General features: G+C 70.9%; 43 protein-coding genes, 1 pseudogene and 1 riboswitch (1 of these 45 running past the window's edge). Of the genes and pseudogenes, 13 read left to right on the top strand and 31 right to left on the bottom strand.

Going from position 1 to position 57,671, the window contains the following annotated elements:
- The 7 genes from Dsi01nite_RS19835 to Dsi01nite_RS19805 all read right to left on the bottom strand — a co-directional run.
- A protein-coding gene (locus Dsi01nite_RS19835) for a substrate-binding domain-containing protein (RefSeq protein ID WP_203847684.1) crosses the window boundary here: on the bottom strand, nucleotides 1–637 show its 5' portion. 419 nt of this gene lie to the left of the window's left edge; only the first 637 of its 1,056 coding nucleotides appear in the window; its start codon is at nucleotides 635–637; its stop codon lies beyond the left edge, outside the window.
- 132 nt (nucleotides 638–769) lie between these two features.
- Entirely contained in the window at nucleotides 770–1,828 is a 1,059-nt protein-coding gene (locus tag Dsi01nite_RS19830; protein WP_203847683.1) for an ABC transporter permease, read from the bottom strand.
- The gene (locus Dsi01nite_RS19825; RefSeq protein WP_203847682.1) at nucleotides 1,825–3,393 is read right to left on the bottom strand and encodes a sugar ABC transporter ATP-binding protein; all 1,569 of its coding nucleotides are present in this window, start codon (nucleotides 3,391–3,393) and stop codon (nucleotides 1,825–1,827) included. The genes Dsi01nite_RS19830 and Dsi01nite_RS19825 overlap by 4 nt, the downstream gene beginning before the upstream one ends.
- Complete coding sequence (locus Dsi01nite_RS19820; RefSeq protein WP_373318798.1) at nucleotides 3,390–4,508, bottom strand: ROK family protein; 1,119 nt, start codon at nucleotides 4,506–4,508, stop codon at nucleotides 3,390–3,392. Before Dsi01nite_RS19820 ends, Dsi01nite_RS19825 begins: the two co-directional genes overlap by 4 nt.
- A gap of 1,235 nt (nucleotides 4,509–5,743) precedes the next feature.
- A complete protein-coding gene (locus tag Dsi01nite_RS19815) occupies nucleotides 5,744–6,562 on the bottom strand; it encodes an ABC transporter permease (protein ID WP_239136016.1) in 819 nt (272 codons plus the stop codon).
- Nucleotides 6,562–7,329: an ABC transporter permease gene (locus Dsi01nite_RS19810; protein ID WP_203847680.1), complete on the bottom strand. Its 768-nt coding sequence runs from the start codon at nucleotides 7,327–7,329 to the stop codon at nucleotides 6,562–6,564. The genes Dsi01nite_RS19815 and Dsi01nite_RS19810 overlap by 1 nt, the downstream gene beginning before the upstream one ends.
- Entirely contained in the window at nucleotides 7,329–8,261 is a 933-nt protein-coding gene (locus Dsi01nite_RS19805) for an ABC transporter ATP-binding protein (protein WP_203847679.1), read from the bottom strand. Before Dsi01nite_RS19805 ends, Dsi01nite_RS19810 begins: the two co-directional genes overlap by 1 nt.
- A 55-nt stretch (nucleotides 8,262–8,316) precedes the next feature.
- On the opposite strand from Dsi01nite_RS19805, the gene mptB reads away from it, so the two are divergent.
- Complete coding sequence (gene mptB / locus Dsi01nite_RS19800; protein WP_203847678.1) at nucleotides 8,317–9,723, top strand: polyprenol phosphomannose-dependent alpha 1,6 mannosyltransferase MptB; 1,407 nt, start codon at nucleotides 8,317–8,319, stop codon at nucleotides 9,721–9,723.
- 4 nt (nucleotides 9,724–9,727) lie between these two features.
- Here mptB and Dsi01nite_RS19795 read toward each other — a convergent pair whose 3' ends face one another.
- Together Dsi01nite_RS19795 and dnaG are read right to left on the bottom strand one after the other, a co-directional pair.
- Nucleotides 9,728–10,267 (bottom strand): hypothetical protein, encoded by a 540-nt coding sequence (locus Dsi01nite_RS19795; RefSeq protein ID WP_239136015.1) that lies wholly within the window; start codon nucleotides 10,265–10,267, stop codon nucleotides 9,728–9,730.
- A 16-nt stretch (nucleotides 10,268–10,283) separates the two neighbouring features.
- Nucleotides 10,284–12,131, bottom strand: coding sequence for a DNA primase (gene dnaG, locus Dsi01nite_RS19790; RefSeq protein ID WP_203847677.1), 1,848 nt, complete (start codon nucleotides 12,129–12,131; stop codon nucleotides 10,284–10,286).
- Between the two features lie 121 nt (nucleotides 12,132–12,252).
- On the opposite strand from dnaG, the gene Dsi01nite_RS19785 reads away from it, so the two are divergent.
- Both Dsi01nite_RS19785 and Dsi01nite_RS19780 read left to right on the top strand, forming a co-directional pair.
- On the top strand, nucleotides 12,253–13,239 hold the full coding sequence (locus tag Dsi01nite_RS19785) for a SanA/YdcF family protein (RefSeq protein WP_239136014.1): 987 nt from the start codon (nucleotides 12,253–12,255) through the stop codon (nucleotides 13,237–13,239).
- A 156-nt stretch (nucleotides 13,240–13,395) separates the two neighbouring features.
- Nucleotides 13,396–14,742 (top strand): polyprenyl synthetase family protein, encoded by a 1,347-nt coding sequence (locus Dsi01nite_RS19780; protein ID WP_239136013.1) that lies wholly within the window; start codon nucleotides 13,396–13,398, stop codon nucleotides 14,740–14,742.
- 126 nt (nucleotides 14,743–14,868) lie between these two features.
- Here the strand turns inward: Dsi01nite_RS19780 and Dsi01nite_RS19775 are convergent, their stop codons facing one another.
- Together Dsi01nite_RS19775 and Dsi01nite_RS58360 are read right to left on the bottom strand one after the other, a co-directional pair.
- Nucleotides 14,869–15,597: a hypothetical protein gene (locus Dsi01nite_RS19775; RefSeq protein ID WP_203847675.1), complete on the bottom strand. Its 729-nt coding sequence runs from the start codon at nucleotides 15,595–15,597 to the stop codon at nucleotides 14,869–14,871.
- 121 nt (nucleotides 15,598–15,718) lie between these two features.
- Nucleotides 15,719–15,860, bottom strand: a riboswitch (cyclic di-AMP (ydaO/yuaA leader).
- A 46-nt stretch (nucleotides 15,861–15,906) separates the two neighbouring features.
- Entirely contained in the window at nucleotides 15,907–17,445 is a 1,539-nt protein-coding gene (locus tag Dsi01nite_RS58360; protein WP_275423398.1) for a diguanylate cyclase domain-containing protein, read from the bottom strand.
- A gap of 180 nt (nucleotides 17,446–17,625) precedes the next feature.
- Here Dsi01nite_RS58360 and Dsi01nite_RS19765 point away from each other — a divergent pair, with 180 nt between their 5' ends.
- A complete protein-coding gene (locus tag Dsi01nite_RS19765; protein WP_203847674.1) occupies nucleotides 17,626–18,288 on the top strand; it encodes a hypothetical protein in 663 nt (220 codons plus the stop codon).
- Here Dsi01nite_RS19765 and Dsi01nite_RS19760 read toward each other — a convergent pair.
- From Dsi01nite_RS19760 to Dsi01nite_RS19735, 6 genes are all read right to left on the bottom strand, one after another.
- Nucleotides 18,246–19,373, bottom strand: coding sequence for a sensor histidine kinase (locus Dsi01nite_RS19760; RefSeq protein ID WP_203847673.1), 1,128 nt, complete (start codon nucleotides 19,371–19,373; stop codon nucleotides 18,246–18,248). The two genes, Dsi01nite_RS19765 and Dsi01nite_RS19760, sit on opposite strands and share 43 nt — an antisense overlap.
- Nucleotides 19,370–20,035, bottom strand: coding sequence for a response regulator (locus Dsi01nite_RS19755; RefSeq protein ID WP_203847672.1), 666 nt, complete (start codon nucleotides 20,033–20,035; stop codon nucleotides 19,370–19,372). The genes Dsi01nite_RS19760 and Dsi01nite_RS19755 overlap by 4 nt, the downstream gene beginning before the upstream one ends.
- A gap of 304 nt (nucleotides 20,036–20,339) precedes the next feature.
- The gene (locus tag Dsi01nite_RS19750) at nucleotides 20,340–21,584 is read right to left on the bottom strand and encodes an NAD(P)/FAD-dependent oxidoreductase (RefSeq protein ID WP_203847671.1); all 1,245 of its coding nucleotides are present in this window, start codon (nucleotides 21,582–21,584) and stop codon (nucleotides 20,340–20,342) included.
- 85 nt (nucleotides 21,585–21,669) lie between these two features.
- Complete coding sequence (locus tag Dsi01nite_RS19745; protein WP_203847670.1) at nucleotides 21,670–22,935, bottom strand: deoxyguanosinetriphosphate triphosphohydrolase; 1,266 nt, start codon at nucleotides 22,933–22,935, stop codon at nucleotides 21,670–21,672.
- Nucleotides 22,932–24,050, bottom strand: coding sequence for an AI-2E family transporter (locus tag Dsi01nite_RS19740; RefSeq protein WP_203847669.1), 1,119 nt, complete (start codon nucleotides 24,048–24,050; stop codon nucleotides 22,932–22,934). Before Dsi01nite_RS19740 ends, Dsi01nite_RS19745 begins: the two co-directional genes overlap by 4 nt.
- 7 nt (nucleotides 24,051–24,057) lie before the next feature.
- Entirely contained in the window at nucleotides 24,058–24,411 is a 354-nt protein-coding gene (locus Dsi01nite_RS19735; protein ID WP_203847668.1) for a VOC family protein, read from the bottom strand.
- Nucleotides 24,412–24,712: 301 nt separating this feature from the next.
- On the opposite strand from Dsi01nite_RS19735, the gene Dsi01nite_RS19730 reads away from it, so the two are divergent.
- From Dsi01nite_RS19730 to Dsi01nite_RS19715, 4 genes are all read left to right on the top strand, one after another.
- On the top strand, nucleotides 24,713–25,099 hold the full coding sequence (locus Dsi01nite_RS19730) for a hypothetical protein (RefSeq protein ID WP_203847667.1): 387 nt from the start codon (nucleotides 24,713–24,715) through the stop codon (nucleotides 25,097–25,099).
- Nucleotides 25,096–26,097: an ADAM 12 protein gene (locus Dsi01nite_RS19725; RefSeq protein WP_203847666.1), complete on the top strand. Its 1,002-nt coding sequence runs from the start codon at nucleotides 25,096–25,098 to the stop codon at nucleotides 26,095–26,097. Before Dsi01nite_RS19730 ends, Dsi01nite_RS19725 begins: the two co-directional genes overlap by 4 nt.
- Nucleotides 26,098–26,129: 32 nt before the next feature.
- Nucleotides 26,130–26,555, top strand: coding sequence for a roadblock/LC7 domain-containing protein (locus tag Dsi01nite_RS19720; protein WP_203847665.1), 426 nt, complete (start codon nucleotides 26,130–26,132; stop codon nucleotides 26,553–26,555).
- A 98-nt stretch (nucleotides 26,556–26,653) separates the two neighbouring features.
- Nucleotides 26,654–27,025, top strand: a complete 372-nt coding sequence (locus tag Dsi01nite_RS19715; RefSeq protein ID WP_203847664.1) for a hypothetical protein — start codon at nucleotides 26,654–26,656, stop codon at nucleotides 27,023–27,025.
- A 14-nt stretch (nucleotides 27,026–27,039) separates the two neighbouring features.
- On the opposite strand, the gene ppdK is transcribed toward Dsi01nite_RS19715, so the two are convergent.
- Entirely contained in the window at nucleotides 27,040–29,700 is a 2,661-nt protein-coding gene (ppdK, locus tag Dsi01nite_RS19710; RefSeq protein WP_239136012.1) for a pyruvate, phosphate dikinase, read from the bottom strand.
- 378 nt (nucleotides 29,701–30,078) lie between these two features.
- Between ppdK and Dsi01nite_RS19705 the strand changes: the two genes are divergently transcribed.
- Together Dsi01nite_RS19705 and dusB are read left to right on the top strand one after the other, a co-directional pair.
- Complete coding sequence (locus tag Dsi01nite_RS19705) at nucleotides 30,079–31,278, top strand: pyridoxal phosphate-dependent aminotransferase (RefSeq protein ID WP_203847663.1); 1,200 nt, start codon at nucleotides 30,079–30,081, stop codon at nucleotides 31,276–31,278.
- A gap of 35 nt (nucleotides 31,279–31,313) precedes the next feature.
- Complete coding sequence (gene dusB / locus Dsi01nite_RS19700) at nucleotides 31,314–32,429, top strand: tRNA dihydrouridine synthase DusB (RefSeq protein WP_275423397.1); 1,116 nt, start codon at nucleotides 31,314–31,316, stop codon at nucleotides 32,427–32,429.
- Nucleotides 32,430–32,487: 58 nt separating this feature from the next.
- Here the strand turns inward: dusB and Dsi01nite_RS19695 are convergent, their stop codons facing one another.
- From Dsi01nite_RS19695 to Dsi01nite_RS57405, 4 genes are all read right to left on the bottom strand, one after another.
- On the bottom strand, nucleotides 32,488–33,336 hold the full coding sequence (locus Dsi01nite_RS19695; RefSeq protein ID WP_203847662.1) for a hypothetical protein: 849 nt from the start codon (nucleotides 33,334–33,336) through the stop codon (nucleotides 32,488–32,490).
- 247 nt (nucleotides 33,337–33,583) lie between these two features.
- Nucleotides 33,584–33,919 (bottom strand): XRE family transcriptional regulator, encoded by a 336-nt coding sequence (locus tag Dsi01nite_RS19690; protein ID WP_203847661.1) that lies wholly within the window; start codon nucleotides 33,917–33,919, stop codon nucleotides 33,584–33,586.
- Complete coding sequence (locus Dsi01nite_RS57410) at nucleotides 33,919–34,146, bottom strand: type II toxin-antitoxin system RelE/ParE family toxin (protein ID WP_239136011.1); 228 nt, start codon at nucleotides 34,144–34,146, stop codon at nucleotides 33,919–33,921. The genes Dsi01nite_RS19690 and Dsi01nite_RS57410 overlap by 1 nt, the downstream gene beginning before the upstream one ends.
- Nucleotides 34,147–34,151: 5 nt before the next feature.
- On the bottom strand, nucleotides 34,152–34,295 hold the full coding sequence (locus tag Dsi01nite_RS57405; protein ID WP_239136010.1) for a hypothetical protein: 144 nt from the start codon (nucleotides 34,293–34,295) through the stop codon (nucleotides 34,152–34,154).
- An 88-nt stretch (nucleotides 34,296–34,383) separates the two neighbouring features.
- Between Dsi01nite_RS57405 and Dsi01nite_RS19680 the strand changes: the two are divergent.
- A pseudogene (locus Dsi01nite_RS19680) lies at nucleotides 34,384–35,199 on the top strand (tRNA dihydrouridine synthase); the annotation flags it as partial.
- Between the two features lie 317 nt (nucleotides 35,200–35,516).
- Here the strand turns inward: Dsi01nite_RS19680 and Dsi01nite_RS19675 are convergent.
- From Dsi01nite_RS19675 to alsS, 6 genes are all read right to left on the bottom strand, one after another.
- Nucleotides 35,517–35,936, bottom strand: coding sequence for a hypothetical protein (locus Dsi01nite_RS19675; RefSeq protein WP_203847659.1), 420 nt, complete (start codon nucleotides 35,934–35,936; stop codon nucleotides 35,517–35,519).
- Nucleotides 35,933–40,387, bottom strand: coding sequence for a Hint domain-containing protein (locus Dsi01nite_RS19670; RefSeq protein ID WP_203847658.1), 4,455 nt, complete (start codon nucleotides 40,385–40,387; stop codon nucleotides 35,933–35,935). The genes Dsi01nite_RS19675 and Dsi01nite_RS19670 overlap by 4 nt, the downstream gene beginning before the upstream one ends.
- 391 nt (nucleotides 40,388–40,778) lie before the next feature.
- Complete coding sequence (locus Dsi01nite_RS19665) at nucleotides 40,779–43,013, bottom strand: esterase/lipase family protein (protein ID WP_203847657.1); 2,235 nt, start codon at nucleotides 43,011–43,013, stop codon at nucleotides 40,779–40,781.
- Nucleotides 43,014–43,219: 206 nt separating this feature from the next.
- Nucleotides 43,220–45,181, bottom strand: a complete 1,962-nt coding sequence (locus Dsi01nite_RS19660; RefSeq protein ID WP_203847656.1) for a putative bifunctional diguanylate cyclase/phosphodiesterase — start codon at nucleotides 45,179–45,181, stop codon at nucleotides 43,220–43,222.
- A 294-nt stretch (nucleotides 45,182–45,475) separates the two neighbouring features.
- A complete protein-coding gene (budA, locus tag Dsi01nite_RS19655; protein WP_203847655.1) occupies nucleotides 45,476–46,285 on the bottom strand; it encodes an acetolactate decarboxylase in 810 nt (269 codons plus the stop codon).
- A gap of 27 nt (nucleotides 46,286–46,312) precedes the next feature.
- A complete protein-coding gene (gene alsS, locus Dsi01nite_RS19650; protein ID WP_239136009.1) occupies nucleotides 46,313–47,974 on the bottom strand; it encodes an acetolactate synthase AlsS in 1,662 nt (553 codons plus the stop codon).
- Nucleotides 47,975–48,239: 265 nt separating this feature from the next.
- Between alsS and Dsi01nite_RS19645 the strand changes: the two genes are divergently transcribed.
- A complete protein-coding gene (locus Dsi01nite_RS19645; protein ID WP_203847654.1) occupies nucleotides 48,240–48,509 on the top strand; it encodes an SMI1/KNR4 family protein in 270 nt (89 codons plus the stop codon).
- A 47-nt stretch (nucleotides 48,510–48,556) separates the two neighbouring features.
- Here Dsi01nite_RS19645 and Dsi01nite_RS19640 read toward each other — a convergent pair whose 3' ends face one another.
- The 3 genes from Dsi01nite_RS19640 to Dsi01nite_RS19630 all read right to left on the bottom strand — a co-directional run bounded on the left by Dsi01nite_RS19640 (nucleotide 48,557) and on the right by Dsi01nite_RS19630 (nucleotide 56,688).
- Complete coding sequence (locus Dsi01nite_RS19640; protein WP_203847653.1) at nucleotides 48,557–50,584, bottom strand: ThuA domain-containing protein; 2,028 nt, start codon at nucleotides 50,582–50,584, stop codon at nucleotides 48,557–48,559.
- Nucleotides 50,585–50,661: 77 nt separating this feature from the next.
- Nucleotides 50,662–53,496, bottom strand: a complete 2,835-nt coding sequence (locus Dsi01nite_RS19635) for a PQQ-dependent sugar dehydrogenase (protein WP_239136017.1) — start codon at nucleotides 53,494–53,496, stop codon at nucleotides 50,662–50,664.
- Nucleotides 53,497–54,033: 537 nt separating this feature from the next.
- On the bottom strand, nucleotides 54,034–56,688 hold the full coding sequence (locus Dsi01nite_RS19630) for a glycosyl hydrolase family 95 catalytic domain-containing protein (RefSeq protein ID WP_203847651.1): 2,655 nt from the start codon (nucleotides 56,686–56,688) through the stop codon (nucleotides 54,034–54,036).
- 384 nt (nucleotides 56,689–57,072) lie between these two features.
- On the opposite strand from Dsi01nite_RS19630, the gene Dsi01nite_RS19625 reads away from it, so the two are divergent.
- Nucleotides 57,073–57,671 (top strand): MFS transporter (locus Dsi01nite_RS19625; protein WP_505661191.1); only part of this gene is annotated, 599 nt, incomplete at its 3' end.

Below are 57,671 nucleotides of genomic sequence, written 5' to 3'. Positions count from 1 at the left end.
GGCCGTAGGTCTTGAGCGCGTCGGCGAAGCCCTTCGACCGGTCCTTGGTCAGCTGGAGCTCGTCGATGCCCGGGATCTCACCGATGACGGCGTCCGTCTTGCCCTTGAGCTTCTCGCCGATGAACTTGCCGGCGGCGATGCCCATGCCGTAGTTGTCGCCCTTGATCAGCGAGAACGAGGCGGCCGAGTCGGAGAACTCGCGGTCGAGGTTGATCACGATGATGCCGGCGTCGGTGGCCTTCTTGCCGATCGCGGTCAGCTGGGCACCGTCCTGCGGCAGCAGCACGATCGCGTCGGGCTTCGAGCCGATCAGGGTCTCCAGCGCGGCGATCTGCGCGGGAGCGTCCTTACCGGCGTCGACAACCTTCAGGGTCACGTCGGAGAACTTGGCGGCCTGCGCCTTGGCGTTGGCGGTGATGGCACCGATCCAGCCGTGGTCGGCGGCCGGCGCGGAGAAGCCGATGGTGACGGCCTTGCCGGGCGCCTGCGAGGCGGCGGTGTTCTCCTTGGTGTTGGTGCCGGCGTCGCCGTCCTTGGTGTCGTTGGACGTGCAACCGGCGAGCAGTACGCCGGCGCCGACCGCGGCACCGCCGAGGAGAAGCTTGCGGCGGGACATGTCAGCCGAGGATGCGCTCATCACGACCTCCTGGTCGTCTGTGGGATGGGGGTGTGTACTGATTCGGAGCATTTTGGGCGTGTTGATCAGCACTGCCGTCATCGACGGCGGTGTTGGTGATGTGGCGGGGCCTATGGGGTTTGCTGGTGATGCCTATTTGTTGAATCTCGTCCGGAAGAACGAGCCAACCCGGAACTGCTGGATGAGGACCGCGGCGACGATGATGCCGCCGTTGATGATCCGCTGGATGTCCAGCTGCAGGTTGTTGACGATGAACAGGTTCGTGATCTGGGTGAAGATCAGCACGCCGAGCAGCGAGCCGACGATGGTGCCGCGGCCGCCGGTGAGGGCGGTGCCGCCGATGATCGCGGCGGCGATCGCGCTGAGCTCGTACAGGTCGCCGTGGGTGTTGCTGCCCGACGTCGTCTGCGACACGACCATCAGAGCGGCGATGCCGCAGCAGAGGCCGGACAGCACGTACAGCAGCAGGGTCTGCAGCCGGACGTTGATGCCGGCGAGGCGGGCGGCCTCGGCGTTGCCGCCGATGGCGATCGTGCGCCGTCCGAAGGTGGTGCGGTTGAGCAGGACCCAGCCGAGCGCGGTGACCACCACGAAGATGATGACCATGTACGGGACACCGAACAGCCGGTCACCGGCGAGGCTCTTGATGAACGGGTCCGCCGTGATCTGCGTGTGCGACCCGGAGATGTTCTGCGCCAGGCCACGGGCGGACAGCATCATGGCCAGGGTGGCGATGAACGGGACCAGCTTGCCGTAGGCGATCAGACCGCCGTTGACGAGGCCGGCGATGGCGCCGACGGCGAGCGCGGTGAAGACCATCGCGGCCGGTCCCAGGTCCTGCGTGGCCACCGTCGTGCACCACACGCTCGCCAGGGCCAGCAGCGCGCCGACCGACAGGTCGATGCCGCCGCTGATCATCACGAAGGTCATGCCGACGACGATCACGCCGATGCTGGACGCCTGGGTCAGGACGGTCAGCTCGTTGGACCAGAGCCGGTCGATGTCCAGGAAGATGTCGGAACGGGTCCAGGCGCCGATGACCAGCAACAGGACCAGCACCCCGATGAGGGCGAGGTTGCGCTTGGCGGAGTCGGCGCTGTCCCGCTGCCACCAGCTCTGCCCGGCGGCGCTGCTCGCCGCGCCTTTGCTCAGCTCCACCGGGTCGGCGGACGGTGTGGTCGCGGTGCTCATGCTGCGGTCCCTTCAGGGGCGGTGCTCGCCAGGTCGGCCCCGTCCAGCAGCGAGCCGGCCATCACCAGGTCGAGCACAGTGTCTTCGTCAAGTTCATCGGCGGGCGCCTCGCGCACGAGCCGTCCCTCACGCATGACCAGCACGCGGTCGGACAGGCCCAGCACCTCGGGCACCTCGCTGGAAACGAGCAGCACGCCGACGCCCTCGTCGGCGAGTCTGCGGATCACCTGGTACAGCTCGGCGCGGGCGCCCACGTCGACGCCCCGGGTGGGCTCGTCGAGCAGCAGGAGCTTGGTGCCGCCCAGCAGCCAGCGGCCGACGACGACCTTCTGCTGGTTGCCGCCGGACAGGGTGCGCACCGGGCGCCGGACGTCGTTCGGGCGCAGGTCGAGGCCTTGGGTGATCTTCTCGGCCTCGACGCGCTCGCGTCCCGAGTCGGTGAAGCCGACCCGCGCGAAGCGGGCGAAGCCGGCGAGGGTGACGTTGCGGTAGATCGGCTCACCGAGCAGGAGCGCCTGGCTCTTGCGCTCCTCCGGGGCCATGCCGATGCCGGCCTTCACCGCGGCGTTGACGCTGCCCCGGCGCAGGGCCTTGTTGCCGACCACCACCGTGCCGGCGGTCGCGCGGCGGGCGCCGAAGATGGTCTCGAGCACCTCCGACCGGCCGGAGCCGACGAGGCCGGTGATCCCGACGATCTCGCCGGCGTGCACGGTCAGCGAGATGTCGCTGAACCGCCCGTCCAGGCTCAGACCCTCCACCTGGAGCAGGGGCGCGTCCTTGTCGTACACCTGGGTGGTCTCGGGCTTCTCGGGGAAGACGTATTCGATGGTGCGGCCGGTCATCCGGCTGACCAGCTCGCGGGTCGGCGTGGTCTTCGCGTCGAGGTTGGCCGCGGTCGTGCGGCCGTCCTTGAGCACCGTCACGCGGTCGCCGATCTCGCGGATCTCCTCCATGCGGTGGGAGATGTAGATGACCGCGATGCCCTGCGCCGTCAGCGCGCGGACCATGCGGAACAGGTTCTCCACCTCGTCATGGGCGAGCACGGCGCTCGGCTCGTCCATGATGAGCAGCCGCGCCTCCCGGGACAGCGCCCGGCCCATGCTGACGATCTGCTTCGCCGCGGCCGGCAGCTTGCCGACCTCCCGGCCGACCGGGATCTCCGCGTGGCCGAGCCGCCCGAGGATCTCCGCCGCGCCGCGGCGCATGGTCCGCCGGGCGACGAACCCGGCGTTGTGCGGCTCGTGGCCGAGGTAGATGTTCTCGGCGACGCTGAGCCCGTCGACGAGGTCGAGCTCCTGGTAGATGGTGGCGATGCCGGCCTTCATGGCCGTCTGCGGGCTGTTGAACGCGGCCGGCTGCCCCAGCCACAGGATCTCGCCGGAGTCCGGGGTGTGCGCACCGGAGAGCACCTTGATCAGCGTGGACTTGCCGGCGCCGTTCTGCCCGAGGAGGCAGTGCACCTCTCCGGCCCGCACCTCCAGCTGCACACCGTCGAGCGCCCGGACACCGGGGAAGGTCTTCACTACATCAGTAAGTCGCAGGACGATGTCGTCCGTAATTGTCATGATGGCCGTCCATATGCGAGTTCGCTGGCCAGCACCGCGGCGCCAACAACGCCGGCGCGGGGGCCGAGCTCGGACAGGACGACCGGCAGATTGCCGGTCGCGAGGGGAAGCGAACGCCGGTAGACGACGCTTCGAATCTCCGCCAGCAGGATGTGACCGAGGCCGGCGAGACCGCCGCCGATCACGATCATCGACGGGTTGATGAAGCTGACCAACCCGGCCAGCACCCCACCCACCCGGCGCCCACCGTCACGGATCAGACGGATGCACGTGACGTCGCCCTCGGCCGCGCCGTCGGCGACGTCCTTGGCGGTCACGACGCTGTTGGCGTTGAGCCGCTCCGCCAGTGCCGGCGAGGCACCACTACGGGCCGCCGCCGTCGCGTCACGGGCCAGTGCACCGCCGCCGAACAGGGCCTCCAGGCAGCCGACATTGCCGCACGAGCACACCGGCCCGTGACTGTCGACCTGGATGTGCCCGATGTCCCCGGCGCACCCGTCGGTGCCCCGGTACACCTCACCGTTGAGGTAGATGCCGCACCCGATGCCGGTCCCCACTTTGAGGAAGAGCAGGTTGTCGACCGAGTGCGCGACGCCACCGTATCGCTCGCCGATGCTCATGATGTTCACGTCGTTGTCGACGACGACCGGGCAGTTGAACTCGCGCCCCAGCACCTCCCGCACCGGGAACCTGTCCCAGCCCGGCATGATCGGCGGAGAGACCGGCACCCCGTCACGGAAACTGACCGGCCCCGGAACCCCGATACCGATGGCGTGCAACCGCTCGAACGCGCCCTCCGCACGGAACTTGTGCAGGATCTCGTTGACCCGTTGCAGTATCACCTTCGGTCCCGACCTGATGTCGGCGGGCTCGCTGTATGCCGTCACCGGCTCCAACCGCCCGTCGGTGATCTCCACGTCGATCGAGCTGGCGCCCAGGTCCACCGCGGCGAACCGCAGATCGGGGTTGAGCTCCACCAGCGTCGACCGGCGACCGCCCCGGCTGGCCGCCGGGCCGGCCTCGCGGATCAACCCGGTCGCGACGAGCGCGTCCAGGTCCGCGAGCAGCCGCGGCCGCGGCACCTCCAGGCGATCCGCCAGCTCCGCACGCGACAACGCACCGGTGTCCCGCAACAAGCGGAGCAGGCGCGACTGAACCGGACCGTCTACCGCACTGACCGTGTTCACAATGGCACCTCCTCATCTGGTCGCAGGCAGGCGTCCGCGACACGCGGCTACACCACCACACCTCCGCTGAGGTGCTGGTTGCCGGGTCGTGTGCCGTGCGTTACACCCGTGTTGCGTCGAGACTTTAGGCCCTGAAAAGCGCCGCGTCTAGGTCTTCTATCCCCCGTTACCAAACTTTTGCTGAATCCAACGGAAGTTGGCCCACTTCCGAACGTTTCCCGGTTTTCCCAGCTCAGGCCGCTTGCCACCGCTGCCGCAAAGCCCCGCTTAGCGGACGAATCGCCCCGCCTCGCGGGTGCTCCCACCCGGGTCCCGCTCCGCCTGCGGCGCCCACCCGCCCCCGGGGCCGGTCAACCCCACCGGTGCGGCACCCTCACGAACGTGGTGCCGATTTCGCGGCATTCGACCCGTTCGGATGACACCCGCGTTGATCCTTGTGGGGTTGGCGCCGTTGGTGGTGGTCGTCCCCCGAGAGTCTGTGGCAGCCGTCCCGTTGCGGTCGTTGGTGAGGGTAATCCGCGTGGAGTGGATCCGGGTGCGCCGGGCGTCGCCGCCGGACTTCTCCACAACCGGAAGGATCCCCGGCCCCCTGACCCCGGACATCGTTCCGCTTGTCGCGCCACCGCCCGCCGGACAAGGCCCCGCACGGCACGACGCTGCGGACCGGCCATCCCGACGGGCCACGAGACGACTTCGATCCAGCCGTGAGCAGGTGCCACGGCCGCGTGCGCGGGCCACAGCACGGAACGGCGGTGTGGCCGAAGTGCAGCGGGTCTTGCTATCACTGCGCAACCGTGGCTGCCCGAAGCGAGCGGGCCCGCACAGCCGTACACCACCTCCGTGGACGCGACCGTTCCGCGATCACGGCGACACAACATGCGCCCAGGCTCGGGTCCAGGGCGGGAAGCAATCATGAACGCAAACCCCTGGCGTCCGCGCCGGCGAAGGCCGCGAGCACGGGCTGGCGGCGGCCAGCTTCGAGGACCCGGGCCCGATCCGCTCCCGCGGTCGACGGACCGTCGGGTCACCTCGTGAGAGGAACCGCGCTCCAATTCGATGAGCTGGTGATCGCGCACGCCGGCGAACAGGCGAACCCTCCCCGCGCGACAGGCCTCACGGCACACGGCGGAAGCCGGGCCGCGCGGGCAACGGTCGTGGGTGGGTTACTTCAGCAGCAGCACGCCCATCCGGCGGCTGGCCATCGTCAGACCGGCCACGGCCAGGGCGACCAGATACGCCACATGCCACAGCACCGTCCAGTCCGGCGAGCCGGTCGTGATCGCCCGCAGCAGGGCCACCCCGTGATACAGCGGCGTCACCTCGATCAGGATCTGCAGCGGCACCGGGAAGTCCGACGGCGGGGAGAACGTGCCGCTGAACAGGAACAGCCCGAACTGGGTCACGTTGATGTAGTCGAAGTCCTGCCAGGAGCGCAACAGCGTGGACAGGCCCATGCCGAGCGCGCCGAACGCGAACCCGACCAGCAGCGTCACCGGCAACGCCACCAGCGCCCAGCCCCAGGTGGTGAGGTCGAGGGCCGCCATGACGACGAGGAAGACCGCGGAGTAGACGCCGCCCCGGCACATCGCCCAGATGAGCTCGCCGACGGAGACCTGCATCGGCGTGATCGGGGTGGCGAGCGTCGCATCGTAGATGCGCATGAACTTGAGCTTGCCGTAGAAATTCATCGTCGTCTCCGCCAGTGCCCCGTTCATGGCGGAGGCGGCCAGCATCGCCGGCGCGACGAACTGCGCATACGTCACGAGCCGCCCGTCGGGCAGCGCGATGTCGCCGACGAGCCGGCCGACACCGACGCCGATCGAGAGCAGGTAGAGCAGCGGCTCGACGAAGCCGGACAGCAGCACCCACCAGTACGCGGCGTGCCGGGCGGCGGCGAGGTTACGCGCGGTGACGGACAGGGCGCCGGAGGCGCGGTGGTCGAGGCGGGACATCGCCCGCGGGAAGATCAGTGTGGTGACCATCAGTCGCCCAGCTTCCGGGTGAACGAGCGCAGCGCCAGCACGTAGCCGACCGCGCACCACACGGCGAGGACCGCGACGTGCGCGGGCACTCCCCAGGCGGTCGCGGTGCCGAGGGTGGCGGCCCGGGACAGTTCGACGCCGTGCCACAGCGGCGACACGTAGGCCAGCAGGCGCGCCACCCAGGGCAGGCTCTCGACCGGGAAGAACACGCCCGCGAACAGGGTCATCGGGACCACCGCCACCCGGAACAGCACCGCGAACGCGCCGTCGCTGGTGGCCCGTGCGGCGAACGCGAAACACGGCGCCGCGCATGCCGCGCCCACCAGGACGGCGACCAGCGGGGTCGTCAGGGCCCACCACGAGTGCAGCGCGCCGAACAGCAGCAGCACCACCAGGAACCCGGCGCTGGACAGCGCGACCCGCAGCAGGACGAACGCCAGATGTCCCCGCAGCACGTCACCCACCGTGAGCGGCGACGCCCGCATCACGTGATAGACCCGCGTCCAGTGGAACCCGCCATACACCGGCCACGTCGAGTCGCCGACCGCGACCTGCAGGGCCGTCGCGGCCAGCAGCCCGGGACCCAGATAGTCCAGATAGGGCACGCCGATCGAGGTGGACCGCTCGTCGATGTAGTGCCCGACGGTGATCCCCATCGCGACCAGGAACATCGCCGGCAGCGCGAACGAGCTGAACACGCTGGAGCGCCACGTGCGCTTGTAGGCCACGAGGTGGAACTCGAGCGCCAGCGCGGTCGGATGCGCCATCAGTCGACCAACGTCCGGCCGGTGAGCTGCAGGAACACGTCTTCGAGCGAGCCGCGGCGGACCAGCACGCTCGACGGCGTCAACCCGCGGCCGTGCACCTGCGCGGCGGCCGCGTCGCCGTCGCCGGTATAGACGAGGATGCGGTCGGGCAGCACCTCGACGCGCTCGCCGATGCCGTCGAGCTTGTCCGCGAACCCGTCGAGCGGGTCGTTGCCGAACCGCACCTCCAGGACCTCCCGGGTCGAGTGCCGGTCGATGAGCTCCCGCGGTGAGCCCTCCGCGACGATCCGGCCGGCGTCCATGACGACCAGGCGGTCGCACAGCTGCTCCGCCTCGTCCATGTAGTGCGTGGTCAGCACCAGCGTCACGCCGCGCTGCTTGAGCCGGAACAGCCGCTCCCAGACGAGGTGCCGGGCCTGCGGGTCGAGGCCCGTCGTCGGCTCGTCGAGCAGCACGATCTCCGGCTCGTTGACCAGGGCCCGGGCGATCGTGAGGCGGCGTTTCATCCCGCCGGACAGCGGCTCGACCTTGTCACCGGCGCGGTCGGCGAGCTGCACGAAGTCGAGCAGCTCCATGGCCCGCGCTCGGGCCACCTTGCGCGGGATGTTGAAGTAACGCGCGTAGACCGTGAGATTCTCCAGGACGGTGAGCTCCAGGTCGAGCGAGTCCTGCTGCGGGCACACCCCGAGCCGCGCCCGGATCGCCGCGCCGTCCTTCGCCGCGTCCAGGCCCAGGATCCGCAGCGCCCCGCCGGTGGGCCGGGACACGCAGCCGATCATCCGCATCGTCGAGGACTTGCCGGCCCCGTTGGGACCGAGGAACCCGAACGCCTCCCCGGCCCGCACCCGCACGTCGATGCCATCGACCGCGGTGAAGTCACCGAACTGTTTGACCAGCGCGGTCGCCGCGATCAACGCTTCGTCTTCAGCCACGTGGCGACATTAACCCAGGGGTCTGACAAAAATGGGCCCGTGGCACCATGGGCGGGTGAGCGTCAACCCGCGCTGGCTCGGGCTGGCCGCCACCGTCCTGCTCGCCGCCAGCGGTTTCCTGGCCGGCAAGCCGGTGCCGCACGACCGCGCGTGGCTGCTCGGCGTCGTCGTGTGGTTCGTCGCCCTCGCGATGCTGATCCGCGCCTGGTGGACGCTGCGGGAGGAGACCGACCAGCGCGGTGTCCTGGTGACGGCCGCGATCTGGAGCCTGCCGCTGCTGTTCGCACCGCCGCTGGGCAGCCACGACGTCTATGCGTATGCCTGCCAGGGCCAGCTCTTCGACGCCGGCCTCGACCTCTACCGGGTGGGCCCGGCGGCGCTGCCCTGCACCTGGCTCTCCGACGTGCCGGAGCTGTGGCGGGAGACGCCGACGCCCTACGGTCCACTGTGGATCGCGATCGAGGGCGCGGCGGCCTGGCTCGCCCACGGCAGCCTCCCCGCCGCGGTCCTGCTGCTGCGCGTCGCCGCCGTGCTCGGCCTGCTGCTGTGCGTCGCCGCGGTGCACCGCCTGTCGCGACAGAACGCGCTGCTGGCCGCGAGCCCGCTCGTGCTGGTGCACGTCGTGTCCGGGGCGCACAACGACGTCGTCCTCGCCGGGCTGGTCCTGGCCGGGTTCGTCGCGGCGCGCCGCCCGGGCGCCGCGTCCGGTGCGATGTCCGGGCTCGCCTTCGGCCTCGCCGTCGCCGTCAAGGTCACCGCCCTCACCGCCGCCCCCTTCGCGCTGTTGTTGCTCTTTTTCGCCGGTACGTCCAGAGCCCGCTGGACCGGTCCTGCGGCGTTCGCCGGGGCGGCCGTCGGTGCGTACACCATCCTCGCCCTGCTCACGGGGCACGGTCTCGGCTTCCTGCACGCCCTCGGCTCGACCAGCACCATGGTGCAGTGGTTGTCCGTCCCGACCGGGGTGGGCATGGCCGTCGGCTATGTCCTGCGCGTGACCGGCCAGCCGGAGTCGTTCGCGACGGCGGTCGCGGTCGCCAGGGCCGCCGGCCTCCTGGCCCTCGCCGCGATCCTCCTGGCCCTGTGGTGGCGGGCCGCGCGGACCCTGGCCCGCGACGGTGACGCGGCCGGCCGGCGCGGGCGGGACGTGGTGCTCACCGCCGCGGGGATCGGCATGCTCGCCGCGGCGGTCCTCGGCCCGGTCTTCTACGCCTGGTATGCGATCGCCGGCATCGCCCTGCTGGCCGGCACCGTGCTCACCGGCCGGCTGCGGACGGTCGTGCACGTCGCCGCGGCCGGGTTGCCGCTGCTCACGCTGCCCGACAGCCTCGGCCTGGCCACGAAGACGAAGGTCCCCGGCGCGTTCCTCGACGTCGCGCTCGTCGCGGCCGCCGCCGTCCACCTGATCCGCCGCCGCGGGACCGTGACCGAGGTCCCGGCGGCTCCCGAAGCCACCCGCCCGTGACGGTTCAGGCGGTGGCCGGGGTGCCGATGGACTCGCGCGCCCACGAGACGAGGGCCGCGGTCTGCTCGGCGACCCCCGGGGCGGCCGGGTCGACGCCCTCGTCGTAACGGACGGTCCAGCGCAGGCCGTCGACGCCGCTGACCCGGCGGGCGACGACACGGACGCCGAAACCCGCCTCGAGCGGATGGTGCGAGGTGTGCCCGATCGACTTGTTCACGCGGGTGCGGATGTGCTCGGGCACCCGGTCCGGGTCCGGCAGCGGGAGGACCAGCGGCGGCAGGTCCTGCATCACCACGTAGTCGCCGGGATCGTCGGCGGGCAGCTCATGGGCCGCGATCAGGGTCAGCTGCCGGCCCGACCACGTCGCCTTGTGGATCTCGTGCCAGCCGAGCCGCTCACCGGCGCCGGGGAGCCACAGGCCGAGGTTGGTGACGACCACGACGTTGTCGCCGGTCGTGCCCGCCCAGGACAGGACCCGCTCGTCCGCGGCGAGGTCGGGCCGCTGCCCGGCGGGCAGGCGGCGCTTCTTCAAGAAGCCGAACACGACGCACTCCTTCGGATCACCAGCGGCTGGCGCTGCGGTCGCGCAGTGCCCTGGCGTGCTGCTCCAGGGACACCAGCTCGCTGAACAGGCGCAGATACTCGTCGGCGTTGGTGACGGGGTTGATGCGCTGCTGCTTGGACTTGAGGTCGGCGATGCGCCGGTTGATCGCGGGCAGCTGCAGCCGCACGACGGTCGCCTCGACATAGCGCGGGTCGGGCTCGCCGTCGAGGCGCAGCGGCTCCACGGCCAGCTCGGTGACCAGGCCGCCGGCCGCCGGGTCGGTGCAGGCCTCGCGGACCCGCTCGATCCAGACGGCGCCGGCGGTCGCCGAGGACGCGCCGCCGGCGTCGGCGATCGCGGTGCGCAGGGCCGCGTAGGTGGGATGGGCGTAGATGTCGGCGCCGACGACGTCGAACATGGGGCCGGCCAGGGCCGGCAGTTGCAGGGCCAGCTTCAGCGCCTCGCGCTCGACGAGCGCCTCGGCGCTGTCCGGCGCCAGGGTCTTGCGGGGCGGCGGGGCGGGGGCCTCGACGATCCCCTTCGCGGCCGCGCCGACGGAGCGCTGGACCGTCTCGAGCTCCATGCCGAGGTCACCGGCGAGCTTGCGGGCATATTCCGGGCGCAGGGTCCGGTCCTTGATCTTCGCCACGAGCGGCGCGGTGGCCTTGAGGGCGCCGACACGGCCCTCGGCGGTGTCGAGGTCGAACCGCTGGATGACGGAGCGCAACGCGAAGTCGAGCAGCGGCTGCCGGTCGGCGACGAGGTCACGCACCGCGACCGGGCCCTTGGCCATGCGCAGCTCGCACGGGTCCATGCCGTTGGGGCCGACGGCGATGAACGTCTGGGCGACGAACCGCTGGTCGTCCTCGAACGCGCGCAGCGCCGCCTTCTGCCCGGCGGCGTCACCGTCGAACGTGAAGATGATCTCCCCGCCGTAACCGTCGGCGTCCAGCAGCAGCCGGCGCAGGACCGCGATGTGGTCGGCGCCGAACGCGGTCCCACAGGTCGCGACCGCCACCGGCACGTCGGACAGGTGGCAGGCCATCACGTCGGTGTACCCCTCGACGATGACGACCTTGCTCTGCTTGGCGATCTCCCGTTTGGCCTGGTCGACGCCATACAGGACGTGGGACTTCTTGTAGAGCGGGCTCTCCGGGGTGTTCAGGTACTTGGGGCCGTCGTCGTCGGCGAACAGCTTCCGGGCGCCGAACCCGATCACGTCGCCGGAGATGTCCTTGATCGGCCACAGCAGCCGGCGGCGGAACCGGTCGATGAGGCTGCCGGACCGGGCCTCCTTGGACAGGCCCGCGGTGATCAGCTCCTGCGCCGTGTAGCCCTTCAACCGCAGGTGCTTGCTCAGCGGGTCCCAGCCCTCGGGCGCGAAACCGCAGCCGTAGCGCTCCGCCTCCTCCCGGCCGAACCCGCGCTGGGCGAGGAACTCCCGGGCGAGGCGGGCGCCGGGCGAGCCGAGGTGCTCGGCGTAGAACCGGGCCGCCTCGGCGTGCGCGGCGATGAGCCGCTGCTTCTGCCCGGTCTGGCGGACCGGCGCGCTGCCCGCCTCCACATACTGCAGCTGCAGGCCGGCGCGGCCGGCGAGCCGCTCCACCGACTCGACGAACGACAGGTGGTCGTGGTCCATCAGGAACTTGATGGCGTCGCCGCCGGCACCGCACCCGTGGCAGAAATACACGTTGCGCGCGGGCGACACGTTGAACGAGGCGGTCTTCTCGTCGTGGAACGGGCAGAGCCCCTTGAGGTTGCCGCCCCCGGCCGACTTGAGCGTCACATGCTCGGAGATCACATCCGCGATCGCGGTGCGCTCACGTACCAAGGCGATGTCCTCGTCCTTGATCTTGCCGGCCAACCGACGCCACCTCCCCTACCCGAGGGATACATCCTGCCTCGCGCCACCGACAATTTACGACTCCACACGATGAGCACCACACGGGCACCACCACATCACAGTGTCGTGCGATGCTGCCGCCATGCCGAAACTGCGTGACGAGCGCGTCGCCTGGCTCGCCGTCCAGGACCGGTTGCAGCGTCGCAGCCGCCGCCTGGGCCCGTTGGGCTGGCTGATGACGATCGCCACGCTGGGCGCGTGGGCGGTGCTGCGGTCCCGCGGGCGGGGCGCGGCGCGGATGGCGGCGTACTCCGTCGCGGTCGACCACGTCACCGGCTACCTCGACGACGGCGAGCGCGAGACGCTGCACAGCGCCCGGACGGTGCCGCCGTGGTTCCTGTTCGAGGTCGAGCGGGCCCGGTGGGCGGCGCGCGACCGGCAGCGGCTCCCCACCGGCCGGGAGACCCGCCCGCAGCGCCGCCGCCGGATCCTGCTGCGGGTCGTGCTCACCGGCAGCGTCGTCGCCGCGCTGGTGCTCGCGCCGACGGCCTGGGTGCGGGCCGGTTCGCTGGGCCGGATCGGGCCGGCCGCCGAGGCGCCGGACGCCGACGTGGCGATCGTGTTCGGCGCGCAGGTCGCGCCGGGCGGGCAGGTGCCGATGCCGTTCCTCAAGGGCCGGCTCGACGTCGCCGCGCGGTTGCTCGCCACCGGCAAGGTCAAGGCCCTGCTCATCTCCGGCGACGCGCAGGGCGGCTCCGGCGACGAGGTCCGCGTCATGCGGGAGTACCTGGCCGGGCAGGGCGTGGATCCGGCCAGGATGGTCGTCGACCCGCACGGCCTGGACACCTACGACACGTGCCGCCGCGCCCACGACGTGTACGGGGTGACGAAGGCCCTCCTCGTCAGCCAGGAGCTGCACCTGCACCGCGCGGTCACCCTGTGCCGGCGGCTGGGGGTCGAGGCGTACGGCGTCCCGGCGCTCTGCGAGGGCTGCCAGCGGGTGACAATCTGGTACAACACGGCCAGGGACGTCGCGGCCGCCCCGAAGGCGGCGTGGGAGGCCTTCCGGCACCGCCAGGCGACAGTCGTGTCGCCACCGGATCCCTCCTTGCTCGAAGCGACCCGCTGACCCGCCCACCATCGTGGTTTTGGGCATGTCAGGCGGGCACCGGCGGCATACTTGACCAGTCCACGGCGCCGGCACTGATCGGCGCCTGTCCATGGTCGGCTCCCGATGGGTGGTGCGTTTTCCGGTGAGTGTCCCCCGCCAGGCGGTATCCGGTTGATGGTCACCGTGCTGCGCACCGTCGACGACGTCCTTGCCTGGGCCGGCCTCCTGGTCGAGCCGCCGCTGCGCACCGCCGTCGGGCGGCTGCCCACACCGTCCCGCGACGTGGCGGAGCTGCAGCTGGGACGGCTCGACGAGGATCCGCCGGGAATACGGACGCGAGCCGCGCTCAGCCTCGTCTGCGCGGGCGCGGTCGGCGGCGACCCGCACGACGCGGTCGCGGGCGCCGTCGCGGTCGAGCTGGTGCATCACTGGTCGGCGCTGCAGCAGGACCTGTTCGACGGCGACCTGACCCGGCGGCACCGGCCGACGGCCTGGAGCGTGGTCGGCCCGCACCCGGCGACCCTCGGCGGCGAGGCGATGCTGGCCCTCGCGTTCGACGTGGCGGCCACCGGCGACCCGACCCGGCGCGTGCCGCGGCCGCTGCGCCAGGCCACCCGGGAGAGGCAGCCGGTGGGCGGCCCCCGGCACGGAGAGGACGGCCCGCCCAGCGGAAGCGAGCTGCCGGCGGCGGACGGCACGCCCGTCGCCGGCGGACCGGCAACCGGCGAGCGGGGCGGCGAAGCGCGGGCGACCCGGGACCAGTTCGTCGAGCCGCACGAGGAGCGGGCGACCCGGGACCAGTTCGTCGAGCCCCACGACAAGCGGGTGACCGGGGAACGGGTCGTCGAGCGGGGCGCCGCCGACGCGTGCGCCGACGGAGGGCGGCACCGGGCCGGGGCGGCGCCCGTCGACCGGGCCGGCGTCCGCGTGCTCGGCGACACCGTCCAGCAGCTCCTGCACAGCCAGCACACGGCGCTCGGCACCGCCCTCGACACCACGACGACCCGCCGCCGGTCCGGCAGCGACCTGCTGCGGGACTGCATCACGGTGGTCGAGCAGCGCAGCGGCGCCCTGCTCGGCTGCGCGTGCGCACTCGGCGCGATCGCCGGCGGCGGCGACCCGGCGCGGGTGGAGCAGCTGCGGCTGTTCGGCGTGCGGCTGGGACTGGCCGTACAGTTCACCGAGGACCTGCTCGGCATCTGGGGCGACCCGCACGTGACCGGCCGGCCGGCGTTCCCCGACCTGCGCCGCCGGCGGCTGTCGCTCCCGGTCGCCGCCGCGCTCGCGGCCGGCGCCGACGAGCTCGCCGAGCTGCTGCGCCACGACAGCCGGCTGGGCGACGCCGAGCTCGAACGCGCCGCCAAGGTCATCGAACGCTCGGGCGCCCGCTCCTGGTGCGTCCAGCAGGGCGAGGACCTCCTGGCGCAGGCGCTGCTCGCCCTCGACCTGGCGATCCCCGAGCCGGCCGCGGTCGCGGAGCTGGTCGCCCTGGCCCGCTGGGCCACCCGCCACCCCGCCTGACCGGCGACAACGCACCCGGCCTGCCGGGTGCGCGCCCGGCGTCAGAGCGCCGTGACCGACGGCCGGATCCGGTCACCGTACAACCGGATCCGGCGGTGCGTCACGCCGCACCATCGTTGCGCGCGCTCAGGTGAGCGCGCCGACCACCTGCTCCGCGCGAGCGGCGTGCTTCTGATACGCACCGGGGAACGCCGAACGCTGCACCGCCTGGGCGGCCGCGGTGACGCTCATCCGCTCCCAGCCCTGCACCCTGGCCAGCGCGTTGTAGAACAGCATCGCCGAGTGCGACGGGTTCATCAGCTCCGCCACCGTGCCCCAGCCCTGGCTGGCCCGCTGCTGGAACAGCCCGACCGAGTCGTGGTCGGTGGAGACACCCTGGTGCGGCAGCTGCAATGAGGACGGCACCGCGGAGCTGGCGACGTTGTGCAGGTCGCTCTCCTGCATCGCCGTCGCGATCGCGACGACGAGGGCCCGGTCGGACATGCCCTGCGCCCGGCCCTGTTTCACGATGAGCGCGGCGTTGTCCATCTGCTGCTGGTCGAGCCCGGCGACCGGCCGGACGACCGGCGGCGCCGGCGGCACGGGCGGCGCGGCCGGCACCGCGACGGCGAACGGCCCGGGCAGCGACGGCGCGGGAGACGGCGACGCCGACGAGGTCGGGGCCGGGGACGACGACGCGACGGCGCCGGTCTCGGCATACGCGGAACCGGTGAACATCGACGGTGGTGAGTCGGCCGGCAGTGTGGCCAGCAGTGTGGCGGACAGCACGGCGACCGAGACGGTGCCGGCCTTCGCGCCGAGGATCAGACGGGCCCGGCGATGTCGTGGGTGGAACTGGCGTGGCAACGGCTTCACTACTGAAATTCCTTCGTCGAAAAGGCATGCGGCATCGGCACGTCGTGACGGGCACGGCGTGCTGGAAGGGGGGAATCAGTGGTGAGGCGCTACGACGGCAAGCGGGCGGCCATCATCGGCAGACTCCTTCCGGTGCCGCCTACCGGGTTAGCTGACGGGTTCGGGCGGGAAGATTCGCCCTACCGCGGCTCGGCCACGGATACACCCCAGAGGACTCATTGGGTCCCCGGCTCGCGAACATCGCGACTCGACGGCGCCTGCCCGGCAGCGCCGATGCGGCGCAGGTCGACCGGAGCAGACCTCACGACCCTACTGGGCGCCCTCGGGACGGGCCAACCGCAGCACCGGCATACCACCCGGCGCACCCGAACGCTCACCGGGTGCTGTCACCCGTCTGGTCACCCCTCCGGCGTGGCGGGCGCCCTTGACCAGGTACATCGCGCGGTCGGCGGCGCGCAGGGCGGCACCCGCGTCCTCGATGGTGTCATCGATCACGGCCACGCCGACGCTGACCCGCACCCGCATGATGTGGCCCTGGTGCGTGATCGGCGCGCAGACCGAGCGTTCGAGGCGGTCGACGAGCGCGCCGAGGTCGGCGACGGTGACGTTGCCGGTGAGGACGACGAACTCGTCGCCGCCGAGCCGCGCGACGGTGTCGGTGGGCCGGACCAGGGAGACGAGGCGGTGCGCGACGGCCACGAGGACCGCGTCGCCGGCATCGTGGCCGAGGGTGTCGTTGACGACCTTGAAGTCGTCGAGGTCGCAGAAGAGCAGCGCGCTGACGACGCCGTCGGTGCGGGCCCGCCGGATCGCGGTGGCGAGGGGCTCGGTGAAGGCGTCGCGGTTGACGAGGCCGGTCAGCGGGTCGCGGGAGGCGCGGCGGACCAGGTCGGCCTCGGTCGCCTTGCGGTCGGTGATGTCCTGCACCTGCGTGATGGCGAACGCGGGCGAGCCGGCGACGACCGACATCGTGGCGGAGATCCAGATCGTCTCGCCGTCGCCGCGGACGCACCGGACCTCGTAGTCGCGGACCGATCCGGTGCCGCCGGCGAACACCGCCCGGCTGTGGTCGAGGTCGTCGGGGTGGATGAAGTCGCCGAAGCGCATCGAGACGAGGACGTCCTCGTCCCGGCCGAGCAGTTCGCACAGGGCGGGGTTCACCCGGACGATCCGGGTCAGGTCGGCGCCCTCCAGGCCGATCATGCACATGCCGGTGCCGGCGCCGTTGAACGCGAGCCGGAACGCGGCCTCACTGGCCTCCAGGTGCCGGCGTTCCTGGCGCAGCGCCTCGACCAGGTTGGCGTTGTTGATCGCGATGCCGGCCTGCGCGGCGAGCATCTCGAGCAGCTCCCGCTGGAACGCGCCGGGGCGCTTGCCGTCGGCGGGCAGGTCGACGCTGAGGACCCCGACCAGCGACCCGTCGGGCGCGCACAGCGGCGCGAACAGGGCGTCGAGCGGGTGCCAGCGCTCCTCCTCGGGGACGCCCTCCGCGCCGTCGACCGGGGCGGGGATCCAGGACTGGATGCCGTCGTTGTGCCGTTCGTGCGGCAGGAAGCGCAGCTGCCCCCACTCGTCGGCGTCGGCGAGGTGCGCGTCGAACTCGGCCGCCGGGTAGCGCGCGCCGAGCAGCTCGGCGCGGGCCTCCTCGGGCCCGGCGATGGCGACCGCCTCGTACACGCCGTCCGGATGCAGGTAGTTGACCACCGCGGCACCGAACCCGACACCCTCGACGACGGCCTCGGCGATGCGGTGGAGCGTCTCGACGACGGTGCTGCCGGTGTTGATGCGCCCGGTGATCGTGTACACGGAACGGATCGCGGCCATCGCCATGTCCCGATCTCGATCCACGGCTCGCCTACCCCGATCCGGCCGACCCTGCACCCTCACATCGACGCATCACCTCCGATCCTAAACAAAATGCGCGTCCGCGGCGGCGCTGATCCGGGTCAGCGTCGCGGCTGACGACGGCCGGGAGCGCCCGGCCTACCGTCCGGCTCGACACATCACCGTTCGAGCCGAAAGGTCGTCATGCCGCACAAGTTTCGACGCCTCCTGGCCGGGGCCTGCCTCGTCGCCGCGCCGCTGTTCTACGTCGCGGGCCTGCTCACCGACCCGGCCCTGCGTGCCGGTGACGCCGCCGACGGGGCCTACGGGCGCCATCCGGGGCAGGTGTCGGTGAGCGCGGCCCTGTTGCACTGGAGCTGGGTGCTGCTCGTGCCCGGCATCATCGGGATGATCCACCTCGTGCGGCGGCGCGCGGTGCTGTTCGGGCACATCGCCGGCGTGGTGGCGCTGCTCGGCGTCGTCAACTTCTCCGCGTTGATGCTCGGTGACTTCTTCTACGCCAGGCTCGAGGCGGACCTCGGGACCGCGGAGGGCGATCGGCTGGCCGACGCCGCGTTCGCCGCGGCCGGTGCGTTGTGGGGTTTCCAGGTGCCGGGGTTCCTGGGTCTGCTCGGCGTGCTGCTGCTCGGTCTTTCGCTGGCGTACGACCAGCAGGTGCCCTGGTGGGCGCCTCCGGCGATGGTGGCCGGGATGCTGGCCGGGCCGGTGTACCCGGTCGGCATGATCGCCGGGAGCGTCCTCTACATCGCCGGAGCGGGCGTGATCGGGATCCGGATGCTGCGGATGAGCGACGCGCAGTGGGCTCAGGCGCCGGCGGTGAGCGGGAACGTCGCGGTGACCGAGTAGCCGCCGCCGGAACGGGCGCCGGCGCGAAGGGTGCCTCCGTGCTGCGCGACGCGCTCACCCATGCCGACCAGGCCGTGCCCCGGTCCCGCCCCGCCGCTGTCAGCGGCACCGCCCGCGCCGTCGTCGCGGACCTCCACGGCCAGCTCGCCGGGGGTGAAGCCGATCGTCACGTCCACGCTCGCCGCACCGGCGTGCTTGAGGGTGTTGGTCAGCGCCTCCTGCACCACCCGGTAGACGGCGAGGCCCAGCGACGGCGGCAGCGGGCGCGGCGGGCCGGTGACGGTGAGCCGCACGTCGAGCCCCGCCGCCCGCAGCGGCCCGGCCAGTTCGTCGAGGCGGTCGAGCCCCGCCGGCGGGCGCCCGTCGCGCAGGACGCCGAGCAGCATCCGCAACTCCTCCACGGTGTCGCGACCGGCTCGTTCGACGCCTCGGAGGAGGTCGTGTTCGCGTTCACGGTCGGTGCCGAGCAGCAGCCGCACGCCACCGGTCTGCAAGGTCATCAGGCTGACGTTGTGGGAGATGACGTCGTGCAGTTCGCGGGCGATGCGGGTGCGCTCGTCGGTGGCCGCGACCGCCGCCCGCTGCGCCATCCGGACCGTCCGCCGGGTCTGCCGGCGCAGCAGGATGCCGCTGCCGTAGGCGACGCCCATGAAGATGGCACCGATCAGGCTCTCGGCGACGTCCTGACCGGGCAGGGTCTGCAACAGCGCGTAGGCGGCGAGGACGGCGAGGACGCCGGCGGCCCGCAGGCGCGGCCCGGTGGATTGGCTGCCGACCGTGTGGACCAGGATCAAGTTCGAGTAGAACTGCCAGGCGGCCAGGGGGTAGTCGTCGTCGGTGACGGCGACGCGGAACACGGCCGACAGTGCGGTCAGCGCGGCCAGCGTCCCGACCGGGAACCGGCGGCGCAGGAGCAGGAGCACGCCCGCGACGAGGGCACCCGCGGCGACGAGGTCCGGCCGGTGCACGTGTCCGGGTCCGGGGCCGGCCCGCCCGTACGCCTCGACGATCCCCGCCCCGGCGACGGCGACGGCGAGGAGGGCGTCGAGCCACGACGCCCGCCAGCGCGCGGGTGCGGGGGTCATCCGCCGGGGCGGACGATGCCCGCCTCGTAGCCGTACACGACCGCCTGGACCCGGTCGCGCAGCCCCAGCTTCTGGAAGATCCGGCCGACGTGGGTCCGCACGGTCGCCTCGCCGACCAGCAGCCGCCCGCCGATCTCGGCGTTGGAGAGCCCGCGGACGAGCAGCTCCAGCACCTCGCGCTCACGGCCGGTCAGCGTGTCGAGTTCGGGCGCGGGCGCCGGCTCCGGCCGGGCGGCGAACGACGCGATGACCCGGGTGGTCACCGCCGGGTCGATGAGCGCGTCACCGGCCGCCGCGACCCTGACCGCGTCGATGAGCTGCTCCGGCGGCGACACCTTGAGCAGGAACCCGCTGACCCCGAGCCGCAGCGCCGCGTGCAGGTGCTCGTCGGTGTCGAACATGGTCAGCAGGACGATCTTCGGTGGTCGCGGGCCGGCGAGCAGCCGGCGCGCCGCGGACAGGCCGTCCAGGCGGGGCATGGCGATGTCCATGACGAGCACGTCGGGTCGCAGGCGGTGGACCGCGGCCACCGCCTCTTCGCCATCGGAGGCCTCGCCGACGACGGTGATCGTCGCGGCGGCGGCGGTCTCGACGACCAGCCGCAGGCCGGCCCGGATCATCGCCTGGTCGTCGGCGATCACGAGCCTGACCTGGTCCGACATGGTGTGCAGGATAGCCAGCGGCGGCAACCGCCCGGCGGTCGGACCACCTCGGGATGCCGCTTCGACCACGCGATGAGCAGGCGCTCGCGCCGGCGTGGCCCTTCCATGGCTGACCTGCCGCCGCGGTTCGCGGGCCGGGACTGCGCGGCGACGGCGGGACCTGGGCGCGGACCATCGCCGGCCGGGTCCACGACCTGCGCTTCGACACCTTCGGGTGCCGGCCGGTCGCGGACCCGTGCCGACCAGGTCCGCCGGTTCGCCCCCGAGGTCGTCCCGCGGATGCGTGAGCTGACCGGGTGACGGCTCAGCCGAGCAGGTCCGCGAGGGCCACCTTCGGGTCGGCGAGCCCCTCAAGGTCGACGGCGGTGCCCGCCCAGCCGGCGCGGACCAGGGCCTGGATGTCGTCGGTGACGTCCCAGACGTTGACGTTCATGCCCGCCAGGACGCGGCCGTCCTTCACCCAGAAGGCGATGAACCCGTCCGCGACCGACGTCCCGCCCCGGAACACCACCTGGTCGTAGCCGCCGGGCGTCGCGAAGCCCGAGTACTCCATGCCGAGGTCGAACTGGTCGGAGAAGAAGTACGGCACCCGGTCGTAGCTGGCCTCGCCGAGCAACGACGCGGCGGCGACCTTGCCGCCGTTGAGGGCGTTCGCCCAGTGCTCGACCCGCACCCGCCGGCCCAGGCCGGGGTGGTCGAGGTTGACCACGTCCCCGGCGGCGTAGATGTCGGGGTCGGAGGTGCGCAGGGCGGCGTCGACGACGATGCCGTTGTCGACCTCGAGACCCGCGTCGACGGCGAGCTCCGTGTTGGGCTGGATGCCGACGCCGACGACGGCCACGTCGGCGGGCAGTTCGGTGCCGTCGGCGAGGACGACGCCGGTCAGCTTGCCGTCGACGCCGGTGAACCGGGCGACGGAGGCGCCGAAGCGGAACGTGACGCCGTTGGCCCGGTGCAGGTCGGCGAAGACGGTGGCGACCTCGTCGCCGAGGACGCGTTGCAGGGGCAGGTCGGCGACCTCGACGACGGTGGCGGTCGCGCCGTGCTTGCGGGCCGCGGCGGCGGTCTCCAGGCCGATCCAGCCGGCGCCGACGACGACCACGTGCGCGGCGGCGCGCAGGTGCGCCAGCAGCGCGTCGGCCTCGTCGACGGTGCGCAGGTAGCGCACGCCGGTCAGGTCGGCGCCGGGCACGTCGAGGGTGCGCACCCGCGATCCGGTGGTGAGCAGCAGCTTGTCGTAGTGCAGTTCGTCGACGCCGTCGAGGGTGACGGTCCGCGCCGCCGGGTCGACGCGGGTGACCCGGGTGCCGAGGCGCAGGTCGACGTCGTTCTCCGCGTACCACTCCTCCGGGTGGACGAACGCCTTCCCGCGGGCGTCCTCGTCGCCCTGCAGGTAGGCCTTGGACAGTGGTGGGCGCTCGTACGGGCGCTCCGTCTCCTCGCCGATCAGCACGATCCGGCCGCTGAAGCCTCCGGTGCGCAGCGTCTCCGCCGCCTTCGCCCCGGCGAGGCTCGCGCCCACGATCACAAATGTCCGCTCGTCAGCCATAGGTCCAGCCTTCCCTACCGCTCCGCGATCTGCCACTGGTCACCCGCGCGCGTCACGACCGCAGGATTCAGCCACCAGTCACTGGTCACACGTGCGCCGCGGCCGCCGGGTTCAGGCGCTCGTGCCAGGCCGTCGCCGACAGGTCGGTGAGGCTGGCGACCTGGTCGATGACCACCCGCAGCCGGGCCGCGTCGTCGGGCGCCGCCCGCCACATCGGGGCGAAGACCGCGTCCAGCCCGTCGGGCGCCCGGTCGGCGAGCGCCGCCACGAGCTCCTGCAGGATGGTGACCTCCTGCGCGTAGCGCTGTTTCGAGCCGGGACGGCGCATCACGTACCGCAGCGCGATGCCCTTCAACAGCGCGCACTGCGCCCGCACCGGCGGCGGGACGATGAGCCCGGCCGCATAGCGCCGCACCGGCGCGTCGCCGTGCACGGCCCTGGTCGCCGACACGGCGGCGGCGGCGAAACGGCCGGTGAGGACGCTCGTCACCCGTTTCAGGGCGACCTGGGCGGCGTGGCTGCCGTCGTAGTGGTCCAGCGGCGCGAGGACCGGGTCGGCGAGCAGGTCGAGCAGGACGGCTTCCAGGTCCGCGGCCCGCTCGGAGGAATAGGCGGCGGCGACGTCCTCGCACAGCGCGGCGCGTTCGCCGGCGTCGGTGCGCAGCGTGGCCAGGTGCACGTAGCCGCCGTGGATGCCATCCTCGACGTCGTGCACGGAGTAGGCGACGTCGTCGGCCCAGTCCATCACCTGCGCCTCGAGGCAGCGTTCATCGTCGGCACGCCCATCGCGCAGCCACGTGAAGACGGCCGCGTCGTCGGCGTAGACCCCGAACTTGCGGTAGCCGTCGCGGCGGGGCCACGGGTACTTCGACACGGCGTCCAGCGCGGCGCGGGTGAGGTTGAGCCCGGCCGAGGCGCCGTCGGGTGCCAGGACCTTGGCCTCCAGGCGGGTCAGCACCCGCAGGGTCTGCGCGTTGCCCTCGAAGCCGCCGCACGGCTGCGCGACCTCGTCGAGCGCGTCCTCGCCGTTGTGCCCGAACGGCGGGTGGCCGAGGTCGTGGGCGAGCCCGGCGGTGTCCACGACGTCGGGGTCGCAGCCGAGGCGGGCGCCCATCTCCCGGCCGAGCTGCGCGACCTCCAGGGAGTGGGTGAGGCGGGTGCGCAGGAACGCGTCGGCACCGGCGGTGTGCACCTGGGTCTTGGCCGCGAGGCGGCGGAACCCGGCGGAGTGCAGCACGCGGGCCCGGTCCCGCTGGAACGGCCCGCGCCCGTTGTCGGCGGAGGTCGTGGTGCGGTCCTTCTGCGGCTCGTGCACGAAGCGCTCTGCGTCCGGGCTCAGGTCCGGGTTCACGCCTCGAGCTTAGAGGTTTCCTCAGTTCCCTGATCTCGCGGCGGCGGAATGGGCACGGGCGGCGCCGCGGGCGGGTCCCGCTCCGCGGGCGGCTCGTTGAGCGCCTCGACCACGGGTGTCATCAGGACCTTGATCGCGGCGACGACGGGGATCGCCATGAGCGCGCCGACCACGCCGAGGGTCGCGCCGCCGACGAGCGCGGCGAGGAGCACCGCGATCGAGGACAGGTCGACGGTGTTGCGCAGCACCCGCGGGGCGATCAGGTAGTTCTCCAGCTGCTGGTACAGCAGGAAGAACACCGCCACGACGACGGCGTTCGGCCACACGTCGCCGGTCACCAGCGCGACGACCGTGCAGCCGACCGCGCCGACGGTGGCGCCGATGAGCGGGATCAGGTCGGTGATCGCGACGAAGAAGGCGAGGGGCAGCGCGAACGGCACATCCATCAGGAACAGGCAGGCGAACGAGGACACACCGGCGAACAGGGAGATGATCAGGTTGCCGATCATGTAGCCGCCGACCTTGTCGACGACGACGTTGATCGCCTGCGCCGCGCGGGGCCGGCCCTGCCGGGGCACCAGCCGCACGATGCCCCGCCGGATCCGGGGCAGGTCGGCCATGAAGTAGATCGTGAGCACGGTGACCAGCAGGACGTTGAGGATCGCGCTGAAGATGCCGGCGATGACGCCGAGCGCGCCGCCGCCGACCTTGCCCGGCAGGGTCTTGGCGTATTCGGTGAGCTTCTCCGTCAGCCCGTAGCGGTCCGCCACCTCGCGGTAGGTCTGCGACCGTTCGGGCAGTTCCTGCAGGTACTGCGGAATGTTGCGGAGCAGGTCGCCGCCCTGCCCGACGAGGGTGGGGACCAGCGACCAGACGAACCCGACGAGGATCAGCAGGGCGAGCACGACGATGACGGCGACCGCGACGGACCGGCGCACCCCGTGGCGGATCAGCAGCCGGACCGCGGGGTCGAGGCTCACCGCGACGAAGACCGCGATGACGACCTGCACGAGGATCTGCCGGACGTTGTAGAGCGCGAACGCGCCGACGGCCACGGTCAGCAACCCGAGGCCGGTGGCGACGGCCAAGCGGTACGCCCTGCCGAAGTCGATCACTGGCGGCTCATCCGGGGGTTCGCAGGATGCAGAACTCGTTGCCCTCCGGGTCGGCGAGGACGACCCAGGTGGCGTCCTCGGGCTGGCCGACGTCGACGTGGCGGGCGCCCATGTTGACCAGTCGCTCGATCTCGGCGTCCAGGTCGTCGGGCCGCAGGTCGAGGTGGAGGCGGTTCTTGGCGTGTTTGGTGTCCGGATGGCGCAGGAAGATCAGCCGTGGGTGACCGTCGACGCCGGGGCCGACCACGACCTCCCGTGGCGATACGCTCTCGATCCGCTGGTCGAGCACTTCCGCCCACCACCGGCCGAGCCGCTCAGGGTCGAGCGCATCGACGATCAAGGCATCCCACCGGCTCCCCATGCATACCTCCGTGGTCGGCGTGGGGACTCACCATACGCCGGGTCGACGACCGTCGCAGCCGCCCCGATGCGCGCGGGGAGGCCACCTTAGCCGGTCTCCCGCGGCGTCGTGCCGTAAACGTGCATTTTGCAAAAAGCAATGTCTGATCGGCTTCTGGTTATCACCCGAACGCACGGAGTAGCTGATCAAGTGGCTCGGGGTAATTTGCCGGAAGCGCATCGTTACGGCCGCTCCCCCACGTCTGGCCGTCGTGTGCCGTTTCCCCGTGCTCACCTTCACCCGCCCGCGAACGGGAGACTCAGTGCCTGCTATCGATGACTGCCTGCGGCGCGCCATGACGATTCGCGGCGCCATCGGGGCGAGCCTCATCGACTACACCACCGGGCAGTCGCTCGGCCTGCAGGGCGGCAGGGAGTCCGTGGCGCCGCACGCCGATCCGACCGCGGCGGCGCTGGGCACCGCGAGCGTCATCCACGCCGCCATGCAGACCGCGGCGTACGCCCCCGCGGTGCCCGGCGACACGGTCGAGGACGTCATCATCAGCACGTCCGCGGCGTACCACCTGATCCGGCCGGTGCGCACCGGCTTCGACTCGCGGCTGGTCCTCTACGTGTGGCTCGACCGGGCCGAGGGCAACCTGGCGATCGCCCGTCGCCGCATCCGGTCGCTCGCCGAAGACCTCGCGTGAACGCCACCGCGAAGGCCACGCGGCAGCAGCAGCCGAAGCTCGGCCGGGGCGTCACCCCGGCCAAGGCCCTCGGTCAGCTCGCCGCCCTCGGGGTGACCGGAGCGCTGACCGTCGTCGGCGAGCCCGGCGGCGTCATCTTCCTCCGCGACGGCCTGGTCAACGGCGTCGAGTCGCCGGCCGCGCCGAGCGTCGACCGGCTCCTCACCGCCTGCGGGAAGGTCGAGGAGCGGGTCTGGGAGACCATTCCGTCGCGGCCGGCCCGGGCGCTGGTGGAGGGCGGGCACGTCAGCGCCGCGGAGATCGAGCTGTGCGCGATCGGCGCCCTGTACGACGCGGCGTACTTCGTGCTGTCGACCGAACGGGCCGAGCTGCGCTTCGCCCCCGACATCGAGCACTGGCTCGGCGCGGACTGCACGGTGACGGCGGACCAGTTGTGCGACCACGTCGTCCGGCAGCGGCGCATCCTCAACGAGGTGCACCCCTCAGACGTCACTGACACCGCCCCGGTCCGGCCGGTCCTGCGACCGGGCCTCGACCGTGTGCTGGTGTCAGGGCTGCAGTGGGAGATCGTGCTGCACGCCGACGGCAACCGCACCCCGCAGGAGCTGGCCGGCCTGCTGGGCTGCTCCGCGTACGCGGTGACCCTGGACGTGCGGCGGCTCGCGGCGGCGGGACTGGTCGAGCCACCCGTCGCCACGGAGCCGGAGGAGCCGCCGGCCACGCCCGAACCCCGGGTGGCGGCGTCCGGATCCGCCGCCGTGCCCGCGTCCGTGCCCGCCGCCGCGGCAGCGTCGCCGCCGGCGAACGGCGCGGAACGCCGGGAGATCCTGCCGCGGCGAGTGCCGGGGACCTTCACGTTCGAGGACCCGCCGACCGGCACGCGGCGGCACCTGCCGGCCGGGGTCAGCGCCCTGGCGGTGCTGCCCGGCGCGATCGACAAGCCTCCCGACGACTCGCTGCTCAAACGCATCCGCACGGCGCTGCAGTCCCTGCGGTGAGACCGGCTTCTTCAGATGGGGGTGACACGGCGATGACGACCGACACGGAACTGCGCGGCGAGCTGCTCGCGGAGCTGCACCGGCTGCGCCGGGCCGTGCCGGAGCTCACCGGCTGCCTGGTCGCCAGCACCGACGGCCTGCTCATCGTCGACGACGCCGAGACGGTGGTCGTCGAGGGTGTGGCCGCGCTCGCGGCGGCCTGCCTCGGCGTCAGCCAGCGGATCGCCGACAGCGCGGGCCATGAGGACTTCCAGGAGGTGCTGATCAGCAGTACCGGCGGCCACGTCGCCATGTACCTGGCCGGCAACGGCGCCGTGCTGGTCCTGCTGGCCGGCGCCGAGGCGAACGTGGCACGGCTGCATCACGAGGCGCGGCGGTCGATCGCGGTGGTCTCGCGGGTCGTGGCCACCGCCGCGCTCACCTTCTCCCAGGCGCTCCCCGAGCCGGCCCGATGGTAGGCCGCAACGGCGGGGTGCACCGACGGCCGAGACGAACGAACGACCCGGCACCGAAACCCAGTGACACTCCCCCCACCCAGAAGCTCACGGAGGTAGCCATGGCGGACATGGAAACGGCGCTCAAGGATCTCATGACCATCGACGGCGCGATCGGCGTCGCGCTGGTGGACTACAACAGCGGTATGGCGCTCGGCGTGCTCGGCGGTTCGAAGGACCTGGACCTGACCGTGGCCGCGGCCGGCAACACCGACGTGGTCCGCGCCAAGATGCGCACGATCGAGATGCTGAACCTCAAGGACGGCATCGAGGACATCCTGATCACGCTGAACAACCAGTACCACCTGATCCGGCCGGTCACGGGCCGCTCCGGCAAGGGGCTGTTCCTCTACCTGGCGCTGCTGCGGTCCCGGGCCAACCTCGCGCTGGCCCGGCACCACCTGTCCCGCATCGAGGACGAGCTCGACGTCTGATCGCCGATCAGTCCCTAACGGGTGTCGGAGGTCGACTGCTCGGTCACGGCCGCGCGGCCGGCCTCCAACCGTGCCACGGGCACGCGGAACGGTGAACACGACACGTAGTCCAGGCCCACCTCGTGGAAGAAGTGCACCGACTCGGGGTCGCCGCCGTGTTCGCCGCAGACCCCGAAGTGCAGCTCCGGGCGGGCCGCCCGGCCCTCGTCGACGGCGATGCGCACGAGCCGGCCGACCCCGTCGCGGTCGATGGACTCGAACGGCGACACCCCGAAGATGCCCAGCTCCAGGTACCGCCAGAAGAACGCGCCCTCGACGTCGTCACGGGAGAAGCCCCAGCCCATCTGGGTCAGGTCGTTGGTCCCGAACGAGAAGAAGTCGGCGGCCTGGGCGATGTCGCCGGCGGTCAGCGCCGCCCTCGGCACCTCGATCATCGTGCCGATCTTCACGTCGACGTCGTGCTCGCCGATGATCTTCTCGGCCTCGGCGCGGATCGTCTCCAGCTCCTGCACCGCGCCGACCAGCGGCACCATGATCTCCGGGTGCGCGCCGTCGACCTGCGCCGCGGCCTCGACGATCGCCCTGACCTGCATCGCGAACAGCCCGGGGATGACCAGTCCGAGCCGCACACCGCGAAGCCCCAGCATGGGGTTCTCCTCGTGCATACGGCGCACCGCATCCAGAAGGTCCTTGTCGTGTCCCGGATCCTGACCGCGCTCCTCCGCGACCGCGACCTTCACCGCGAGGTCTTCCAGCGGCGGCAGGAACTCGTGCAGCGGCGGGTCGATCAGCCGCACCGTGACCGGCAGGTCCCGCATCTCGCGGAACAGTTCGACGAAGTCGGCGCGCTGCAACGGCAGCAGTTCCCGCAGCGCCGCGTCGCGGTCCTGCGGGGTGCGGGCCAGGATCAGCCGTTCGACCAGGGCCCGGCGCTCGCCGAGGAACATGTGCTCGGTCCGGCACAGCCCGATGCCCTGGGCCCCGAACCGGCGTGCCCGGGCCGCGTCGTCTCCGGTGTCGGCGTTGGTGCGCACCTTCAGTCTTCTGGTGTCGTCGGCGTGCGTGAGGATCCGGTGCACCGCGCTGACCAGGGGGTCGGCCGCGGCGTCGAGGTTGCCTTCGAAGTACTGCACGACCGGTGACGGCTGGACCGGGACCTCACCGAGGTAGACCCGGCCGGTGGTGCCGTCGACGGAGATGACGTCGCCCTCGGAGACCACGTGCCCGTCCACCGTGAACTGTCCCTTGTGGAGGTTGACGTCGAGGTCGTCGGCGCCGCACACGCAGGTCTTGCCCATGCCGCGGGCGACCACGGCGGCGTGTGAGGTCTTGCCGCCGCGGCTGGTCAGAATGCCCTGCGCCGCGATCATGCCGGGCAGGTCGTCGGGGTTGGTCTCGCGGCGGACCAGGATGACCTGCTCCCCCTCCTTGGCCAGGGCCACCGCGTGCTTGGCGTCGAAGACGGCCTTGCCGACGGCGGCGCCCGGCGACGCGCCGACCCCCCGGGTGAGCTGCTCGGGCTCTTGTGACAGGTCGAAGGTCGGGAACATCAGCTGCGCCAGCTGCGCGCCGTTGACCCGCCGCAGCGCCTCGTCCAGGTCGATGACGCCCTCGTCGACGAGGTGCGTGGCGATGACGAACGCGGCGGCCGCGGTCCGCTTGCCCACCCGCGTCTGCAGCATCCACAGCTTGCCGCGCTCGATGGTGAACTCGATGTCGCACAGGTCCCGGTAGTGCTCCTCGAGCTTCGCCATGATGTTGAGGAGTTCGTCGTAGGCCTGCGCGTTGACGTCGGCGAGGCCTTCCAGGGGCGTGGTGTTGCGGATGCCGGCGACGACGTCCTCACCCTGGGCGTTGGCGAGGTAGTCGCCGTAGACGCCGGGCTCACCCGTCGCCGGGTCACGGGTGAACGCCACGCCGGTGCCCGAGTCGGCGCCGAGGTTGCCGAAGACCATGGCGACCACGTTGACGGCCGTGCCGAGGTCGGTCGGGATGCGCTCCTGGCGGCGGTACAGCACGGCCCGGTCGGCGTTCCAGGAGCTGAAGACCGCGTTGACGGCGAGGTCGAGCTGCTCGCGCGGGTCCTGCGGGAAGTCGCGCCCCGTGTGCCTCTTGAAGATCGCCTTGTACTCCCGCACCAGTGCCCGCAGCGCGGCCGCGTCAAGCCCCAGGTCGTCCTTCGTCCTGACGGCGTGTTTCGCGTCGTCGAGCGCGTGCTCGAACTCCTCGCCCGGCACCTCGCACACGGTCTTGCCGAACATCTGGATCAGCCGCCGGTAGGAGTCCCAGGCGAACCGCTCGTCGCCGCCGGCCTGCGCGGCGAGCCCGTCGACGCTGTCGTCGGTGAGCCCGACGTTGAGCACCGTCTCCATCATGCCGGGCATCGAGAACTTCGCCCCGGACCGGACGGAGACGAGCAGCGGGTCGTGCCGGTCCCCGAGCTTGCGGCCCATCCTGGCCTCGAGCGCGGCGAGGTGCTCACCGACCTGCCGGTCCATCCCGTCGGGCAGCCGGCCCGTCTTCAGGTAGGCGCGGCACGCGTCGGTGGTGATGGTGAACCCGGGCGGGACCGGCAGGCCGAGGTTGGTCATCTCGGCGAGGTTGGCTCCCTTACCCCCGAGGAGATCCTTGAGGTCCCGGTTACCCTCTTCGAAGTCATAGACGAACTTCTCCACTGAAGCCTCCACTACCCTTACTCGTGCGGCTGAGCCATCGTTAGGGTTCCCGTGTGCGGCACACCGTAAAGCGGTATTCCGCAATTTGGCATCGCCATATGACAAGTCACACAAGGAACGGCACATGAGGCTCTTGCGGGTGCATTTGGGAGCGCTCCACCACGCAACTTCGCGCATCGCTCGCGATCGTGCCCGTTTTAGGGCTTTCCGCGTTCCCGCACTTCGGGATGCGTACACCTGATTCATCCCGGCTCGTGCCGAGCAGCAATGAGCATCGTTTGTGCTCTGTCGCGATCGGCCTCCGCATTGATGCGGGCGGATCACCAAGGGGCGAAAATACGGATGACGATCCGGGAAACGACGTGCCACGGTGGCGGTATGAGCCGTATTGCAGCGCGTATCGCCGGTATTGCGGAGTCAGCCACCCTCGCCGTCGACGCGAAGGCCAAGGCGATGAGGGCGGCCGGCCGGCCGGTGGTGCTCTTCGGCGCCGGCGAACCCGACTTCCCGACGCCCGACCACATCGTCGAGGCCGCGCGGCGCGCCTGCGCCGAGCCGCGCTTCCACAAGTACACGCCGTCCGGCGGCCTGCCCGAGCTCCGCGAGGCGGTGGCGGCCAAGACGCTGCGCGACTCCGGATACGCGGCGCGGGCGAGCCAGGTGCTCATCACCAACGGCGGCAAACAGGCCGTCTACCAGGCGTTCGCCACCATCCTCGACCCGGGCGACGAGGTGCTGGTGGTCGCGCCGTACTGGACCACCTACCCGGAGGCGATCAAGCTCGCCGGTGGCGTCCAGGTCGACGTGGTCACCGACGAGACGTCGGGCTACCTCGCGTCCGTCGAGCAGCTGGAGGCGGCCCGCACCGAACGCACCACGGCGATCCTCTTCGTCTCCCCGTCGAACCCGAGCGGCGCCGTCTACCCGCCTTCGGAAGTCGCGCGGATCGGCGAGTGGGCCGCGCGGCACGGGCTGTGGGTCGTCACCGACGAGATCTACGAGCACCTCACCTACGGCGACGCGGTCTTCACCAGCATCGCCACCGCCGTGCCGGAGCTCGCCGACAACGTGATCGTGCTCAACGGCGTCGCGAAGACCTACGCGATGACGGGCTGGCGGGTGGGCTGGATGATCGGCCCCACCGACGTGATCGCGGCCGCGACCAACCTGCAGTCGCACAGCACCTCCAACGTGTCCAACGTCGCGCAGGCGGCCGCGCTCGCCGCGGTCTCCGGCGACCTGTCCGCCGTCCAGCGGATGCGGGCCGCGTTCGACCGCCGCCGGCGGACCACGGTCCGGATGCTCAACGAGATGCCCGGCGTCTCCTGCCCCGAGCCCGCCGGCGCCTTCTACGCCTACCCGTCCGTCAAGGGCCTCCTCGGCCGCGAGCTGCGCGGCCGCCGCCCGCGGACCTCGGCGGAGCTGGCCGACCTGGTGCTCGAGGAGGCGGAGGTCGCACTCGTCCCGGGCGAGGCGTTCGGCACCCCCGGCTACTTCCGGTTCTCCTACGTCCTCAGCGACGAGGACCTGGCCGAAGGCCTGCTGCGCCTCGGCAAGCTGTTCGCCGAGGCCCGGTAGGCCGCCGCGCCGCGCCGCCGTGCCATGCTCGAGGGGTGACGCTGCGCCTCGGCCCCTACCCCGTCGACCCGCCCGTGGTCCTCGCCCCCATGGCGGGCATCACCAACGTGGCCTTCCGGCAACTCTGCCGCGAACAGGGCGCCGGCCTCTACGTCTGCGAAATGATCACGACCCGCGCCCTGGTCGAGCGCAACCCCAAGACCATGAGCATGATCCAGTTCGGCGCCCTGGAACGGCCACGAAGCCTGCAGCTGTACGGCGTCGACCCCGCCACCATCCGCAAGGCCGTCGAGATGATCGTCGAGCAGGACCTGGCCGACCACATCGACATGAACTTCGGCTGCAGCGTCCCCAAGGTGACCCGCCGCGGTGGCGGCTCCGCCCTGCCGTGGAAGCGCAAGCTCTTCGGCGACATCGTGCGGTCTGCCGTTGAGGGCGCGGCCGGTTTGCCGGTCACCATCAAGATGCGCATCGGCATCGACGACGAGCACCAGACCATGCTCGACGCGGGCCGCATCGCCCAGGACGCGGGCGTGGCGTGGGTCGCCCTGCACGCCCGTACCGCCGCCCAGCGCTACTCGGGCGAGGCTTCGTGGGACGCGATCGCTTCGCTGAAATCCGCTCTGGACATCCCGGTCCTCGGCAACGGCGACATCTGGGAAGCGTCAGATGCGCTGGATATGATGTCCCAGACGGGCTGCGACGGCGTCGTCATCGGCCGCGGCTGCCTCGGCCGACCCTGGCTCTTCGCCGACCTCGCCGCCGCCTTCGCCGGCCGCACCGACCGCGCCTTCCCGACCCAGGGCGAGGTCGCCGCCCTGATGCTCCGCCACGCCACCCTGCTCGTCGAATGGTGGGGCCGCGAAAAGGAAGGCGTCACCGACTTCCGCAAACACGTCGCCTGGTACCTCAAGGGCTTCCCCGCCGGCGGCGAACTCCGCGCCGCCATGGCCACCAGCTCATCCCTGGCCGAGCTCGGCGCGCTGCTGTCACAACTCGACCCGGACGTGCCGTTCCCCCGCGAGATCCTCGGCCAACCCCGAGGCCGCACCGGCACCCCCGCGAAGGTCATCCTCCCGCAGAACTGGCTCGACGACCGAGACGACGACACCGTCCCCGAAGGCGCCGAACTCGACGACTCCGGCGGCTGATCAGCGACCCGACGCAAGGCTATCGGGTGCTTCGTACAAGTCTGAGTTTCTGCTTGACTCAATTCCGCAGGACCGCAGCCGCAACGCTGTGCAGATCGACCGCAGGCGCATCGCTGGTCCACGTCTCGGTCCACCCTCCGTATGCAAAGTGAGGTTTCACCGAGTCGGTCGGCCGGAAGGCAGCAGTCGTCACGAGAACAGCCCGCTCAACTCGAAAAGCAGCAAGGCGGTCCTTGACGGCCACCATCGAGATCACCTCGGCTCCGTTGCGCAGGTGATCTGATATTCGCCGGCTGTCCTGCGAATGCGTGATACCGACCTTGTACAGCGACAAAGCAGGAAAGAAGATCAGGTAAACGACGTGCGGTCCGGCGAGATCTGCACCTCCGTCGCAGCGCAAACATGCCGGCGCTCCACCGAGAAGTGCACTCAACGACAGACGCCGCTCGTCCCCACACCGCAAGCATCTCGATTCCGCAGGGTCGGTCATCCTCATGTCGCCTGACAGATACTCCAGGCCATGCTGCGCGAACACTTGAGTAGCTCGCCGCTGCGACCATCCGTTGAATACTCTCTGCGAGCAGTTACGGCACGGATTCCGACCTCTACGCACCAGGTCATCCACCAACTGAAGGGTGGTGTGCTCAATGGATTCGCACATCACGCAGAATGCTCGGATTACTTCGACACCAGTGCCGAAGCCCGGCGCATTATGGTTCTCGAAGGAAAACCGAGCCAGTGGAATCAGCCCTCTTGCCGTCAGCATGCTCCAGACTTGGCGAGAATCGAGAGAAGGGAAGCGACCGGCCTGCCGCGCCTCCCTTGCCATTTCAGCGAGATTGCACAGGTCACATGCAACGATGCCATTTGCAGGGCGATTGCGAATATCATGGTAGGCGACCCTCACCTCCTGCAGGCATCCGATGCATCGACACTTTCGCTCATACCGAGCGTCACGATACGGCTCAAGAGGCTGCAATCGTAGGCTGTTGTAGACCACGTCAATGCATTGAACGCACCGACCGGGTTTCCCTTTGCCGTTAGCGCAAGGCCGTCCGCACCCAGAAGAGCAAGTTCTCATGACACCAACCCATGACGATTACCCCGGTTCGGCCGGAATGTAGCTTGATCCTTCAGCCGGACCACTGACGGTTTCAGCCCAGTACGTACGACTCGTCGCCGAAGTCAGCAATGATCTTCAACTTTCCGCCGAGGGCCTGGACGTAGGCGGCGAGGGTGTCGACCTCGCTGCGTGAGATCTCGCCCTTCTCGATCCGGGACACGCGCGCCTGTGTCACGCCCATCACCTTGGCGATGTCGGTCTGCGTGGCATGCTGGCGGCGGCGAACCTCGGCAAGGCGGTAGGCACGCGCCTGCGCGATCAGTTCTTGAGCGCCGGCCTGGATCTCCTGACGTTCGGCATCAGTGAAACCGAGTTCGGTCTTCATGTCGTCCCAGGAGATGGCTTGCGGGTCCTTGAGGTGGTCCATCACTGCTCACCGTCCTTCTCTTGCAGCCGCTGCAGATGCTCGGCATATGCCGCCTCAGCAATCGGTATCGCGGTTCTGTACCAACCCTGCCAGTTGCCTGCCTTGTCGCCGCCGACGAGCAGCACCGCCTGCCGGACCGGATCGAACACGAACAACAACCGCACTTCGCTCGCGCCGGCCGAGCCGGGTCGCAACTCCTTGAGGTTCGCCAGCTTCGAGCCCCGCACCGTGTCTACCAGTGGCCGCCCAACGCCGGCCCTTCCACCGCGAGCGCATCAACCGCCGCGCTGATCAGAGCCAAGGTGCGCCGATCGGAATGTCGCAGATCATGCAGCCAGGACCGCACCGGCTCAACCACCACGATCGTCCACGCCACGTCGCGCCTCCGAGCATGTCTCTGACATTATATGTCACAAGAGTTATGTCCGCCAGATCCTACGATGAGTAGTCGCTACATCGCAAAGTTCGGATGCTCCGTGCCCAAGGTCACCAGGCGCGGCGGCGGCTCGGCCCTGCCGTGGAAACGCAAGCTTTTCGGCGACATCGTTCGCTCCGCCGTCGAGGGCGCTTCCGGCTTGCCGGTGACCATCAAGATGCGCATCGGCATCGACGACTCGCACACGACGATGCTCGACGCCGGCCGCATCGCCCAGGACGCCGGCGTGGCGTGGGTCGCCTTGCACGCCCGCACCGCCGCCCAGCGCTATTCAGGCACCGCTTCGTGGGACGCGATCGCTTCACTGAAGGCCGCTCTGGACATTCCGGTCCTCGGCAACGGCGACATCTGGGAAGCCTCGGACGCCCTGGACATGATGGCGCAGACCGGCTGCGACGGCGTGGTCATCGGCCGGGGCTGCCTCGGCCGCCCATGGCTCTTCGCGGATCTGGCCGCCGCCTTCGCGGGACGCACCGACCGGGTCCTTCCCACTCAGGGCGAAGTCGCGGCCCTGATGCTGCGCCACGCGACGCTGCTCGTCGAATGGTGGGGCAGGGAAAAGGAAGGCGTGACGGACTTCCGCAAGCACGTCGCCTGGTACCTCAAGGGCTTCCCCGCCGGCGGCGAACTCCGCGCCGCCATGGCCACCTCGTCATCCCTGGCCGAACTCGGCGACCTCCTCTCCCAGCTCGACCCATCAGTGCCGTTCCCGAAGGAGATCCTCGGCCAGCCCCGCGGCCGCACCGGCACCCCTGCCAAGGTCGTCCTCCCCCAGAACTGGCTCGACAACCGAGACGACGACACCATCCCCGAAGGTGCCGAACTCGACGACAGCGGTGGCTGACTCCGAACCTTCCGCGACCACTCCCTGCGACTCCGTAGCACATTCGGACGCCTTTGACACAACGGTTGAAGCCGAGGCCAGGGCTCATAACGCCGCAGCATGGACCGCTCTGTGGTCGCAGATGCACGGTCTGCCCACTGGCCTCCTACGGCAGCTGTGGCTGGCCGAACGCATCCGAATCGCTGTTCTCGCCTACGAAGCCGAGAACGAGCGAATCCAGCAGGCAAACGCGTTCAAGCCCTCGAAGACGCTCCGGGAGCCGGAGACGGTGACCCCGCATGGTCACGGGGTCACCGTCAGAAGCCCGCTGCGACCGGTCAGTCCTCGTCCGGTCGGAGCAGCGGCGCGGCGCGATGATGATATTCATCGGTGGCGCGTTGAATGCCGCAGGCAAGCTGCTCCCGAATCGCCTTGATCGCCCGTACGGGGTGACCCGCGCGGATCCAGTCGTCGATCTCGTCGTCCTGGGCCAGCACCGCGGCCGCCGCCCTGCGCAGCGCCGCCGCGGCATCCGGCGGCAGGGCCAGGGCAGGGCCCACCCGGTCCCGGAGCGCCGTCAACGTCTCCCGGCGTCCGGTCGCGGGCAGTCCACGCAGGTCTCCCGCATCGCCGCCAGCCGCCAGCCAACCACGCGTCAGCGGGTCAGACACCCACGAGCCGAGGAGTTCGACCACTCGTTCGGCCAACGCCGGGTCGGCTGGCCAGCGCTGGTCGGCGGAGAGCACCAGCGCGCTCACGGCACGAACCGCACAACCACGTCGGTGCACTCTCCGAGCGGACCCTTGGTCGATTCGATGACGACGTTCTTGAACCCGTACCGGGCGGCCATCTTGCCGGTAAAGGTGTTCAACGCTGCCTCCTCCGCGGTGAGACCGATCTGAATGCCGGCGTTGAAGCTGTCCAGGTTGTCAGACATTGTTCCACTCTCCGAATGCCAGTTACCGCGGATGGCTCTGATGTGAGGGCGTAGCGCCTCCACTGCGTCCACGAACATCTGACCGCCGGTCGGCAGCCGGCCCTCGACCGCGGTGATCGCGGTGTTGAGCACGCCATTCGCGTCGACGTCCGCCGCGATCGCCACCCCACCCTCGTAGAATCCGTAGTAATCGAGGCAGCTGCTGTTGTGCACCAGCACCGGAGTTCCACCGGCGGACACGTAGTAGTTGTGCGCCTCGGCGACGGTCAGGTCGAACATGTCCTGACCGCCGCGGACCGGGCGGACGTCCATCACCCATGTCGGCGTGCCATACAGCGCGTGCAGCGCGTCGCCCACGCGAAGCGACCCCGCACCGACCCACGCGTGCCGGGTTGCGTCCCAGAACCGGTGCTCCGCGGTGGTGTGCAGCACGGCGGGGCCACTCAGACCCCGGACGGTGACATCGACCAGATCAGTGTCGTAGTTGCGGAACACCTGCGTAACCTTGCGAACCACGGTGCGGCCGGTCGCCGGATCGGTGCTGCGGACCGCATCGCCGATCTTGACGCGGCTGATGGGCCGCCAACTGCCGTCGCCCATCACCACCGGCGTCCGGCCGTCGAAGCTATGCCCCCCGCCTGGACAGCCGGCCCGCAGCATGTCCTGGACCTCCCGCTCGATCCGGCTCAGCGCGGTCAGGCTGATCTCGGTGCCGCGCAGCGCCAGCAGCGCCTCCCCGACGCCAACGCCGGTGCGCAACGCGATCCGAACTGCGATGACACCCCGCGCGACCAGGCTCAGGCCAGCGGGCGCGAGCAGCGTGCCCGCGACCCAGGCACAGTCACTGAGCTTGCCTCGCGCGCAGCCGACGAAGTCGCTGATCATGCCGTATGCGAGCGACTTGAGCAGGGCCTCCTCGATTGGCTGCAGCTGAATGCGCTCCGTCACTGGATAGTGCTGGTTGATCTGCTCGGCGTGGAGGAAGTCGATCGTGTACGCCTCGGGGCAGATCGTGTCGCCGGGGTTGTGACAGGTCCGTACCAGATAGATCAGCGTGCCGGTGATGTGGTGGTCGACCTTGAGGTCGCAGACGTGGATGTTGTCGTAGGGGATCTGGCAGTCGCCGTCGGTGGTGACGTTGTCGGTGATGTTGGGCACGACCATCAGCCCCGCCTCGCCGGCCGGACCGTTTTCGCTGACCGCGACCGCCATCGCGTTGTTGTCGGCCTCGATCTCGGCCAGCATGGCCGCGCTCTCGGCCTGTGCCGCGGCGGCGGCCGCGTTGGCGGCGGCCTGTTCCGCGGCGGTCGCGTCGGTCTCGGCCTGCTGGGCGGCGGCCCGGGCCTGACCGGCGGCGTACTCGGCCGCGTCGGCCGCCAGGCGGGCCGCGGCGGCGTCGCGTTCGGCGGCCGAGGCGGCGGCCAGGGCGGCGTCCGCGTCGGCGCGGGCGGCGTTGGCCGCGAGGTCGGCCGCGGCCGAGTCCTGCACCGCCTGCGCCTTGTACTGCGCGGCGTTGGCGTCCGCCTGCGCCGCGGCCGCGGCGTCGGTGGCCGCGGCGGCGGCGGAGATCCGGGCCTGTTGCAGCGACTGGGCGGCCGCGACAGCGTCGACGGCGGCGGCCGCGGCGGCCTCCGCGGAGAGCTTGACGTCCGCCTCGGCCCGGTCCGCGGCGGCCTGGGCCGCCTCGGCCGCTTCGGCCGCCTCGTCGGCGCGGACCTGCGCGACGGCCGCCTGCTGTTCGGCGAGCGTCTTCGCGGCCTGCCCGACGAGGACCGCCATGCCTGCGGAGGAGTCGATCTGCTGGTACGGCGCGCCCAGGGTGATCGCGTCGTCAGCGGGCGCGGCGACGAGTAGCGCGGCGTCGCGGGCGGCGAAGGCGGACTGCAGCGAGGCATACGCCGCGCCGACCGCCTTGCTGCTGTCGACCCGTGCCGCGTCCGCGGCCGCGCGGGCGGCGACGGTGTTCGCGCTGGCCTGCGCGGCCAGGGCGAGGGCCAGGGTGGCCTGCCGCTCGGCCTCCTCCACGTTGGCCGCGGCCAGGTTCGCCGCCGCGATCGCGTCGGCGGCCGCCGAGTGGGCCTTGGCCGCCGCCGCGGTGGCCTCGTCGAGGGCGGCCTGGGCCGCGCGGGCGGCCGCCTCGGCCCGGGACGCCGCGGCGTCGGCCTCGGTCGCGGCCGCACGCGCCGCGGTGGCCGCGGAGGTCGCCGCGGTGGCCGCGTCGCGGGCGTTCTGCGCGGCCGTGGTGGCCTCGTCTGCGGCGGCGCGGGCGGCAGTCGCCGCGTTCCGCGCCTCGACCGCATCCTCGCTGCCTTCCGCCGCCGCGGCCCGGGCCTCGGCGGCCTCCGCCCTGGCGGTGAGCGCGTCCCGGCGCTGTTCGGCGTTGACCGCGTCCGTCCGGGCCGTCACCGCCCTGCTCTCGGCGGCCTCGGCTTCGGTGCGTTTCTGGGCCGCGGTGCCGGCGGAGTCGTCGGCGTCGTCGCGCTTGGACTCGGCGATCGCCCGCTGCTGCTGCGCGGTGGCCTCGGCCGCGGCGGCCTTGGCCCGCTCGCTGTCGGCGACGGCGCGGAAGTGCGCGGCGTTCTGCCGCTCGGCCTCGGCGACGAGCCGCTTGGCGTGCGCGTCGGCGGCGGCGTTCTTCGCGACCAGTTCCTGCTGCTCGGCGGTGGCCCGGGCGGCCTTCGCCGTCGTCGCGTGCTGCGCCGCCTGGTCGGCCTGCGCCTGCGCGGCGAGGGCGGCGGCGTGCGCCTGCGCGGCCGCCTCCTGCGCGGCGGCCCGCTGGTAGTAGGCCTGCACGGCGTTCATCTCCGCGCACGCCCGCTGGAACATCGCCTCGCTGGTCGCGGCGGTCGCGTTCGACGTCTGCACCGCGGTGTTGATCGCCGCGACGGTCGCGTCGACCGCGGCCGAGGACGCCTTCGTCACCTGTGCCGACTGCAGCGCGTACGCCAGGCCCCGGCCCCGCGGCAGGTTTCCCGCGGCGGCGACCTGGGCGGCCTGCGCCTGCGCCGCGTCGACCGCGGTGACCTGGGTGTGCGCCGACGTGGCCGCCTGCTGCGCGATCGTGAGCTGCTGCGCGATCGTGGTGCGGGTCAGCTGCAGCGTGGTGTTGAACTTCGCCGTCGGCGTCCAGCCCGGGCCCATGTCCTTCTGGTAGGCCAGCAGCTTCTCCGCGACCCATGCCTGCCCGACCGCCTCGACCATCGCGTACGACGCGGTCCACAGGTCCTTCCACGCCTGCGCCTCGGCCGCCACGATCGCGTCCCGCTGCGGCTTCTGCCCGGCCAGCTCGGCCTGCCACTCCGCCTGCGCCGCCGACACGATGCCGGTCAGCACCCGGTACGGGTCGGCGGGGTTGTTGAAGTCGCAGTTCGCCCAGCGGATCTTCATCGCCTCGACCTCGAGGCGGAACTCCTGCGAACCCGGCGTCGGCGCCGACTTGGCGAACCCGCCGTACTGGAGGTAGAGGCGCGCGTCGTCGGCCGACATGCCGTTGGCGATGTCCGTCAGGGGCACGATGTCGCCGCCGCCGAACAGCGCCGACAACTCCTCCTCGAACGCCCGGAACGCCACGAGGTACGGATCCGACTGCGCCTGCTCCGCGACCAGCCCGGTCACCCGGTCCTTCGCCGCCTGCCCCGCGCGCGGCACCACGTCGGCGTTCAGCGCGTCGTACGTGCGCTGGTCGCTGGCGCGGATGAAGGCCCGGAACGTGTCGTCGAAGCCGGGCACGTCAACCTGGTAGCTGATCGGGTTGATCTCCGACAGCCACCGGTCCTGCTGCTGCGTCTCGAACCCCGACGGCGGCGGCGACGCATCCCAGTCCTGCTGCGCCGCCACCCCCAGCGGCGACTCGAACGCACTGCCGCCGGCCAGCGCCGCCCGCCGCTGCGCGTCCGTGCCGGCCAGGGACTGCGCCGCCAACGCCCGCACGTTCGGGCCGCCCTGGTGCAGCACGTTGCCGACCCGGCAGCGGTCCTCCCGGGCCTGCGCGCCGTCCTGCGAGCTCGGCGTCCAGTCGTTGAAGCTGGTGTGCCGGTTCGTGTAGCCGTAGTTGGAGAAGCCGTCCCAGACGCTCCACTCCGGCCACAACGGCCAGTCCACGTCCGGCATCCCGGGCGGCGCGCCCGTCCCCGACGTGGCGGTCATCGGCGGCACGTCCGGCGCCGGCACCGCGCGCACGGTCGTCGACGCGACCAGCGCCACCAGCACGACCGCGATCAGCGCCCGGCGCGTCCAGGCGCCGGCCGACAACAATCTCAGCAGCAGTTTCACAGTTATTCCAGTCAATTGAGGGCAGCACAAAGGCACCGCTGTCACAGCGGTCGGAGAACGGCATCGCACGCGGAAAGCGCACGCGGATGCGAGCACCGCACGCAGGGCGCGCGGTGCTACGAAAGGCGATCAGGCGGGCTTGAACGCGCCGCTACGCGTGGAACCTCATCAATGACTCTCCCCGTGTGAACCCGCGCCGATTTCGCGGGTGTCGATATTGATGACGGGGACTCAATCAGGTTGTTACCCGCCAGTCAATACCCGGTGGCCACCATCGACCGGGGTCAGGCCGCGGCTGGCCGCGGCTGGCCGCGGCATACATGGCGACGTCGGCGGGGGTGGCGAGCCGGGAGACGGCGCCGCGCACGTCACGGCGCGGCGCCGTCCAGGGTTACCAGAGGTACTGATAGTTGAGTGCCTGGTAGGTCCAGGAGATCGGCCCGGGGGCGTTGCCCTCGAGCCAGCCGCTGCCCGAGTCACCGGCGAACAGCGGCTGACCGTGGCGCTCGCTGTGGTGGACGCTGTAGTTCCAGGTGGCCGATGTGGCGGCCAGGATGCCGCTGTGGTCGAGGTTGAACTGGGAGCCGTAGCGGACGTGGTGCGCCACGTTCATCACGGCCGAGGAGTTGCAGTCGGAGACGATGTCGGCGCAGGAGAAGATCTCCGTCCAGTCCGTGTTCATCGCCGACTGCGGGTCGGTGCCCAGGGTGGGCAGGAAGTTGGAGGTGGGCAGCATCTCGACGCACTGGGTGTTGTACCAGTCACAGAAGGTTGTCCACCACGTCCCGGCGTTGGGCGGGGCGATCGTCACCGCGTCCTCGATGTACAGCAGCGGCGGAAAGCCGGAACGGCGCTGCTCAACCGCCGTCACCGCGTACCGCAGGATGAGGCCGCCCATGGAGTGCGTGACGACGTCGACCTTGCGGCCGTAGCGCGACTGGTTGTTGTAGATGCCCCAGGCAACCTGCTGGGCGAGGTCGGCGATCGACGTCCAGGTGTGCCCGGAGGCGAACTGGTCGGTGCAGCCCGTGTCATCGGCGTAGTAGCCGACCGTGTGCATCTCGCCCGTCCAGCCCCGCGCCCGCAACGCGGCCATCGCCGGGTCCCACGTGCTGGAGCAGGAGGTGCCCGCCTTCCAGTTGAAGCCGTGCACGAAGTACACCGCGTTTGCCCGGCCGTCGCCGCGCGCGGGCGCCGGACCGAGCTGGTTCACGGCCGCGGGGCCGCCGCAGTCCAGCCGGGGCAGGCGCGTCAGGCCGAAGGCCGACAGCCGCGAGGCCTCGGCGCAGACCATCGACCCGGGGCCGCGGAACAGCCGGTCGACGAGCGTGTGGTCGTACGTGGTGTTCGTCGGGACCGCGGTGTGCAGGCGGTGGACGAGGGGCGTGCCGTAGCCGGTGTTGAGGGACATCGGGTTGCCCTCATGCAGCAGCGAGTCGGTCAACGTCCGCGGGCGGATGATCCGGCGCAGCTCTCCCGGGCCGTGCATGAAGAAGTCGCCGGAGGTGTTGATGTACGCCTGGATCCCGAACGGCACGACCATGTCCGGCTTCACGGCGGTGATCTTCGTGGTGTTGCCGCTGGGCAGCGTCTGCACGCAGCCGCCCCTGACGTCCGCCTCGGTGAGCCCGATCGCCGTCAGCCAGGCGGCGCGCAGCGTCGGCGGGCTCACCGGCGGCAGCGCCGGCACCACGGACGCACTGCCGAACGAGCGCAGCTGGCACCGGTAGATGGCCTGGAGCTGGTCCACCGTCAACGCGGCCGGCAGCTCCGTGCCGGTGGTGGCCCAGCTCACGCCGTCGGGATAGTCGACCGCGTTCACGGTGAGCGGCCCGGCACCGTTGCCGCCGGGGGCGTCGGTGAGGCGGCCCAGCCGCGCGATCCCAAGCCCTCGCCCGGCCGGTCCCCTCGCGTCAGCGGTCGACTGGGTGAGGAACTGCGAGACCGCGTACGGCAGCACCCAGTCGGTGGTCATCCCGGTCGTGTCGTCGTCGAGCATCGCCACGCCGTTGACGGTGTCGGTGATGCAGGGGTACGTCGCCCTCAGCGTCGGCGAGTCGCTGAGCCCCAGCGCGGCCAGCCACTGGGTACGCAGCTGCGAGCCGTAGCCGGGCAGCGCCGGCACCAGCGGCGCGCGCTGGCAGGTGTAGACGGCCCGCATCTCCGCCATCGTCGAGGTCACCTTGTTGTAGCTGCCCGTCACGTACGTGACGCCGTCGCGGGCGTACGGCAGGTACGACATGTCCGAACGCGGCTCCGGCAGGTACTGCGGCTCCGACGACAGCCGGGCGAACTGGAAGCACGGCGTCGTGCTCGTGCTCTGGGCGCGCACCGCGTCGACCGCCGCCTGCTCCGTCCGCGGGCGTGCCACATCACATCCGGCGCTCTGCACGCTGAAGGTGGCCCGGTCCGCGCCGCTCGCCGCGATCGAACCGGTCACCGGCGCCCCGCCGACACGGATGGCATCCTGCAGGTACGCGCCGATGTTCTGGGTGCCGGGCCCGCCGGCCCCGACGACCGGCGCCGGCGCGGCCACCTCGGCGTTCGCCACCGGAGCCGGCCCGGCAACAACGGTGAGCAGGCCTGCGGCCAGCACGGCTGCGACAACTGTTGCGAGTCTTCGCACGAATTCCCCCGTGTTCGACAATCCTTTGTGGACCTTGCAGCGGGAATCCAACGGCAGCAATCAATGCCGCCGGACGACGACCGGCGAACGCCGAACGCCGCCCCGGTGAACACCGGGGCGGCGCCCTGGAAAATGCGCGGAGGATTCGCGGAGGATTCAGGGCGTCGAGAGCGCAGTGCCCACGCGCCCTCCAGCCCTTGCAAAGGTCAGGCGACGGCGGAGGTCAGGTCCTGGCTGCGGATCCACTCCGTGAGGTCCGCGCCCGGCATGGGCCGGGCGTAGTGGTACCCCTGGGCGATGTCGCACCCGAGGTCGCGCAGCGCCGCGACGTGGGCGGCGCCCTCCACGCCCTCGGCGACGACCGTCATGCCGAGGTTGTGGCCGAGCTCGATCGCGCCACGGACCAGCATGGCGTCGTCGCGGTCGGTGTCCATGTGCATGACGAACGCGCGGTCGACCTTGAGTTCGTCGACGGGCAGCTGTTTCAGGTACACCATCGAGGAGTACCCGGTGCCGTAGTCGTCGATCGACAGCTGGATGCCGAGGGCGTGCAGCTCGTGCAGGGTGGAGGTGGCCAGGGCCGGGTTGGCCATGACCGCGGACTCGGTGACCTCCAGGCGCAGCAGCGTGGCGGGCACCTCGTGCTCGGCGAGCATCACGGCGACCTGATCGACCAGGCTGGCGTCCAGCAGGCAGCGGGGCGACAGGTTGACCGCGACCGGAATCTCCAGACCGGCGTCGAGCCAGGCACGGACCTGGGACAGCGCCTGGTGCAGGACGTACCGGGTGAGGCGGTTGATGAGGCCGGTGTTCTCAGCGACGGGGATGAACTCGCCGGGGGCGATCGGGCCACGGGCCGGGTGCCGCCAGCGCATGAGGGCTTCGACGCCGCACAGCTCGCCGCTGCCGAGGCGGACCTTCGGCTGGTAGTGCAGGCTCAGTTGATCGGTGGCGTCCAGGGCGCGGCGCAGGTCCCCGAGCAGGACCAGCCGGCTGCTGGCCTCGGTCTGCAACGTCGGCAGGTAGGCCACGACGCCGTTCTTGGTGTCTTTGGCCGCGTACATGGCGACGTCCGCGCAGCGCAGCAGGGCCTCCGCCGTGCCCGCGTCCGTCGGGGCGTGCGCGACGCCGACGCTCGCCTCGACGTCGACGATCACGTCACCGAGGTCGAAGCTGCGGTGCAGCTCCTGCTGCAGGCGCTGGGCGAGGTCGGTTGCCGCGCCGGCGTCGGTGCCGGGCAACAGCACGGCGAACTCGTCGCCGGCCAGGCGGGCCACCGTGTCGCCGGCGCGGACGGCGGCGGCGGCCCGCGCGGCGACCTGGCGCAGCAGCTCGTCGCCGTAGTGGTGGCCGAGGGTGTCGTTGACCTCCTTGAACCGGTCCAGGTCCAGCATCAGCACCGACGCGGTGACCTGGGTGTCGATCGCCTCGGCGGTGCGGGTGATGAACAGGCTGCGGTTCGGCAGGCCGGTCAGCGGATCGTGCAGGGCCTGGTGCTCACTGGCCGCCGCCTGGCGCAGCAGTCGGCGCTGGTAGCCGGCCGCAAGGAGTGAGAACCAGGCCAGCCCGGCCAGCCCGACGGCAAACGTGCAGATGGTGGCGACGAAGACCACCTGCTCGACGTCGTCGAGGCGGTCGGCGGCACGGGCCGCGTTGGCGGTGTGCTCGGCGGCGGCGGTCTGCACGAGGTCGTCGATCGCCGCGGACGCCGGGTCGATGACCGTCAGATCGATCCGCTGCACCAGCACGAAGTCGTGCAGGTCGACCGCGTTGAACAGGTCGTTCATGCCACCGCGGTACTGCGTCTGCAACGTCGCGACCTGGGCGGCGAGCGCCCGGTCGTCGCCGTCGCCGCGGGCGCGGATCTTGACGACGGCGGCGTCGAGGCGGGCGGCCGCGTCGGCGTGCTCCGCGCGGTGCGCCTTCGTCGGTTCGATCCGGTACTGCTGCTCGGCGATCTTCTCCAATGCGAGCGCGTCATGGGCCTGGTCGTAGGCGTCGGCGAGCAGGGACGCGGTCCGGGCCTCCCTGGCGGCGTGCCGAGTGGCGACGGAGCCGAACGTGCTCACCGCGGTCAGGGCGAGCAGCACCGTGGCCAGCCCGGCCACCGCATACCGCTGCCTGCGCGACCCGGCCACGAACACCTCCGATCGCCGTCTTAGCGCCATGCAGAAGACCCGCTTGCGAACATCGTCGGCTGACGCCAGCCCATCATGATGACCGCGAGGTTGCCATTCGGGTTCAGGACGGTCACGGCGCGCAAGCCTGCACGCCGCAGCGGCTGCCTCAGCCGGCCCTGGCTCATCGCCGACCTGGCCGCCCCTTCGCCGGACGCACCGACCGGGTCCGGCCCAGGGACGCTGAGGCGTGGCGGCCCGGCCTCTGGCAGCGCCCACCAGCGGCTGGGCGACGGCAGGCCGCGTCCCGGTCGACCGTCAGCCACGGCCTCCGGCGGCCTCGGCTCAGCCGCCTTCGGTCTGGTGGATGCGCTCCGAGAGGTTGGTGGACGTGAGGTCGGCGTCCAGGAACGGACCCGACGCCGGCAGGCTCAGGTGCAGGTCGGTGAAGGTGCAGATCTGCATCGTGCCGGCGACCAGCCGGAAGGCCAGGGCATGCCCGCCGTGGGACCGGGCGTCGTCGACGAAGTGCAGGTGGTAGCCGGCGACCGAGACGCCCTGCTCGTAGGCGGGCATCCGGAATCCGGCCAGGGTCCCGGTCACGTCGCGGAAGTCGGTCTCCGCCTGCCCGGCGGTCGCCTCGGTCAGCGGCGGGTAGGGTGCGGTCTGCTTCCGGACGGTCCGGGTCCGCACCGAGCTGAACGTTCCGGTGATCCGGATCCCGTAGATGAGGTTCTCGCTGCGGAGGTTCGTGTCGATGACCGCGGTTGCCTCCGCCCGGGTCGCGGGCGCGGTGACCGGGATCGTGATGTCGGGCGTGAAGTGGGCGACCGCGGCGAAGGGGGTCCGGTCGGTGGTGGCGGCGACCTGGACGCTGCCGTCCGCCCGCAGGTGGTGGCAGACGCCGTCGAGGATGACCATCTCGCCGTCGAGTTCGTTGAACGTGCCCAGGCCGAAGTCGCCGTGGGTCAGCAGTTCGCCGATCGTCACCTCGCCGTCGTAGATGCCGTCCAGCAACGCTCCCATGGTTGAGGACTGATACACCTCCCTGGCCCGACCGGCGTCGTGCCGGGCGCCCACGCCGCCGAAACGGTGCGCGAGCACGGTCCTGGCCCATCGGCGGAACCCGTCGTCGGCGTGCCGTGTCCCGGCCAACGTCGCTCTCCTGACGCTCGAGCGCGGCTACTCGAAGAGATCCGCGTGCAGTTCGGCGGCGAGGTCGGTGTTGTGGCTGTAGTCGACCGGCACGTCGATGATCGACGGGCCGTCCTCGTCCAGTGCCTGGCGGAGCGCGGCGGTGAACTCCTGTTCCGTGCTGACCCGGTAGCCGTGCGCACCGAACGCACCGGCGTACCTGACGATGTCGTAGTCGCCGAGCACGACGCCGGACCTGCGGCCGTACTTCAGTTCCTCCTGGAAGCCGACCATGTCGTAGCTGTTGTCCCGCATGATCACGTGGGTGAACGTCAGGCCGAGCCGGGTGGCTGTCTCCAGTTCCTGTGCGGAGAACAGGAAGCCTCCGTCGCCCGAGACCGACACGACCTGGGTGCCGGGCCGCACCAGGCTCGCGGCCATGGCCCATGGCATGCCGACGCCCAGCGTCTGCTGGCCGTTGGAGAACAGCAGGTGCCGGGGCTCGTAGACCCGGAAGTGCCGGGCCATGTAGATGGAGTTGGAGCCGACGTCACAGGCCACGGTCGCGTTGTCGTCGAGGAGTTCCCGCAGGCTCAGCACGAGTGCCGCGGGGTTGAGCCCGCGGGCCGTGTGCGCTCCCGCCCGGGCGGCGTCGTCGATCGCGCGCAGCGCGCGCCGCTGGTCGGCGATCTCGGTGGTGAACGCATCGGCCACCCGCATCCCGGACAGCGATTTGGCCATGTCGGTGAGTGTGGCTGCCACGTCGCCGCGCAGTTCGACCGCCGGCTGGTAGGCGGTGTCGATGCCCGCGGGCACGGTGTCGACGTGGATGATCGGACGGTCCGTGCCGGCGTTCCACCGTGCCGGGTCGTACTCCACCTGGTCGAATCCGACCGTGATCACCGCGTCCGCGCGGGCCAGGATCACGTCACCCGGCTGGTTGCGGAACAGTCCGACCCTGCCGACGTAGTGGTCCTCCAGATCGTGTGAGACCACGCCCGCGCCCTGAAAGGTCTCGATCACCGGGAGCCCGGTGTCGCTGACCAGCCTGCGGATCGCGGCGCAGCTGTCCGGGTCGGCGCCACGTGCCCCGACCAGCAACGCCGGCCGCTGCGCGCTCCGGATGATCTGCAGCGCACGCTGGACCTCCTGGTGCGGCGCGGCGCCCAGGGTGGCCGGTGGCACGGCCTTGACGGGACCGGTGGAGGTCAGCTCGGCGAGCACGTCCATCGGCAGGACCACGGCGGCCGACCCGCACGGTGCCGTGGCGGCCGCGCGGAACGCGTTGACCACGGTCTCCAGCACGTCGTCCGGGTGATCCACCTCGCCGGTGAACTTCGTGACCGTGGCGAGCAACGCGGCGGCGTCCATCGACTGGTGCGTGCGTTTGAGCCGGTCCGCACGGCTCACGGCCCCGCACAACGCGACCACCGGATCCTGCTCGGTGTTGGCGGTCACCAGCGCCGTCGTCAGGTTGGCGGTGCCGGGTCCCGACGTCACCAGCACCACGCCCGGCACACCGGTCAGCCGGCCCATCGCGGCCGCCATGAACGCCGCGTTCTGCTCGTGCCGGCACACCACCAGTTCGAGACCCGAGTCCGTCAACGCGTCGAAGACGGCGTCGATCTTCGCTCCCGGGACGCCGAAGACGTAGCGCGTCCCCGCCGCCCGGACCGCCTCCACCACCCGGTCGGCACTGCGAACCGGCACCCGGACTGTCGCACCCATCATCGGCCCCCATCCGACCAGACTCACCGCGTCCAGCACGGCGCGGACTGTTGCACTGCCTACGCTCACACCATTCGGGGTGACGGTGCACGCGCCCTTCGCAGGACGAGACGGATGATCGCGAGCGACCGCGCCGCCTCGGCGAAGGCGGCCGCGGTGGTTCTCCGCGTGCGACGGCATCCTCGGCGAGGTCATCGAACGTGTCATAGCCTGGTGGCGCCCGAACCGGCGACCCCATGGAGGCGGCATGTCCATCACCGTCGCGCTGGTAAAGCTCGAACGCTGGTTGCGGGTGCACGCCCCGGCGAACGCCGCGACGCTCGCTCCAGCCGCGACGCTCGACCGGCTCGACCACACGGCCTCGGTGTTCGGCCGCCCGCTGCCCGCCGACGTGCAGCGGCTCTACCTCTGGCACGATGGCACCACCGCGGCCGTCGACCGGTTCGAGATCTCCCCGTCCCGCTATTTTCTCCCACTGGCCGGCCCGGCGCTGCGATGGAGTTACGCAGGCGACTGAGCGCCAGGCAACCCGAGAAGGGGGCCCGGCCGGGCCCCCTCCGGTGTTCAGCTGGCGTAGGCCTCGAACTCGTAGATGCGGGCGGCGGCGTCGGTGTTGCTGGTCGGTGTGATCACGTTCAGCCGCAGGTAGCGGGCGTTCGTCGCGGCGAACGTGTGCGTGCTGACGTTGGCCGTGTTCCCCCGCGGCGAGGAGACCGTCGTCCACGTGGTGCCGTTGGTGCTCACCTGGATGTCGAAGTCACGCGTGTTCCACGCCGCGTTCTCCCCACCCGCCCCGGCGTGCCGGATCACGACCCGGCTGACCGACTGGCTGGAGCCCAGGTCGACCTGCCACCACTTCGACGCACCTACCGAACACCACTTGTCGGCGTTACCGCCGTTGACCGTCCCGTTCACGGCCTTCGCCGGCGCCTCCGACGCCGCGCACTGGCTGTCCGCGGTCGCGGTCTTGTTCAGCGCCAGGTTCGACGGCGGCGCGCCGGTGGTCGTCGCGGTCACCGCGTTCGAGGCGCCGGAGCGGTTGCCGGCCGCGTCCCTGGCCACGACGTAGAACGTGTAGCCGGTGCCCGCGGCCAGGCCGCCGACCGTGAAGGTGGTGCCGGTCGGCGAGCCGACCAGGACGTCGGTCGCGCCGTTCTCCCGGAACACGTCGTAGCCGCTGACCCCGACGTTGTCGGTCGAGGCGTTCCAGGCCAGCGCGATGCTGCTGGACGTCGTCGCGGTCACCCGGTTGTTGCCCGGCACCGTCGGCGGCGTGGTGTCCCCGCCCGGCAGCTCCTTGATGCGGACGTTGCGGAACGACACGTCGTCGCCCGTGCCGTGGTTCTGGATGCCGATGTACCCCTGCACCAGCGAACGCGCCGGCACGGTGTTGGTGAAGTCGTTGATGAGCCGGCCGTTGAGGTACACGCGCAGCCGCTCCCCCTCGACGAGGATCTCGTAGGTGTTCCACTCGCCGGGCGGGTTCAGGGCGGCGTTGCGCGCGGCGAGGTCGGCGGACTTGAAGCCGTAGATCGACCCGGTGGTCCGGTCGTCGGTGTCGGTGGCGTCGATCTGGATCTCGTATCCGTTGTTGATCGCCGAGTTCGGGTCGGTGCTGGCCGGGAAGCCGACGAAGATGCCGGAGTTGTCGTCGCCGGGCATCCGCCAGTCGAGCTTCAGCGAGTACGCGCGGAACTCCTTCGCCGAGTACCACAGCAGGCCCAGGCCGCCGACGGAGGTCAGGGTGGCGTCGCTGTTGGTGAAGCTGCCCGGGCCGGCCTGGGACCAGCCGGTCGTCGCGCCGTTGTACAGCGTGGTGTATCCGGTCTCCGGGCGGCAGTCGGCCTTCGTCTTGCCGGCCGCGTACCGGATGCCGCCGAGGAGCTGGTTGCGGAAGTTCGCCTCGGTGTAGGAGGCGATGGTGTGCCCGAGTCCGGTGTAGAACGACCGTCCACTGTCGATGGTCTTGCACCAGGTGATCGGGTGGTCCGCGCCCATGGTTCCGCCCGAGTACGAGCTCTCGTCCAGGTTCGCCAGGACGCGGGCGGTCGAGCGCGGGTTGGTCTGGTAGTTGTACAGCTCGTCGGTGCGGGTCCAGACCTGCGGCAGGTGCGCGGTCGCCGCGTGCGCGCGGTTCTCGACGCGGACGTTCACCTGCTGGATCGCCGGGTGCGACGCGAAGTACGCACCGACCAGCGTGCCGTAGAACGACCAGCCGTACTCGGTGTCCGCCGCCGCGTGCACGCCGGCGTAGCCGCCGCCACCACGGATGTAGGACTCGAAAGCGGTCTCCTGGGCGGCGTTGAGCACGTCGCCGGTGGTGTTGAGGAACACGACCGCCTCGTACTGGGCGAGGTTGGCGGTGGTGAACGCGTTGGCGTCCTCGGTCGCGGTGACGGTGAAGTTGTTGGCGGCGCCCAGGTCGCGGATCGCCTGGATGCCGGCGGGGATCGCGTCGTGGCGGAAGCCCGCCGTCTTGGAGAACACCAGCACGTCGTAGGCGGTGTCGGCGGCCTGGCTCTGCGGGGCGTGTGCCAGGGCGAGCAGCGCCGCCGTGACCGTGGCGACGCCGAGCACTCTGCGGAGAATCATGATCTGCTTCCCTTCGGCGGACCCGAAATGGGCGGAGCGGGCCGGTGGGCGGAGCCGGAGCCCCGCCCACTGGGACCTCAGCTGGCGTAGGCCTCGAACTCGTAGATGCGGGCGGCGGTGTCGGTGTTGCTGGTCGGCACCAGCACGTTCATCCGGACGTACCGGGCGTTCGTCGCGGTGAACGTGTGGGTGGTGACGTTGGCGGTGTTCCCCCGCGGCGACGCGACGGTCGTCCAGGTGGTGCCGTTGGTGCTCACCTGGATGTCGAAGTCACGGGTGTTCCACGCCGCGTTCTCCCCACCGGCACCCGCGTGCCGGACCACCACCCGGCTGACCGACTGGCTGGAGCCCAGGTCGACCTGCAGCCACTTGGTGGCGCCCACCGAGCACCACTTGTCGGCGTTGCCACCGTTGACCGTGCCGTTCACGGCCTTCGCCGGCGCCTCCGTCGACGCGCACTGACTGTCCGCGGTCGCCGGCTTGTTCAGCGCCAGGTTCGACGGCGGCGGGCCGCCGCTGTTGATGGTGAACGAGTCCACGTCGAACAGCGCCCCGGAACCGCCGGTGAACACCAGGAACAGCGTGGTGGTGCCGGACGGCAGGTTGGACAGGTTGCCGGTGACGTTCGTGAACGTCTCGAAGCTGCCGGTGTTCGGCACCGCGGCGCTGCCGAGCAGCGTGCCCGTCGCCGAGCCGGCGCGCAGCGACAGGGTGCCGCCCGGGCCGCCCGAGGAGACCCGCGCCGTGAACGAGGTGGCGCCGCTCAGCGCGTACGGCGTGAAGCTGATCCACTCGCCGTTCTGGATGTCGCCGACGGTCCGCCCACCCTCGGCGGTCGCCTTGTCGAACAGCCCGACGCCGGACATCGCCCCGAAGTGCTCGGCCTGCCGGTGCCGCGGCTGGGTGATGCTCTGCTTGTGCGTGGTGATGCCGCCGTTGTCGGTGTACTCGGCGTCCCACACCCCGAAGACGTTCGCGGCGGCGTCGTGCTCACCGTCGACCGGTACCGTGATCGTGCCGGAGCAGCCGGTCTGCGACGTGATCTGGTGCGCGTGGCTGTCGTGGCCGAGCAGGTAGGTCATGCGGACCCGGCTGCAGTTGATCGTGCCGTCCTCCGGGTCGGTGACCTGGATCTGGTACGGCACCGTGTCGCCGAAGCTGAACAGCTGTCCGTTGACCGGCGTGATGATGTTGACCGTCGGGGCCGTGTTGCCGACGCTGATCTGCACGCTCGCCGTCGCCGACGCCGGTGGGTTGGCGTTGTCCCGGACGGTCAGCGTGGCCGTGTAGGTGCCAGCGGTGCTGTACGTCTTCGTCGGGTTGGCCGCCGTCGACGTGGTGCCGTCGCCGAACGCCCACGAGAACGTGATCGGGTTGCCGTCCGGGTCGCTGGATCCGGCGGAGGAGAAGTTGACCGTCAGCGGCGCGGCGCCGGACGTCGGGGTGCCGGCCGCGCGGGCGATCGGTGCGCGGTTGGTGCCCCGGCCGATGTACTCGATGCGGTACAGCGCCGAGAACGAGTCCGGGCTGCCGAACCCGGTGCCGTAGTCCAGCACGTACAGCGCGCCGTCCGGGCCGAACGCCATGTCCATGACCTGGGTGCCGGTCCACGGGAAGCCGATGATGCTGCCCGGCGAACCGTCGCCGTTGACGTGCACGGTCTTGATCCAGCGGCGGCCGAACTCACCGGCGAAGTAGTGCCCGTCGAAGTCGGCGGGGAACTTCACCGTCGACGGGTTCGCGGCGTCGTAGCGGTACACCGGGCCGCCCATCGGCGACTCGGAGCCGCTGCCGAACTCCGGCGGCGAACCGGCGTCACCGGCGTAGCGGATCCACGACGGACGCGCGGCCGGCAGCGTGCCCAGGCCGGTGTTGCGGAACGAGTTGTTCGTCGGGCCACCCGTGCAGTTGTACTTCGCTCCGGTCGCGTTGGTGGCGAAGTTCCACTCGTTGTAGGTCTCGTTCGTGGTGTTGGTGCCGGTGCAGTACGGCCAGCCGTAGTTGCCCGGCGACGGCACCCGGTCGAACTCGACCTGGCCGCTCGGGCCGCGGGTGGCGCTGGTGGTGCCGGCGTCCGGCCCGTAGTCGCCGACGTAGACGACGCCGGTGGCCTTGTCGACGTTCATGCGGAACGGGTTGCGGAAGCCCATCGCGTAGATCTCCGGCCGGGTGTTGGCCGTGCCGGGCGCGAACAGGTTGCCGGACGGCACCGTGTAGCCGCCGCCGGTCGCGTTCGGTTTGATCCGCAGGATCTTGCCCCGCAGGTCGTTGGTGTTGCCGGCGGAGCGCTGCGCGTCGTAGGCCGGGTTGCGGTCGGTCCGCTCGTCGATCGGCGCGTAGCCGGCGGAGTCGAACGGGTTCGTGTCGTCGCCGGTCGTCAGGAACAGGTTGCCGGCCGCGTCGAAGTCGATGTCGCCGCCGACGTGGCAGCACATGCCCCGGTCGGTCGCCACCTCGATGATCATCGCCTCGCCGCTCAGCGCCCAGCTGGTGCTCAGCGTGAACCGGGACAGCCGGTTGACGCCCCGCCAGGTGTTCCAGGTCGCGGCGGTGCCGGTGGCCGGGGCGTCGCCGCCCGGCGTCGACAACGGCGGGGCGTAGTACAGGTAGATGTACCGGTTGCTGGCGAAGTTGGGGTCGACGGCGACTCCCTGCAACCCCTCCTCGTCGTGCGTGTACACCGGGATGTTCGCGACGACCGACGTGGTGCCGTTGACGTCGGTGCGGCGCAGCGTGCCGTTACGCGCCGTGTGCAGCACCGAGCGGTCGGGCAGGACGGCCAGGGTCATGGGTTCGCCGACCTCGGCGACCCCGCGGGCGAGCTCGACCTGCTGCCAGTCGGCCGCGTTGATGGCGGTGTGTGCCTCGGCGGGCGGCGCTGTGACCACGACGGTCGCCGCCCAGGCGGCCATCAGCACAGCGGTGGCGTAAATCCATCGCCGATTTGGAATATTTCGATGTCTTGGGTACTGGTCCACGACGTGCATGCGGCGCTCCTTCCCGGACCGACAGGCCCGGTGGCGTGCGGCGGAGGGGTGCGACGGGGGGTGTGCGGCGGAGGTGCGGCGTGGGGCGGCGCTCACATGGCCGGCGGCGGGACCGGCACGGGCGGCATCGGTGGCGGACGGACGCGACGCCTCGACATCGGCGGACTCCTTCACATGCGGGAGGAGCGCGCCGACGCACCTACGGTGACAGCGGCCCGTGCCCGATCACCCGGGATTGCCGCTGTCGCTGACGACTGTTGCAAGAAGGCTGCCGAACTGTCAACACTTTCATCGGATGAATGGTGCCGGTTCGACGCCTGAACGCGCCCTAAAGCCGATCTTCGCCGTCATACATCGGTGGTATTGCCGATCCCATGGAGACCGGGTGATGCCTGCCGGAAGACGTCGACAGAGGTCGTGGATCGCCGCCGGAACGGCGATCCACGACCAGGTGCGGGCGGATCAGGCCTTGGTGATGCGCACCGAGGAGATCGCGTCGTTGTTGCCGGTGTTGATCATGTTCGGGTTGTCGGCGGTGAACGTCCACTGCGTCCCGGCGAAGCCGCTGTGCTGGAACCCGGCGACGGTCCAGCCGGACGGCACCCGGATGGAGGAGACGCTGTCGTTGGCGATCCCGGCCGCCTGCAACTGCCCGAGGTCGTAGTCGCCGACGCCGAGCGTGACCGCCGAACCGCCGTAGTTGATGTCGCCGTAGAACGTCGGGCCACCGGTGGGCTGGCTGCCACCGCCGATGCCGAGGGTGGACGCGGTGCCGGACAGCGACTTCACGCCGTTGTTCTGGGTGCCGGTCAGCGTGGTCGCCGAGTACGCCGACAGCAGCTTCGCGGTGCGCTCCACGACGTAGTTGGTGTTCGCCGCGGTGGCGAAGCTGATCTCCGACGCGGTCGAGGTGGTGATGATCGCGTTGTCGGAGGTCCGCCGGACCCGGACCTGCTGGGTGCCCCACGGGTTGACCACCCGGGCCTGCTTGCCGTGCAGGCTGCGCAGGCCGACGTACTTGATCTCGCCGCCCTCCCGCTCGGAGGAGACCAGGAAGCCGTCCTTGGCCAGCAGCGTGAACTTGCCGGTGAAGCCGCCGAACGTCGGCGCGGCGGGGAACACCCGGATCTTGTCGTTGTAGCTCTGCATCAGCGCCTCGTTCATCGCCACCAGGTGGATGCCGAGGTACTCGAAGACGCCGTTGGTGTTGTTGGTCATGCCGTTGGGGTAGTTCTGGTAGCGCTGCAGCATGGTCTTCATGCCGTTGAAGGTCTGGTCACCGAGGCCCAGCCGGGCCGCCTGGGCGTGGTCGTTGGCCCACACGTTGCTGTACGGGTTCGGCCGGCTGTTCCACGTGTTGAGCGCGGTCTGGTAGTCGCTCGCGCCGATGCCGGTGCGGTCGTACGGCCAGATCAGCTCGGCGGACACGTTCTCGCCGTTGCGCTGCTGGGCCGGCGCGGGCGGGTCGTGCGGCAGCCAGGCGCCGTTGGAGACCTGGTACGGGTGCATCCGGTTGACCAGGTCCTGCCACTGGGTGCGCAGCCCGCTGTCGACGTTGAGGTCGGTGGCGACCTGGATGGCGATCGGGGCCAGCAGGCGCACCGCGGCGAGGTCGGTGATCGCGTTGCGCACGTCCCAGTAGGTCTCGTGCGCGTTCGAGTTGGGCATGACCCACTCGTTGTTCTGCAGCTGGAACCGGTTCTGGTAGAAGCGCAGCACGTCACGCATGTACGGGTAGACCGTGTTCTGCAGATACGCGGTGTCGTTGGTGTACCGGTACTGCAGGTACATGTTGTACGCGGCCTCGGTGCCGGTGGAGTAGATGTCGTTGACGTAGTCGCTGCCGACGGTGCCGCGGGCGTTGCCGTCCCAGCCCATCGTCTCCGGCACCCACAACGCGTTACCGACCCCGTACCGGGTCTGCGTGTACGACGTCAGTGCGGCCTGATTTCGACTGTAGAGGCGGTTGAACGTCGACATCATGTCGGCATGGTTCGATGCCAGGAACGAGTTGTAGACGTCGCGCTGGTTCCAGTACCAGTAGCCGTTGGACCACTTCGTGTTGTCCTGCGTCGCGCGGAAGACGCCGTTGATGAAGTGCACCGGGTAGTTGCCGAAACCACCGGCGGCGATCATGTAGGTCGACAGGTAGTAGGCGTTCTCCAGGTAGTCGGCGTCGTTGCTGCCGCCGTACTGGACGAACGACCTGCCCCAGAAGCTGTGCCACCAGTTCTTGTAGTTGGTGAACGTGTTGGCGTAGCCGGTGCTCTTCACCGAGGAGAGCTGGTTACGCGCCGCGGTGACGGAGTCCCGGTTCGGCGCGTTGATCCGCGACGCCGCCGTGAACCAGATCGTGTAGCTCGACGACGGCGTGATCGTCAGCCGGACCCGGGTGCCGTTGACCGTCGATGACGTGTAGCCGGCGCCCTCCACCGACGCGGCGAGGGTGTAGCCGAACCCGTTGGGGTCGGCCTGGCCGCGGGAGATGCCGATGCCGCCCGCGTCGGCGAAGGTCGACGCGGTCTTCCAGGTGGTCAGGTTCGGCACGTCGGCGGAGTTGGTGACCGCGTTGAGGTCCCACAGGCTCAGCTCGAGGGTGATGTTCGAGACGCCCGACCGGGTGTCGTCGACGTGGATGCCCATGACCTCGGAGTTGGGCGAGCCCATGATCGTGACGGTGCGGTTGGTGTCGTACTTCGTCGTCAGCGTGCCGTCGTACAGCGACAGCCGCTGCTGGAACGTCGAGTAGCCGGTGTTCATCGCCGGCGTCGTGGTGAGGTTGACGTTGCCGGCCGCGTACGCCGACTGCTCCGACAGGTCCACCCCGGACACCTGCATCGAGAGCTGGTTGGCGTTCCAGACCATCGCGCCGGTCCGGCCGTTGCCGACGGTCAGGCCGTAGAGCGGGTTGGTGTTCGGTGAGTTGTAGACCACGTCGTGCTTGGACAGGTACGAACCGTAGTTCACATCCAGGGTGCCGGAGCTCGAGTTGAACGCGGCGTCGGTCGTCGAGGCGTTGGCGGGCCTGGACTGGACGACCGTGTACAACAGCGTGCCGGCCAGTGTGGCGGCGGCGACGACGGGCATGAGCGCCCGGCGCCAGGCGGTGGGGGACATCGCGGCTCCTTGTCGGACTACGTGAGACCGATGACGCAGGAATCAGGGATCGCCGAAGACCCCGGCATGTCGCGCATCCCGGACGATCAGGGCGGGGTATACATGGGATGTCTTGCGATCGGCGAGCGCGAGCCTTGGCGGCAATCTGGCGGGCGAAGGCCAACCTGTGGTGCGTCTGGCGGTCGCACCGATCGACGGGGTACGGACATGCTCGGCGAAACATAGGATGACCGCCCGGCCGCTGTCAATACGGGCGGCCAACTCCGGCACACTCGACCAACCCGGCCGGACAACGCACTCACCGAGATGACCGAGACCGGACGAGATCGTTACGGTCCGATGTGACGGTTTCGTCAGCGTCAATGTCTCGGCGATGGGATGCGAATGTTCTCGACAACCGCCCGGGCCCGGCCGGTGCCCACGTTCGCCCTGTACGGACTGCTCTGGGCGCCCTACCTCGCCGCGATGCCCGTCCTGTGCGACGCGGCCGGCGGCCCCGGGCGGCTCGGCACCGTCCTGCTCGCCTGCGGCCTCGCCACCCTGCCCGCGATGTTCGCCACCGGGCGGCTGCTGGGGCGGTTCGGGCTGCGCCTCGGCCGCGCCGCGGTCGTCGGGTTCACCGTCCTGGCCCCGCTGCCGGTCCTGGCCGCGACGGCCGGGCCGGCCGCCCCGGCGGGGGTGCTGCTGGCCGCCGTCGTCCTGTTCGGCGTCGGCACGGGCGCCTGCAACGTCGCCGCCGTCGGGCTCGCCGCGCACACCGAGCGCGTGCCTGGCCGCCGGACGATGAACCGGTCCCACGCCGCGTTCAGCGGGGCCCTGCTCGCCGGCAGCCTCGCCGGCGGGGCCGCGGTGGCCGCCGGGGTGTCACCGCTCGTCGTCGCCCTCGCCGTGAGCGCCATCGTGCTGCCGGTCGCCGCCCGCCCGTTCCCCGCCACCGCGCCACCCACGCCGTCCGCGCCTTCCCTGCCTTCCCTGCCTTCCGT

Origin of the sequence: Dactylosporangium siamense (assembly GCF_016862795.1) — a bacterium.
In the GTDB taxonomy this organism is placed as follows: domain Bacteria; phylum Actinomycetota; class Actinomycetes; order Mycobacteriales; family Micromonosporaceae; genus Dactylosporangium; species Dactylosporangium siamense.
The sequence above is the reverse complement of the archived record's forward strand: the minus strand, read 5'-3'. Positions and strand labels throughout refer to the sequence as shown.

Coding starts and splice junctions, on each gene's coding strand:
- Dsi01nite_RS19825 (WP_203847682.1), bottom strand. CDS start 3,393: ATGACAATTACGGACGACATCGTCCTGCGACTTACTGATGTAGTGAAG.
- Dsi01nite_RS19780 (WP_239136013.1), top strand. CDS start 13,396: ATGGTCACCGTGCTGCGCACCGTCGACGACGTCCTTGCCTGGGCCGGC.
- Dsi01nite_RS19830 (WP_203847683.1), bottom strand. CDS start 1,828: ATGAGCACCGCGACCACACCGTCCGCCGACCCGGTGGAGCTGAGCAAA.
- Dsi01nite_RS19765 (WP_203847674.1), top strand. CDS start 17,626: ATGCCGCACAAGTTTCGACGCCTCCTGGCCGGGGCCTGCCTCGTCGCC.
- Dsi01nite_RS19755 (WP_203847672.1), bottom strand. CDS start 20,035: ATGTCGGACCAGGTCAGGCTCGTGATCGCCGACGACCAGGCGATGATC.
- Dsi01nite_RS19760 (WP_203847673.1), bottom strand. CDS start 19,373: ATGACCCCCGCACCCGCGCGCTGGCGGGCGTCGTGGCTCGACGCCCTC.
- Dsi01nite_RS19660 (WP_203847656.1), bottom strand. CDS start 45,181: ATGGCGCTAAGACGGCGATCGGAGGTGTTCGTGGCCGGGTCGCGCAGG.
- Dsi01nite_RS19690 (WP_203847661.1), bottom strand. CDS start 33,919: ATGGACCACCTCAAGGACCCGCAAGCCATCTCCTGGGACGACATGAAG.
- Dsi01nite_RS19715 (WP_203847664.1), top strand. CDS start 26,654: ATGGCGGACATGGAAACGGCGCTCAAGGATCTCATGACCATCGACGGC.
- Dsi01nite_RS19720 (WP_203847665.1), top strand. CDS start 26,130: ATGACGACCGACACGGAACTGCGCGGCGAGCTGCTCGCGGAGCTGCAC.
- Dsi01nite_RS19705 (WP_203847663.1), top strand. CDS start 30,079: ATGAGCCGTATTGCAGCGCGTATCGCCGGTATTGCGGAGTCAGCCACC.
- Dsi01nite_RS19815 (WP_239136016.1), bottom strand. CDS start 6,562: ATGGTCACCACACTGATCTTCCCGCGGGCGATGTCCCGCCTCGACCAC.
- Dsi01nite_RS19750 (WP_203847671.1), bottom strand. CDS start 21,584: ATGGCTGACGAGCGGACATTTGTGATCGTGGGCGCGAGCCTCGCCGGG.
- Dsi01nite_RS19630 (WP_203847651.1), bottom strand. CDS start 56,688: ATGTCCCCCACCGCCTGGCGCCGGGCGCTCATGCCCGTCGTCGCCGCC.
- Dsi01nite_RS19635 (WP_239136017.1), bottom strand. CDS start 53,496: ATGGCCGCCTGGGCGGCGACCGTCGTGGTCACAGCGCCGCCCGCCGAG.
- Dsi01nite_RS19640 (WP_203847653.1), bottom strand. CDS start 50,584: ATGATTCTCCGCAGAGTGCTCGGCGTCGCCACGGTCACGGCGGCGCTG.
- Dsi01nite_RS19735 (WP_203847668.1), bottom strand. CDS start 24,411: ATGGGGAGCCGGTGGGATGCCTTGATCGTCGATGCGCTCGACCCTGAG.
- Dsi01nite_RS19645 (WP_203847654.1), top strand. CDS start 48,240: ATGTCCATCACCGTCGCGCTGGTAAAGCTCGAACGCTGGTTGCGGGTG.
- Dsi01nite_RS19785 (WP_239136014.1), top strand. CDS start 12,253: ATGCCGAAACTGCGTGACGAGCGCGTCGCCTGGCTCGCCGTCCAGGAC.
- Dsi01nite_RS19810 (WP_203847680.1), bottom strand. CDS start 7,329: ATGGCGCATCCGACCGCGCTGGCGCTCGAGTTCCACCTCGTGGCCTAC.